Genomic DNA, 57671 nt, shown 5'->3' with positions numbered 1-57671 from the left:
ACACAAACCTTTATATAAACTCACTGCCCAGCATTCTAAATAAGTTTAGATAAAGATTTATGGCAGATTAAATGTGGAGCCGCAGATTGCGGCTCCAACGGCTATTACAAGTGATTAGAACTTGTAAGTAGCTGACAGGTAGTGTGACCAACCTGTTGATTCTAGAGCTAGAGCACCTGCACCATCTTCTAACAGGTAAACGTCTTTAAAGCCTTTCAGGCCATAGCCCAGAGCATAACGATCTGAGTGCCAGTATAGACCGAAGAAGATGTTACCACCGTCAGAGGTTTTTGGTACGAAAGCAGTCTTGTCTTCGTCAGCACCGAATTGGTAATCGATGTAACCTTGGAATGACAGGAAGCTCTTGTTGTCGAAGAAGTAGAAAGGCTTGAACCAGTTAGCAGAGAATTGGTAACCGTTCCACTCTTTCGCGTTCATGTCGTAGAAACCGTACAGGTTCATACCTGTTTTGCCTAACCAAGGCACGTTTACGTCAGCACCAACACCCCAGAATGTAGAGTTAACGCCTTCACCGTTCAGACCGTCCCAGTTGAACAGAGTAGAGAAGTAAACTTCTTGTACTGGGCCAAAAGATAAATCTTTGCCAGTTAATGCATCGATAGATACACGTGGTGCAAACTTCATGAACAGTTTGCTGGTGCCAGAACCTGGGTTCTTGTCACCGTCTTTGGTGTTCTCGTTTGCTAAGTTGAATATGTCAACATAACCATAGAGATCGAAAATGCCAGAACGGCCGCCGAATTCCATTTCTAAGTAGTTGTGTTGGTCGCCAGTAGCTGGGTTATCAGGTTTTTCACCGACAGAGTACATAGCGTTGAACTGCATCCACTTGTAGTCTGAACCGTGCAGGTCAGAACGGTCAGCGGCAAATGCGTTGCCAGAGATTGCAGCTACTGCTGTAGCGGCTAAAGCTAAAGTTTTAACATTTTTCATCATCAACCCCATTTATCTTGTTTGCTACCATCGAGGGTAGCGTTCTTTTTGTGGCGCTCGCATTCTACCTAGATTAAAAAAAATCTCAATAATCTAGCGCAAAATCACGAACACAAAATTCTTAATTGTGAACAAAGTCGCGACTTCTTTATCACGATTAATTAACTTAACCGTGCATTCACGACATATGAACAGAATAACAAATCGAGTTTCCTTGTATTCTGGTCAATGCTATCGGAGAAACTATTCACTACAGGAATCACTACTGGAAAATGGTTGAATTAACTTAGGTCCCGCCCTGCATAGCCAGGACCTAGTTAGTGGGGTTACCCCCTCGAGCGTCTTAACTTAAATAGCTAAGAACAGACCCGCAATTGTGGCGCTCATTAAGTTAGCGAGTGAGCCGGCGATAACCGCACGAATACCCATTCTTGCTAAATCATGGCGACGGTTAGGAGCCATAGCACCTAAACCACCAAGCAGAATCGCAATTGAAGACAAGTTAGCGAAACCACACAGAGCAAACGAAACAATCGCCTTAGTTCTGTCTGTCATGGCTAAACCGGTTTCAGCAACGACCATACCGCCATCGGCAATGTCTTTTAAGTATGGAGCAAAGTTTAGGTAAGCAACGAATTCGTTAACAATGATCTTTTGACCGATGAAAGAACCAGCAACTAAAGCTTCGTTCCAAGGCACACCGATTAGGAAGGCTAAAGGCATGAACACATAACCTAGGATCAGTTCCAGTGTTAAACCTTCAACACCAAACCAACCGCCCACACCACCGATAATACCGTTGATCATCGCAATCAAACCAACGAAGGCTAACAGCATGGCACCTACGTTTAGTGCTAAGTGCATACCAGATGAAGCACCCGCAGCAGCAGCGTCTAACACGTTAGCTGGCTTATCAGGATCTTCTGGCAGCTCATCCATATCGTTTTTAGCGACTTCAGTCTCTGGGTGCATCAGTTTAGCCATTAATAGACCACCTGGTGCCGCCATAAATGACGCAGCAACTAAGTACTCAATAGGCACGCCCATTTGCGCGTAACCAGCCAGTACTGAACCTGCGATTGAAGCTAAACCACCGACCATGATCGCAAATAATTCAGATTGCGTCATAGTTGGAATAAATGGACGAACCACTAACGGCGCTTCAGTCTGACCCACGAAGATGTTAGCTGTCGCTGACATAGATTCAGTACGGCTTGTGCCTAATGCTTTTTGCAGACCACCACCGATAATACGGATGATCCACTGCATGATGCCTAAGTAGTACAGAACGGCGATCAAAGAAGAGAAGAACACGATAACTGGCAATACGTTTACCGCGAAGATAAAGCCAAGTTTGAAGTTAGCTAAATCGCCAAACAGGAAGCCAATACCGTTTTGTGCATAGCCAATTACGCTAGAGACGGCGTCAGATACACTTTTCAGAATATCTTTACCGACAGGAACGTACAAAACAAAACCACCGAAGGCGGCCTGGATAGCTAAAGCGCCACCCACTGTACGCAGATTAATTGCTTTTTTGTTATTCGATAGGAGGAAACCTATCGCAAGTAGGACGACCACCCCTACTAAACTCATCAATATATTCATTAACCATCACCCTATTGTTAACACTTTTTAATTATGTTGTTAATCAACCTATTTCCGAGTCAGATTATACCCGAGGCAAAGTCGAAAATCGTCGTTTTGATCAAATTTTTGGAGTTTAATTTCAATCGCTTAGTGAAGAATGCTAATGCGACCTACACCTGTTTAATTAAAAACAACTAAAGGTCAAACAGTTGCACTGCATTCAACATCAAGTGTTCTGATATTAGAACACTTGATTTTTTTTGCAAAGTTGCAATTTTGTCGATAAAAAGCGCAGCATTGGCGGGTTGGTTACGTTTTTCAGTAACATTTAACGGCGTCATGGCGGGAGAATCAGTCTCAAGTAGGAAGTTTTCGAGCGATAATTCAGCGACTGTTTTGAGCAATTTTTTGGCGTTGGGGTTCATAATCAAACCACCAATCCCGAGCTTAAAACCCAATTTGATATATTCTTGTGCAATCTCAACACTGCCAGAAAAAGCATGTATCACGCCACCTCTAGACAATTGATGCTTTTTCAAACAGGCCAAAACCTCGGCATGGGTTTTCACACTATGGACAATAACCGGCAGATTAACGGATTTCGCTAACGCCAGTTGCGCCTCAAAAAATGCTAACTGCCGCGACCAAGTTGAGGGATAAAGCGCATCTAAGCCACATTCACCAATAGCAACAAAACGAGGACATTCGAGCAACGAAGTCACTTGAGATGTTAATGCCAAGATCCCAGCATCAACATCCTCTGGGCAAAACCAAGGATGGATGCCTAATGCAAAATAGGCTTGATATTGCTGTGCAACGGCGAGTTGTTTTTGCCAGTGGTCGGGGGAAACGCCAGGGATAATCAGATTACTGATCCCAGCTTGATGCATACGCTGAACCACTTGCTCACGGTCTGCATCAAACTCAGGAAAATCTAGATGCGCGTGGGTATCTAACATAGGCCAATACCTCACTCATCATCGGGCTTGCGCTCAGGTTTTAATGCTGGTTTGGATGCGATTGGTAAACTAGACGCTTTAGTCGAGCACTTTGGCGTGAGCGGCGGATCTTCAAGGCGAGGCATGCAACAACGGCGATTTTCAGGAGTAAGCTCCATTTTATCGCACCATCGAATGTAAGCTTGCCATGATTTTGTGATCCAATTAGCCATATCAGCATCCCAAACCGTAAATTAGATACAAAAATGGCGGTAATAGACCGCCATTTAAACACTACTGCAAACCAACCCAAATTAATGCTCGCGGGTTTTCGCAAACTCTATATCAGGGTATCTTTCCATCGAAAGATTAAGGTTAACCATAGTTGGCGCAATATAAGTTAAGTTATCACCACCATCGAGGGCCAAGTTTTGGCTGCACTTACGGCGGAACTCTTCTAGCTTACGCTCATCCTTACAATAAACCCAGCGAGCGGTAGAAACGCTAATACCTTCGTAAATGGCTTCGACGTTGTATTCACTCTTTAAACGGCCAACTACCACTTCAAACTGCAGCACACCCACAGCGCCCACGATCAAATCGTTGGTGTCTAATGGACGGAAGACCTGCACAGCACCTTCTTCAGATAACTGTACTAAACCTTTCAGCAATTGCTTTTGTTTAAGCGGATCGCGCAAACGAATACGGCGGAACATTTCCGGCGCAAAGTTAGGCACACCTGTGAAACGGAACTTTTCACCTTGGGTGAAAGTATCACCAATACGAATAGTGCCATGGTTATGTAAACCAATGATATCGCCAGGATAAGCCACTTCGGCGCGCTCACGGTCGCCCGCCATAAAGGTCAATGCATCGCTGACGTTAACATCCTTACCAATTCGAACATGGTGCATTTTCATGCCTTGCTCGTAACGGCCAGAACAGACACGCATAAAGGCCACACGGTCCCTGTGTTTTGGATCCATGTTAGCTTGAATTTTAAACACGAAACCGGTGAACTTCTCTTCATCGGGCATGATCGTCCGGACATCACTTTCGCGCGGTAATGGTTTAGGCGCCCACTCGACGATACCGTCAAGAATATGATCCACACCGAAGTTACCTAATGCCGTACCGAAGAACACGGGTGTCAACTCGCCTTTCAAGAAAGCCGCGTGGTCGAACTCATTCGATGCGCCGCGCACTAATTCCATTTCATCACGTAAATCAGCGGCATAACTGCCAATCGCTTTCTCAAGATCGGGATTATTAATGCCTTTAATCACACGACGTTCTTGAATAGTGTGTCCCATACCACCTTGATAAAGCACCACTTCATCACGCAGTATGTGGTAAATACCTTTGAATTCTTTACCACTGCCTATAGGCCAAGTAATAGGTGCACAGGCGATATTCAGTACGTTTTCGACTTCATCCATCAGATCGATAGGATCACGGATATCGCGGTCGAGTTTGTTCATAAAGGTCACGATCGGCGTATCACGCAGACGGGTAACTTCCATCAACTTGATGGTGCGATCTTCAACACCCTTCGCGGAGTCGATGACCATCAGGCAGGAGTCAACAGCAGTCAGCGTACGATAGGTATCTTCCGAGAAATCTTCGTGACCAGGCGTGTCGAGTAGGTTAACGAGGGCGCCACCGTAGGGGAATTGCATCACAGACGTAGTAATAGAAATACCACGATCCTTCTCCATTTCCATCCAGTCAGACTTAGCATGCTGGCCCGATTTTTTGCCTTTAACCGTTCCCGCTTTCTGCAAAGCGTTTCCGAATAACAGCACTTTTTCGGTAATGGTGGTTTTACCCGCGTCGGGGTGCGATATAATCGCGAAGGTGCGACGTTTATCGACCTCTACTTTATTGTCTGACATTTAACCTATGCACTCGTATCGCTAAAAAGGCGCAAATTATAGCGCCTCACTGCTCTCTTGGCTAGGCAAAGCCCGAGATGAACTCGGGAGTGTGCAGGTTATTTTGCTTCTTCTAGCAAGCCTTTAACTTTTGCCAGTTCGATGCGTGCATATCTGTGTTCGACAAAATCATAGATATTAGTCGCCAGTGCAAGGCGTAAATAGTTTGCGGCATCCTGATATTGCTTAGTCTCTATCGCCATTTTGGCTAAATAGAAATAGGCCTCACATAAACGCTCGGCATATTCTTTTGGATGAGTCAGCCCCGATTTTGCCGCGGCAAATACGTCATCACGGCTTTTTAAACCAAGATAGTGGTCAACGATAACGGTTGACCAAGCATCGGCTTCGAGGCCCTGGCGGTGTTCCTGTAATTGACGCTTGGCTTCGGTCACATTGTCTTTTGATTGGATCAAATACAACCACAATGCACGGTAACCATCTTTATTATCGCCGGCATAAAAGGCTTGCATATCCTTTACCGCAAGATCATTGCGATCGCCATAATAGAGCGCGATACCACGATTTAAATAGGCATAATCATAATTAGGGGAGAGTTCTAATACGCCATCGAAGGCCTCATAGGCACTGTCGTAATCGCCTTCTTGGGTGTAATAAATTCCAAGGAAATTATAAGCATCGGCCAGATCGGGCTGGAGCTTCAACGCTTGCATAAAATCAATACGCGCCAACAGCCTTAACCCTACACTGTCATAAATCACACCACGGTCATAGTGAAAACGCGCCCTTTGTTCATTGGTTAACTCGACGGCGGATAAAATCTCATTGAGTTTCGCCAACGTCACTTCGACTTTATAATCGGGCATTACTGGGGCAACGACTAACTTACCTTCAACATCATTGTGGTTCTCTAAGGGAGACTGAGTGGTTGCACATCCAGCCAACATCAGGCTGGCAGCCGCCAGCACAGCAACAATAGCGGTTCTAATTTTAAGACTCATCCATTTCTACCTTTTTAGATTCCCAACACACGCAGAAGAATGTTCATGATAGCAATCCCACCACCGGACTGCTATTGACGAATAGCATTAATCGCAACTTAATTAAATTTGAACAAGTAAAGAATCCGCCTTCTTAGAAGGCGGCTTTGACTTGCCCCTGGAAGGGGCTATTCCAAGAACCTACATCATCTGCAACGACAATTGAGCCTCATGTGCCTGATCTTGTTTATCTTGATGGCGCACATATCGTCTAATGATTTCTTCATTAATCCCTACTGTATCTACAAAATAACCTCTGGCCCAAAAGCTATTGCCCCATAGCTTTTTACGTACATGAGGGAATTTATTAAACAGCCTTATCGCACTTCTTCCTTTCAATACTCCCATCAGCGTTGATACTGACAGCTTCGGCGGGATTATGACAACCAAGTGAACGTGGTCTATCTGAACGTTTAATTCTAAAACCTCACAACCCTTCATATTGCAAAGGATATAAATTGACCTGTATAACTCCTTACCAAGGTTTCCTTTTAAAATTTTAAAACGGTACTTCGGAGTCCAAACAATATGATATTTGCAACGCCAATAAACATGTGATGAACTTCTATAATCGCCCATGCTTTTCGTTTCCTCTTACTTGTGGTGAATAAGAAGTCTCTTTTAGCATGGGCGTAATTCAGGCTATAGCCTCAAGGAACAATCACCACCGCCAGAGGCGGTGGTTTTGGGATGACAATAAAAAGGAGATCAATGGATCTCCTTTTTGGGCAGTCACTTAAAAGTGCATGGGAATACTGAGTTTATCTCTCAATTATTCTGCAGCAGCTTCTTTCGTTTGTGCTTCTTTAATTGACAGTCTTACACGGCCTTGACGATCCACTTCCATGACTTTAACTGTCACTTCTTGGTTCAGCTCAAGGTGATCTGACACGTTAGCCACACGCTCATCACTGATCTGTGAAATGTGTACTAAACCGTCTTTGCCCGGCAGAATGTTCACGAAGGCACCGAAATCAACGATACGGATAACCTTACCATTGTAGATACGGCCTACTTCTACTTCTGAAGTAATTTCTTCGATACGACGGATAGCTTCTTTAGTTGCTTCGCCATTTGAAGAGGCAATCTTCACAGTACCATCATCTTCCAGCTCAATCGTAGTGCCGGTTTCTTCGGTCAAAGCACGAATAACTGCGCCGCCTTTACCGATAACGTCACGGATTTTTTCTGGGTTAATTTTGATCGTTGTGATGCGTGGAGCATGATCAGAAATATCATCACGGTGTGAACCAATGGCTTGATCCATCACGTTCAGGATATGCACACGTGCGCCATAGGCTTGTTGCAGTGCGATTTCCATGATTTCTTTAGTGATACCTTCGATCTTGATATCCATCTGCAGTGCAGTAATACCGTTACGGGTACCCGCCACTTTAAAGTCCATATCACCTAAATGGTCTTCATCACCTAAGATGTCAGAAAGAACAACGAAATCATCGCCCTCTTTCACTAGACCCATAGCGATACCCGCTACAGAAGTCTTGATAGGTACACCAGCATCCATCAGCGCAAGTGAAGTACCGCAGACTGACGCCATAGAGCTTGAACCGTTAGATTCAGTGATTTCAGATACCACGCGTACGCTGTATGGGAATTCAGCCGCTGAAGGCATAACAGCGTTAATACCGCGCCATGCAAGCTTACCATGGCCGATTTCGCGGCGCTTAGGTGAACCCACCATACCTGTTTCGCCCACAGAATAGGGAGGGAAATTATAGTGCAGCATGAAACGGTTAGTGCGCTCGCCCATGATGCTGTCGATCTTCTGTGCATCACGTTCAGTACCTAAAGTACAAGTCACTAGGGCCTGAGTTTCACCACGGGTGAACAGTGCGCTACCGTGAGTACGTGGCAATACGCCCGCTAACACGCTTAATGCACGGATCATGTCTGGTTCACGACCATCGATACGAGGCTCGCCACGAATAATGCGACCACGAACCACTTTCTTCTCTAAGCTGCCCAGTAAATTGTCCACTTCACGTAGATCAACGTCTGGATTACTGGCTAACAAAGCTTCTTTTACTGCCGCTTTAACGACAGAAACTTGAGCATAACGATCTTGTTTAACTTGGATTTTATAGGCATCGCCTAAACCCGCTTCAGCCAACTCTTTAATCTGAGCGACTAAGGTTTCATCTTGTACTGGTGCGGTCCAATTCCACATTGGTTTACCGGCTTCTGCTTTAAATTCAGCAATCGCTTTAATAACCACTTGTTGTTGATCGTGACCATAAACAACAGAACCTAACATCACTTCTTCTGGTAATGCTTGGGCTTCTGATTCCACCATTAATACTGCGCTTTCGGTACCTGCAACCACTAAGTTCAGTTGGCTAGTCTCGATTTGAGCAACAGTTGGGTTCAGTACGTATTCGCCATTGATATAACCCACACGAGCCGCACCTAAAGGACCGCTGAATGGAATACCAGAAATAGCCAGTGCCGCTGAAGTACCGATCATTGAAATGATATCTGGCTCGATTTGTGGATCGACAGAAACCACAGTGATGATCACTTGAACTTCGTTTTTGAAACCATTAGGGAAAAGAGGACGAATTGGGCGGTCAATCAGACGAGCGATTAATGTCTCATCTTCTGAAGGACGACCTTCACGCTTAAAGAAACCACCAGGAATTTTACCCGCTGCGTAGGTCTTTTCTTGATAGTTAACAGTCAGAGGGAAAAAGTCACGACCGGCTTCGGCTTCTTTTTTACCTACAACAGTGACTAACACTGTCGTGTCACCCATACTCGCTAACACGGCTGCATCGGCTTGACGCGCTATAACACCCGTTTCTAGGGTGACTGTATGTTGACCATACTCAAAACTCTTTACAATTGGATTCACGTGACCCATTCCTTAATTAATGACCTTGAATTACGCGCGTAAGTATACTGCAATTAAGGACAATAGATAAAGAGCAGATAATGATGACAAAGACCTATCTTTTCACTAAAGTGGGTAAATCAACAAAGAGTTATGCTTTCATTTGATACGGAAAATCATCCCTGTGGCGAAAAACAATAATAAAGGACAAGCTGAATGACAGGTCGCTTTAAATCCCTAACATGGAAACAAACTAACCTCGTCGTATTTACTGCGTTATTTTTCGCTATCGCTATTTTTATTGTTGAAATCGCCCTCGTTGTCATCTCGACAAAACAACAACTTACCACCACACAGCAGGAACTACTCGACTCAGTGGAGCAGCCCGCCGCCAATGCCGTTTGGGCATTGGATGATAATTTAGCGAGGCAAACCTTAGAAGGTGCAATCAAAGTCGAGCATGTAGGCTCAGCGGTGATAGAACTCGATGATGGTTCCATGTTTGTTTCCGTCAGTAATAATAAAAAAAATAGCTCGCAAACATTTATCAGCCTCAGCAATAAACTCTTCGATGATCTGAAAGAAATCTCTCGGCCCTTATATCGCCCCTTCTATTTTGAAGGCACACAAAAACAGCAACTTATCGGCACTCTGACTATTTTTTACGACACCCAAGAGCTGACCAATACCCTGTTTTCACAGCTAAAATTGGGGTTCCTCGCCACCTTGGCTCGCGCCCTATTGCTCACCTTAGTGCTCTCGGTGGTATTCCACCGTTTCTTAACTCAACCAATAGCAAGAATAAGCGAAGCAATTGATAAGATTGAACCCGATTCGCCGGATGAAAATTTACTCCCTATGTCCAGCGCCCATAAGGATGATGAATTAGGCTTAGTAACCTCTAAATTTAATCAAATCCTGATCCAATTTAGCCAGACACAATCTAAACTGCGTAAAATGGCGACCCGCGATCCGCTTACCGGGTTACCTAACAGGACGCTATTGCTCGAAACCATCGCAGTGACGATTCAACGCTCCCGAGTACATAAACGCAGCTTTGCCTTGATGTTTATCGACTTAGATCGCTTTAAAAATATCAATGACTCCCTCGGCCACGCCCTAGGCGATCAGTTTTTAGCCAGAATAGCCCGCATTCTCGAACGAGTTGTGGGCGATAAAGGCACTGTCTCCCGTTTAGGAGGCGATGAATTTGTGATTTTGGCCGACTCAGTCCAGTCACCGGATCAAGCGGCAGACTTTGTCGATAAACTGTTAGTTCAACTCAATGTGCCGATTCAGCTCAATGAGCATGCCATCCATCCGGCCGCGTCCATTGGTATTTCAATTTATCCCGAAGACGGCAATAGCGCAGAAGATCTTATTCGCCATGCGGACATTGCCATGTACAGTGCAAAAGCGGCGGGGTCGAATCAATGGGCCTTCTTTAAACAGCAGATGACCGAACGCGCGGCAGTACGCTTACGTACCGAAGCATCATTACACGATGCACTGAAAAACAATGAGTTTTTACTGTACTTTCAACCTAAACTCGATCTGCAAACCGGCAAGGTTATCGCCTGTGAAGTCTTGATCCGTTGGCAAAAAGACGGCCGTTTAATCAGCCCTATGTCCTTTATTCCCGTAGCCGAAGAAACCGGCATCATTATTCCGATTGGCCGTTGGGTGATAGAGCAAAGCTGTAAGACATTAAGGGAATGGCAGAAAAAATATAACTATGCGATCCCGATTGCCATTAATGTTGCATCGCAACAATTTGCCGATGCGAGCCTAGTATCCGATATCAAACAAATGGCACTACGCTATCAAATCCAACCTGATCTATTAGAAATAGAAATCACTGAAACCTCATTAATGAACGATATTGAGCAGGCCATAGTTAAGCTTGAACAACTGAAATCTGCAGGATTTGGTATCGCGGTGGACGATTTTGGGACTGGGTATTCTTCACTCTCATATCTGCGGCATCTGCCCATCACGACGATGAAGATTGACCGTTGTTTTGTATCGGATTTGCCAGGTGATAGTGCAATTGCATCGACCATCTTAATGCTTGGTAAACAGCTAAATTTAACGATCGTTGCCGAAGGGATTGAAAACGAGCTCCAGCTCGACTGGCTGAAGGAAAATCGGTGCCAGATTGGACAAGGTTTCTATTTTAGTCAACCTTTGCCCCAGGCTGAGTTTGAGGCCCTCTATATTGCAAGCCAAACCGCGAGCATCGCTCATATCGATGGTAAGTGGTAGGTGGGTTGACGGTTGACGGTTGACGGTTGACGGTTGACGGTTGACGGTTGACGGTTGACGGTTGACGGTTGACGGTTGACGGTTGAGCAATCGAGTGAAAAACCAGATTTAGGGCAATAAAAAAGGAGGCTAAGCCTCCTTTTTTACGTTAGTCGACGTGAAATTAACGACGTAGACCTAACTTTTGGATCAGTGCGTTGTAACGCTCTGCATCAGTACGCTTCAGATAAGCAGTTAACTTACGACGCGCGCTAACCATGCGTAACAGACCACGACGTGAGTGGTGATCGTGAATGTGCTCTTTGAAGTGATCTTGCAAATGGTTGATTTGCGCAGTTAACAAAGCAACTTGAACTTCAGTTGAACCAGTGTCGTTTTCGCCACGGCCAAATTCAGCTAGGATTTTTGCTTTCGCTTCAGTACTTAGTGACATGTGTCTCTCCAAATATATAGTATGAATCTCTAGCCGATCACTAACTCAGCCAGAGGGCGCGCTATTCTACCCATAATCCAACCCTAGCGCAATAACAGGCTGGTCTTAATCGAACAATGATTTCGAATAGGGTCAATGTGCTACTGTGCTGGCGCGTCATGGATAACAATGAGTCGCTTAGGCGCTAACAGACCGTCATCATTCATCGCGCCAATACCAACAAACCGATGGGCATCCCCTAAGGTAATACGCACTAATTTATCGGCCTCTAACCCCGCAACACGCACCGCCTGCCCCTGCATCAGATAGGCTGCACTGGCATCGGGTACATTCACCTCGGGAAAATCGGCCACGGCCGTATCCATAGGCAATAAAAGCGGATCGAGTAACAGACTCGGTTCTATCTGCTGTTCCTGGGCCTTGGCAACGAGCGCTTCAAGCTGCTCAAGGGTGACCATTTTAGCATAGGGATACTGCGCGACTTGGGTGCGGCGCAACATGATCACATGGGCACCACAACCAAGCATTTCACCTAAATCATCGATAATAGTGCGAATATAAGTGCCCTTCGAACAATGGATGTCCAAGGTCAACTCATCACCTTCGAGCTTGATAAAGTTAAGTTCAAATACCCTGATAGGCCGTGCTTCACGGGGGACTTCAATGCCTTCACGCGCATATTTATACAGGGGCTGCCCCTGATATTTTAGCGCTGAGTACATTGAAGGCACTTGCATTGTATCGCCACGGAAATGCTCGAGCGCAGCCAATAGCTGAGTCTCGGTAAAATCCATAGGGCGCGTCTGCACCACTTCACCATCGGAATCACTGGTATCGGTGCGCTGGCCCAGCTTTGCCGTCACTAGGTAACGCTTATCGGCATCTAACAAATGCTGTGAAAACTTGGTCGCCTCGCCTAAACATACGGGTAGCATGCCTGTGGCTAGCGGATCAAGCGCCCCCGTGTGTCCGGCTTTATTCGCATTAAAAAAGCGTTTTACCCGTTGCAGCGCAAAGTTGGAACTCATGCCAGTGGCTTTGTCCAACAACACGATACCGTCGATAAAGCGGCCTTTTGGACGACGAGCCATTAATCTTTACCTTCCGTATCTTCGGTATCGTCTGTCGCGTCCATATCTTGGACATCTTCAGCGCTGCCAAATTGCTGCTGTTTCGCTTTATCTTGGTTGATCACTTGGCTCACGAGGTTAGACATACGCATCCCCTCTACCAATGAGCTATCGTAGACAAAACGCAGCTCAGGCATGACTCGCAGCTTCATCCGGCCAGCCACAAGGGTGCGAATATAAGGTGCGGCGCTGATCAGTGCGTTGAGCTTTTCCTGTACAACTTCTTTGTCTTCCTCAAAGAAGGTCACAAAGACCTTGGCGTAACTTAAATCACGGGAGACATCGACGTCATTCACGGTAACAAAACCAATACGGGGGTCTTTCATGTCGCGCTGCAACACCAGAGCAAGCTCTTGCTGCAACTGCTGCGCTATGCGACGTGTACGACTGAATTCTTTTGCCATAATATCTGTACCATAGCTAATGTCATTAAATCGAAAGGGCGGCTAATGCCGCCCTCTTTATCGTTACAGAGTACGTGCCACTTCGACGGTTTCGAACACTTCGATTTGGTCGCCTACGCGAACATCGTTGTAGTTCTTAACGCCGATACCACATTCCATACCGTTGCGAACTTCGTTAACGTCATCTTTAAAGCGACGCAGAGATTCGAGTTCACCTTCGAAGATCACCACGTTATCACGCAGTACGCGAATTGGAGCGCTACGCTTGATGGTACCTTCGGTCACCATACAACCTGCAATCGCACCCAGCTTAGGTGATTTGAACACGTCACGAACTTCAGCCAGACCGATAATTTGTTGTTTGAATTCAGGAGACAGCATACCTGTCATCGCCGCTTTCACTTCATCAATCAAATTATAGATAACGCTGTAGTAACGTAAATCAACGCTTTCACTCTCGATGGTCTTACGCGCCTGCGCATCGGCACGTACGTTAAAGCCAACCATGATAGCGTTAGAAGCCGCAGCTAAGGTCGCATCGGTTTCGGTCAGCGCGCCCACACCGCGAGCGATGATGTTCACTTTCACTTCGTCGGTAGACAGACCCGTTAACGAGTCGGTAATCGCTTCGAGTGAGCCTTGTACGTCTGCTTTAAGAACGATGTTCAGTTCTTTCACTTCGCCATCTGTCATGTTAGCGAACATGTTTTCAAGCTTAGATTTTTGCTGACGTGCTAATTTCACATCACGGAACTTGCCTTGACGATACAGGGCAACTTCACGGGCTTTACGCTCATCACGTACCACTGTTGCTTCATCACCCGCTGACGGAACGCCAGACAGACCTAGAATTTCAACAGGGATTGATGGACCCGCTTCAGTGATTGAACGACCGTTCTCGTCCTTCATCGCACGGATTTTACCGTACTCTAAACCACATAGAACGATGTCACCTTGGCGCAGCGTTCCTTCCTGAACCAGAATCGTTGCCACAGGGCCGCGACCTTTATCCAGTTGAGACTCAATCACCACACCCGCGGCCATACCATCACGTACCGCTTTAAGCTCTAATACTTCAGCTTGTAGCAGAATACCTTCAAGCAGATCATCAACGCCTTCACCTGTCTTAGCTGATACGAAGGCGAACATGTTGTCTCCGCCCCAATCTTCAGACATAACGCCGTGTTGTGACAATTCGCTCTTAACGCGATCGATATCCGCTTCCGGTTTATCCATCTTGTTCACAGCCACGATTAACGGCACGTTACCGGCTTTAGCATGTTGAATTGCTTCGATGGTCTGTGGCATTACACCGTCATCGGCCGCAACCACTAACACCACGATATCCGTTGCCTTGGCACCACGGGCACGCATTGCGGTAAACGCGGCGTGGCCAGGGGTATCGAGGAAAGTGATCATGCCGTTTTCGGTCTCAACATGGTATGCACCAATATGCTGAGTAATACCACCGGCTTCGCCAGCGGCCACTTTCGCGCGGCGAATATAGTCGAGTAAAGACGTTTTACCGTGGTCAACGTGACCCATAATGGTCACAACCGGTGCACGGGATTCCAGCTTAACGCCACCCTCATCGTCACGGTCTAACAATACTTGATGCTCAAGTTCGTTTTCACGAATTAGCACCACTTTGTGGCCCATTTCTTCGGCAACTAATTGGGCAGTCTCTTGATCTAACACTTGGTTGATCGTGACCATTGAGCCCATTTTCATCATCTGCTTGATGATTTCAGTCGCTTTCACTGCCATTAAATGCGCCAGTTCAGAAACGGTAACAGTTTCACCGATACGCACATCACGGCTTACAGCTGCCACAGGCTTGTTAAAGCCGTGGGCCATAGACTCTGGTGCTGTGCTGCGGTTACGCATGTGTTTTTCACGGCCATCACGGGCATCTTTACCGCCACGCTTCTTCGCATTGCTCTTGTTACGAGCACGACGACCGCGTTTTTCTTCGTCCAGATCAGAAGTATCTTCAGCAGCACGGGCTACTTTAGAGGTGGTGATATGGTGATCGCCGTTTCTTTCAGCTTCTAAACGTTGACGCTCTTCTTCGGCCCAACGCTTTGAGTTTTCTTCCGCCAATAGACGGGCTTTTTCAGCCGCTTTTGCCGCTTCTTCATCTTGCTTGCGCTTAGTAGCCGCTTCTTGCGCCGCTTTTAAACGCTCAGCTTCTAAACGTGCCGCTTCTGCTTCTGGTGAAGCATCTTTGGTTACTTTCACTTCTGCCGCCGCTTTGGCTTTTGCCTTGGCTTCAGCTTCTGCTTTAGCCTTAGCTTCTGCCTCGGCTTTCGCCTTGGCCGCTTGAGCCGCTTCCGCTTCGGCCTTTGCTTTTGCTAATGCTTCAGCTTCCGCTTTCGCCTCTTCTTCCGCTTTTAGCACTGCGTCATTCACATCACGCTTAACGAAAGTACGGGTTTTACGCACTTCCACTTTCACATCTTTAGATTGACCGCCATTACCCGCCACGCTCAGGGTTGATACCGTTTTGCGCTGCAGCGTCATTTTAGTCGGAGCACTCTCGCCACCGTGCTGCTTTTTCAGATAATCCAGTAACTGCTGCTTTTCAGCTTCAGAGACGTTATCAGCTTGGCCTTTCTTAATTCCAGCCTGAGAGAATTGCTCAATCAGACGTTCAACACTTTTACCCACTTCCGTGGCCAATTTCTCTACGGTAGTATCTGCCATCAGTTAAATCCCCCTGTTGATCGACTTATGCTTCTTCGCCAAACCAACAGATGTTGCGGGCAGCCATGATGAGCGCACCTGCTTTTTCTTCTGTCAATTCTTCAATTTCGATCAAATCATCAATGCCTTGTTCAGCCAAGTCTTCTAGAGTCACAATACCTTTGCTTGCTAAAACATAGGCTAAGTGTCTTTCAACACCTTCAAGTGCTAACAACTCGTCACTTGGCTCCACACCATCTAGTGCTTCTTCAGTAGCGAGAGCTCTGGTCGAGATCGCCGCTTTTGCACGTTCACGTAAAGCTTCAACGAGATCTTCGTCAAAACCATCAATCGCCAATAGTTCAGACACAGGTACATATGCGATTTCTTCGAGCGACGTAAAGCCCTCATCCGCAAGTACTTGTGCAAAATCTTCATCGACATCCAATGAACTCATAAATAGACTCATCACTTTGGCGCTTTCGGCCTGATGTTTCTTATTCATGTCTTCCACTGTCATAACGTTCAATTCCCAACCTGTGAGTTGAGTCGCTAAACGTACGTTTTGGCCATTACGTCCAATGGCTTGTGCCAAGCTATCAGCCTCAACGGCGATATCCATTGAATGGTTATCTTCGTCAACAATGATAGAGGCCACATCGGCTGGCGCCATTGCGTTGATCACATATTGCGCTGGATTATCATCCCACAATACGATATCAACACGCTCGCCACCCAGTTCATTCGATACCGCTTGTACACGTGCGCCACGCATACCCACGCACGCCCCGATTGGGTCGATACGACGGTCATTGGATTTAACGGCAATCTTTGCACGAGCGCCTGGGTCACGGGCAGCGCCCATCACTTCGATCAGCTCATCGGCAATTTCAGGCACTTCAACACGGAAAAGCTCAATCAGCATTTCTGGCTTAGTGCGGGTTAAAAACAGCTGTGCGCCGCGGGCTTCTGGACGTACTGAGTACAGTAATGCACGTACACGGTCACCAGGGCGGAAAGATTCACGTGAAATTAAATCTTCACGGAACAGTACGCCGTCGGCATTGCTGCCTAAATCGACTACCACACTTTCACGGGTCGCTTTTTTCACCACGCCGGTGATCAGCTCGCCTTCTTTATCTTGGAACTGCTCAACCACTTGCGCACGCTCGGCTTCACGTACTTTTTGTACTATGACTTGCTTAGCGGTTTGGGTGGTAATACGGTCAAATACCACGGACTCGATATCGTCTTCGATATATTCGCCCGGTTGAATGTCCGGATTTTCGTAACGAGCCGCTTCGAGCGTGATCTCGCGGAATGGGTTCTCTAAAGCTTCGCCATGGTCGTCAACCACCATCCAACGACGGAATGTTTCGTAGCCGCCAGTTTTACGATCGATGGAAACACGAACGTCGATATCGCCTTCGTATTTTTTCTTGGTTGCAGTAGCCAGAGCGATCTCTAGCGCTTCAAAAATTTTCTCGCGTGGAACGGCCTTTTCATTTGAAACCGCTTCAGCGACTAGCAGGATCTCTTTATTCATCTCGTCTTGCCTCGTTCACCTTGAAACCATCAAAACTTAGCGATTACGTTGCCTTTACGGATATTATCCAGGGCGACAACTAGCTCTTTACCATTCACATTCAGCGAGAGCATTTGCCCTTCAACCTTGGTAATGGCGCCTTTTAAATTACGACTGCCCGCGACAGGCATAGTCAGTTGAACTTTCGCATCTTCACCCACGTAGGCCGCATACTGCTCGGCAGTAAACAGCGGTCTATCCACACCAGGTGAAGAAACCTCTAGGGTGTATTCAGTCGGAATAGGGTCTTCAACATCGAGTACAGCACTGACCTGACGGCTGGCATTGGCACAATCTTCGATATTGATACCGTTTTCGCCATCAATAAACACGCGAAGTGTTGAATGCTTACCCGCTTGAACATATTCAATGCCCCAGAGTTGGAAGCCTAATGCTTCCACAGGCACTTTGAGCATTTCTGCCAGTCTGGATTCTAATGTTGCCAAAATTGACCCCCGGAAAAAACAAAAAAGGGCTGAATAGCCCTAGTACAACGCCGTATAGAATATACGACAAATTTAAAAGTCCCAGATAACAAAAAACCCCGTAATCACGAGGTCATTAGTGTCAAGAACCTGTAAACCATAACGAATTCAAACACTATTCGTTACTAGGAGCTGGTTGCGGGGGCCGGATTTGAACCGACGACCTTCGGGTTATGAGCCCGACGAGCTACCATGCTGCTCCACCCCGCGTCAACTGTGTGCAAGTATATTGACTATCGTCTTTTCTTGCAATAACTAAGAGAGAAGTTACCTCGTCTATCTTAGTTAATTTGGTGCCGAGAGCGGGACTTGAACCCGCACGTCCGTTAGGACACAGCCACCTCAAGGCTGCGCGTCTACCAATTTCACCACCTCGGCTAAATTCTTACTTACTAATCAGGAATTTTAGTTTCTGACTTTTCGGTTCCTTGCTCAACAGGTTGTGTCACCTGTTCAGTATCTGAACCTAAATTATTCCATGAATCTTCATTTTTTGCGTGGTTCGCACTTAAGTTGCCAATAACCAGACTTAAGGTAAAAAACGCAATGGCCAGAATCGCCGTTGTGCGTGTCAGGAAATTACCTGAACCGCTTGAACCAAATAAGGTACCCGATGCACCGGCGCCAAATGAGGCACCCATATCAGCTCCTTTGCCTTGCTGGATGAGGATCAGGCCAATTAAACCTAATGCTACCAACAAGTAAACAACCACTAAAACTTCATACATATTATGCGCTCATCGCTATGGTACACAGACTTAAAAACTCGCTAGAGTTTAAACTGGCACCGCCAATCAGTCCACCATCAACATCAGGTTGGGCAAATAAATCTGCAGCATTACTCGGTGTTACACTACCACCGTAGAGAATCCTGATATTTTCTCCGATAAACGGAGATACTTCAGAGAGGCGTTTGCGAATAAACGCATGAACTTCCTGTGCCTGCTCTGGTGTAGCGCTTTTACCTGTCCCCACTGCCCATAATGGCTCGTAGGCGATAATAGCGTTATCAAAAGCCATAGTGCCATTTTTCTGGATCACTATGTCCAACTCTTCAGCAATTACCTCAAAGGTACGTCTTGCTTCCCGCGCTGGACCCGACTCACCCACACATAATATTGGGGTCAGACCGTGCTTTTGTGCAGCGGCGAACTTCTCCGCTACGATATTACTCGTCTCTCCGTACATACGGCGACGTTCTGAATGCCCGATAATCACATATCGACATCCTGAATCTTTGAGCATCTGACCTGAAACTTCACCGGTATAAGCGCCAAAGTCATGCTGACTTAGGTTTTGTGCGCCCATCCTAACAAGTGAACCGTCTAACGCTTCCTTGTTTGCTTCTAGCAGTTGCCTAACGCTCTCTAGATAGATAGAAGGCGGGCATAAAACCACTTCAGCTGAATCATTTTGGAGCTTAGAGGCAAATTTCTTGAACAACTCTTGGGCTAATGCCGCACTGCCGTTCATCTTCCAATTGCCAGCTACCATAGGACGTCTGAGTGCCATCACTGTCTCCTCTGAAAGCGGCGTGAATAATAGCGAACCACTTATTAAGTTACAATAGCTAAATTCGAATTTTTTTAGATATCAGGTTGGAATGCTTAATTTTTACACTCCAAAGCTGCTTTCTGTTCATTTGTACAGCTAACACCTTCATTTTCAATCGGTATCAGCCGCACTCATTACAAAATGGGTAAACACTAGCTTGCCGATTTTACCGCATCCGCGATCAAATTTGCGTGAGCCAATACTGCACTATGATCATCACCTTCTACCATGACACGGATCAAAGGTTCAGTACCTGACTTGCGTAGCAATACTCGACCACGCGCCCCGAGTTGTGACTCGACTTGAGCTTGGGCCGCTTTAACCTTATCGGACTTCAGGGGATCATGTTCACCCTCAAAGCGCACATTAACTAGCACTTGGGGTAGCATTTCCATCTCAGAGGTCAATTCTTCTAGCGTGGCATTCTGACGACGCATGGCCGCTAACACTAAGATCCCAGCGACGATACCATCGCCTGTCGTTCCATGATCTAAGTTAAGAATATGTCCTGAATTCTCACCGCCAATCCGCCAATCGAGTTCCTTAAGCAATTCCATCACATAACGGTCGCCCACCTTTGAACGGGCAAAGGGAATATCGAGCGCTTGCAGGGCTAAATCAAGCCCAAGGTTAGACATTAAGGTACCGACAACTCCGCCGCGTAATACGCCACGTTTTTTCGCATCACAGGCCAGAATATAGAGAATTTGATCGCCGTCGATGACTTCGCCTTTGCTGTTAACCATCATAATTCGGTCACCGTCACCATCGAGCGCGATGCCTAAATCGGCGCCTTCAGCTAATACGGTTTCGCAAATTTTACCCATGGACGTCGCGCCGACGTTGTCATTGATATTCACCCCATTAGGCTTATCACCAATGGCTATCACTTCGGCACCTAACTCACGGAATACCGCAGGAGCTATATGATAAGTTGCGCCATGGGCACAATCGACCACAATTTTTAAGCCCGTTAAGGTATGTTCTGCTGGGAAATTACCTTTGCAATACTCAATATAACGGCCACGGGCATCTTCAATCCGCGACACTTTGCCTAACAGATGTGACTCGACACAAACGAGGGGCTTTTCAAGCTCGGCTTCAATTTCTAGCTCTAGATTGTCGTCTAACTTACTGCCATCGGTTGAGAAAAATTTAATGCCATTATCATAGTAAGGGTTGTGGGATGCACTGATCACGACCCCAGCTTCGGCGCGGAAAGTGCGGGTGAGATAAGCCACCGCAGGCGTTGGCATAGGTCCCATTAACATCACATTGAGGCCCGCGGCCGAAAGACCCGCTTCCAATGCAGATTCAAACATATAACCTGAGATGCGGGTATCTTTACCGATAATCACCTTCTTGGTACCACTGCGGGATAACACCCGTCCCGCGGCCCAACCTAATTTCAGCGCTAGCTCAGGCGTCATTTGCCCTGAACCGACCTTTCCCCGAATACCGTCAGTCCCAAAAAATTTACGTTCTTTCATATCGCCCCATACACTAAATGTGTCCCAGTTAACTGGGATCATAATATTAATTAGTTGCTTAACAAGAATAGCGTTTAGAGATATGCCTGTGTCGCTTGTAACACTTTAAGCATATCCATAGTTTCAGGAACATCATGTACGCGAATAATATGAGCCCCTTTCTGTGCCGCTATCATAGCGCCAGCCAAACTCCCCGCCAAACGTTCTGAGGTCGGTCTTCCGAGGAGATTGCCTATCATGCTCTTACGGGATAAACCGATCAATATCGGTAATTCAAACTGGGCAAAAGTCTCTAACTTTGCCAGCAGTTCATAGTTATGTTCTAAGGTTTTACCAAAGCCAAAACCGGGGTCTATCAATAAGTGTTCCCGCGGGATGCCCGCATCAAGGCAAGCCTGGATCCGCTCGGTAAGAAATTCAGAGACATCGGCAACGACATCTTGGTATTCGGGAGCGCTCTGCATACAGCGCGGCTCGCCTTGCATGTGCATTAAACAGATAGGCACATTCAACTGCGCAGCGGTCTCAAGCGCCCCAGGCTCCATTAAAGCGCGTACATCATTAATCAGATGTGCACCCGCAGCAACGGATTGGCGCATCACTTCGGGTTTGCTGGTATCGACCGAAATCCACACATCATGGTGTTTAGCGACATATTCCACCAAAGGGATCACTCGGGCTAATTCATCTGCAACACTCACATCAGCAGCACCAGGCCTTGTCGACTCGCCGCCAATATCGATGATTTTGGCGCCTTGGGCGACCATTTCGTCGGCATGTTTACAGGCAAGCTCGAAGGAGGAAAATTTGCCACCATCGGAAAAAGAATCGGGAGTCACATTAAGAATACCCATCACAACGGGGGAAGCTAAAGACAGGCGTTTAGTACCAGCAATTAATTCAAACACGTATTTACTCCATTTGGGCCGCTTGCTAGCACATTACCGATTTTCCCCCACAGTCAGGGGATCTTTAGAATGAAGAAACAGTAACAAATGACAGCGCAGTCAATTTTCTAGCAAGGTAAAACAAGAAAACCCCTTTACGGGGTTCTCTTTCTATTACGACAACTTACTTAATGGGGGATTCATCCACATCTTTAAGTTCAGTTTCAACGGGAGCCGCCTTAGCGGTTTCCTCCGTTTTGACCGCAGGTTCACCCTGGCCATTGCCTTTATCGTTTGAACCATTGTCATCGACTTGCCAATCGGCAGGTTGACGCACTTCTCGGCGATTCATTAAATCGTCAATTTGAAGTGAATCAATGGTTTCATACTTCATTAAAGCTTCTTTCATCGAATGCAGAATATCGAGGTTATCCGTCAAAATCTGCTTAGCACGGCCATAGTTTTTGTCGATAAAGACTTTCACTTCGGCATCGATAATGGTCGCAGTTTCATCGGACATCGCTTTAGCTTTACCCATGCTGCGCCCTAAGAAGACTTCACCGTCTTCTTCGGCATAGAGCAATGGGCCTAACTTGTCCGAGAAGCCCCACTGGGTCACCATGTTACGCGCAATAGATGTCGCATATTTGATGTCCTGTGATGCACCCGTCGACACTTTGTCGCTGCCGTAGATAAGCTCTTCCGCTAAACGACCACCGTAGGCAACCGAAATTTGGCTCTCTAACTTACGACGACTCTGACTGACAGAATCTGCTTCGGGTAGGAAGAAAGTCACACCCAAAGCTCGGCCGCGGGGGATGATAGTGACCTTGTGCACAGGATCGTGCTCAGGGACTAAACAACCCACAATCGCATGGCCCGCTTCGTGGTATGCGGTCATTTCTTTTTCGGCTTCAGACATCACCATAGAGCGGCGCTCAGCACCCATCATGATTTTATCTTTAGCACGTTCAAATTCTTCCATGCCTACAACTCGGCGATTTCCGCGAGCCGCAAACAGGGCTGCTTCGTTCACTAAGTTAGCTAAGTCAGCACCGGAGAAACCTGGCGTACCACGGGCAATGACGCTTGCTTTGACATCTTCAGAAAGCGGTACTTTGCGCATATGCACTTTTAAAATCTGCTCACGACCGCGAACATCAGGTAAACCAACAACCACTTGACGGTCAAAACGACCTGGACGCAATAACGCAGAATCGAGCACGTCTGGGCGGTTAGTTGCCGCGATAACGATAACGCCTTCATTACCTTCGAAGCCGTCCATCTCAACCAGCATTTGGTTTAGTGTTTGCTCACGTTCATCATGACCGCCACCTAAACCCGCGCCACGTTGACGACCGACCGCATCGATTTCATCGATAAAGATGATACAAGGTGCAGACTTTTTCGCTTGTTCGAACATGTCACGCACACGGGATGCACCAACACCAACGAACATTTCAACGAAATCCGAACCCGAGATAGTGAAAAAAGGCACTTTAGATTCACCCGCAATGGCTTTCGCCAGCAAGGTTTTACCTGTACCTGGAGGACCCACCATCAGCACGCCCGTTGGAATACGGCCGCCCAATTTTTGGAATTTAGTTGGGTCACGCAGATAATCAACTAGCTCTTTCACTTCTTCTTTTGCTTCGTCACAACCTGCGACATCGGCAAAAGTAGTTTTAATCTGATCTTCGCTCATCAGCTTGGCTTTGCTCTTACCAAAGGACATAGCGCCTTTGCCACCGCCGCCTTGCATCTGGCGCATGAAGAAAATCCATACTCCGATAAGCAATAACATAGGGAACCAAGAGATGAAGATTTGAGTTAGAAACCCAGATTCTTCGGCTTCTTGCCCTTTCATAGTGATGCCTTTACGGTCAAGATCATTAATCAAATCTTGATCATATAACGGCATGATAGTTGTGAATTTTTCACCCGTTCGCTTAGACCCTTCAATAGTACGCTGATCGCTTTTTACTTCGACCGTAGCGACCTGTCCATCACGAACATTGTCTAGGAAGGTAGAATAATCCATCTTCTGCGATGACGAAGAAGAGGGGGAGTAACCCTGAAACACTGACATCAGCACAACGGCGATGACAACCCAGAGTATTAGATTTTTTGCCATGTCACTCAAATTACTAGACCTCATAAAGTCTTGCGATGATTAACGCTAGGGTACTACAACTTGTACCCTGTCGCCACAAGATAGACTTCACGGGAACGTGCCCGCGAAGAGTCCGGTTTACGTGTTTTTACTACTTTGAACGCCTCTTTAACCGCTTTCATATAGTCGTCAAAGCCCTCCCCCTGAAAGACTTTGACCGCAAAACTGCCATTAGGTGCCAACACTTGATGACACATATCTAACGCCAGCTCCACTAAATACATGGCACGCGGTTGATCGACACCGTCTGAACCACTCATGTTGGGCGCCATGTCAGACAACACAACGTCAACCTTATCTGCACCGACGCGGGTAAGCAATGCTTCGAGGACTTTATCTTCACGAAAATCCCCTTGCAAAAAGTCTACCCCGACGATGGGATCCATAGGCAAAATGTCACAGGCGATGACCTTACCTTTATCTCCGACCAACTTCACCGCCACCTGCGACCAGCCGCCAGGCGCTGCACCTAGGTCGACCACAGTCATACCTGGGCGAATAAGTTGATCCTTTTGCTGAAGTTCTTCAAGCTTAAACGCAGCGCGAGAACGCAATCCCCGTTTCTGTGCTAGTTTGACATAATGATCATCAAAGTGTTCCAGCATCCAGCGATTGGAACTGGCCGTACGTTTTTTACCTGACATTTAAAATCCGCAACAATTGAGAGTTACACAAGGGCTATATAAGGGTAGAATAGCCGTTTTTCAACAGTAACTCAGCAAAAGTTGGTAGAAATGAACTTAACAACCAAACAAAAACAGCATTTAAAAGGTCTGGCGCACAATTTAAAGCCAGTGGTGCTGCTTGGTGCCAATGGATTGACTGAAGGTGTACTCGCTGAAATTGAAAGCGCACTCGCTTATCATGAATTGATTAAAGTGAAAGTAGCCTCTGCCGACAGAGAGCTAAAAAATGCCATCGTTGATGCCATAGTACGTGAAACTCAATCCGCAAAAGTGCAACTTATTGGTCATATTCTGGTGATTTATCGTCAATCGCCGGAAATGAAGATTGCTCTGCCAAAGGCAAAGTAATTTTTCTTGATTTTTATTGTGTTAACAAAGGGGCCACTCAACTGAGTGGCCCCTTTGTTTTTGCTTTACGCTCATAGATTAAGGCGTATCTGAAATCACTTGTTTCTTGTAATGCTCAGGCGTTAAGCCTAAAAACTCAGGCAGTGAAGTACCGACAGATATCGATGAGAAAGTGCCGGTTAAAATGCCGATAAACATCGCAATCGAAAATCCCTCCAGCGGTCCACCGCCCATGATCCACAGTGCACCGACCGTCATTAAAGTGGTCCCAGAGGTCACCATAGTGCGGGAAAAGGTCGCCACAATTGCTTGGTTATTAATCTCTTGAATTGCAAGCTTAGGTTTTGCAATCAATAACTCACGAATCCGGTCAGCAATGATAATCGAATCATTTAAGGAATAGCCCAAAATCGCTAGCACAGCTGCGAGCACAGTTAAATTAAACTCCATTTGCGTCAGCGCGAAAAACGCCAGCACAAAGACTACGTCGTGCACTAGTGCAAACAAAGCGCCGGAGGCGAGTCGCCATTCGAAGCGGTAACTCAAATAGCCTAAGATAGCTAACATAGCGACTAGCAGTGCTAAACCGCCCTGCTCTGCCAATTCTTTACCCACCTGCGGACCAACAATACTGGTATTTAATACTTGTACTTCGCCCAGTGGCGCTAAGGTTTGCGCAATATCCACATTACTTTGTGTTGTGTCAGCATAACGTAACACCCACCGCCCCGGCTCACTGGCCGAGACCACAGAGACTTCCTGCTGATAGGCAGCGTTAAGCAAAGGTTGTAACTCACTGCTGGTGATTTTTCTATCGAGCTGCACTTCGGTCACCACACCACCGGTAAAATCTAAGCCCCAGTTAAAGCCCTTCACGCCGATAATGGTTAACGATGCCAACATTAAAAAGATCGAGATTGCGCTCGAAATATAACGCCACTGAGTTAAATTGCCCATTAAATTCATATTTTTCATAATCATACCCTCACATGACGGCTAGCATCACGGCCGTAAACTAAGTTAATCATGGCCCTTGAAGCAAAGATACCGGTAAACATGCTGGTCAATAGACCTAGCCCTAAGGTCAAGGCAAACCCTTGGATTGGACCATTACCTATGGAGTACAGCACGACAGCGGTGATCATAGTGGTGAAGTTAGCGTCGAAAATGGTCGAAAACGCGCTATCAAATCCGGTATCAATCGCCAGCGCAAAACTGCGACCTTCCTTTAACTTGTCTTTTATTCGCTCGAAAATCAGCACGTTGGTATCAACCGCCATACCCACAGTTAACACCAGGCCAGCTATGCCGGGTAAGGTCAACACAGCGCCCGGGATAAGCGCCAGTAACCCAAACAGGATCACCATATTGGAAATCAGTGCAATGTTTGCCACCCAACCGAGACGGCGATACCAAAGTGCCATAAACAGCAAGGTAATACCCATGCCTAAACCAAGGGCTGCAAAACCGTTTTCAATGTTTTCAGCACCGAGTGTCGGGCCAATAGTGCGCTCCTCAACAATAGTCACTGGCGCCGTCATAGAACCAGCACGCAGTAATAGGGCTAACTGCTGCGCCTCTTGATAGGTGCCAGCACCCGTAATGCGAAAGCGATCCCCAAGTTGGGATTGAATGGTCGCGACGCTGATAATTTCTTGAGTTTGCTTGGCCTTACCTTGCTCATCACGGCTGTATTCGCTGTAAGATGTCGCCATAGGTTTACCAATATTAGTTCGGGAAAACTCAGACATTTTCTGCCCGCCCACATGGTCAAGATTAATATTCACCTCAGCCATGCCCATCTCGCCTAAACTCGCCCTCGCATCGACAATATGATCGCCACCTAGCACAGGCGTACGGCTCACATAAATAGGCTTACCAGACTTGTCATTCAACACCATTGCATTGACAGAACCGGACTCTTTCACTTCGAAGAACGCTAAACTCGCCGTAGCACCAATTACATTTTTTGCGGCGGCGGGATCCTGTACTCCAGGTAATTCAATCCGAATTCGATGCTCGCCTTGGCGCTGCACTAAGGCTTCAGTGATACCGAGTTCTTCAATACGGCTACGCATAACCTGCAGGTTTTGCTGCACGGTTAAGTTACGCAGTTTCGTTTGTTCCTCTTGGCTTAACTTAATCTGTAAACCCGCACCATCGGCATTCGATAACTGCCAATTCGGATAGGACTGTTTCATCATCTGACGCACGGCCGCGCGGGCATCATTATCGGGCAAGGTTAAGTTCAACTGGCTGCTTTGATCCAAATGCACACTAGCCCCGCGGATCTTCTGCTCGCGGATAAACTGCCGTAACGAATCGACTAACGCCTCAGCCTGAGTTTGATACACAGGTTCAACATCCACATCGAGTAAAAACTGCACACCACCACGTAAATCGAGTCCCAGTTTAATTGGCTGGAAACCTAAGTTTTGCAACCAACTTGGCGCCGCACTGGCAAGGGATAAGGTCAACTCCTTGGGCTCTTTGACCATAGAAGAAACCAAGGTTTTAACTAAGGTTTGTTGGCTATCATCATCAAGGACAATTAAGGTTTCGCCATTCTTTTGGTCGATACGTTTTACCGTCACGCCTTCAGCTTGCAGCTTATCCCTAAGGGCAATAGGTGTGAGCGTTAACCCTGCCTTCGCGCCCACCTGCACCGCCGCATCCTCACCGTAAAATGTCGGCAAGGCACTGAATAACATCACTATAATTGTGACGATAAGAACTATATATTTCCAAGCTGAATAATGATTTAACAGCCGTTTATTGGATTTTATTTCCATGGAATTAACTCGCTTTTTATCACCTAGCACTTAACTCACATTGCTAAGCGAACATATTGATATCAACCCGAAACATGTATCGAGCGCCAGTGAAGCGAGGCGCAAGTACCACAGCGAATGCCGCCGCGATAAAAAGTTTCGGTTAGAACAAAAATGCAATGGTATGCAGCTCAACGGGAGAGGACTCCGGTCGATGGCACACCTAAAGAGGCGGTTTAAGCGGCTTGCTGACTAAATCGATATTGAAGATTGGAGACTTTCCAACCGGAAATTCGAGCGGGGGAAGATACAGCTGAAAGCGTCCAATCGGATGCAATATCAAGCTTGGGCGATTCAACAATATTAGGCGGGGATTCGACCGTAAAATCCAGTGCGAGCAAATATTCTGGCTTCACCTCTCGCACATCGTGCTGGGCAAGACTGAGAAAGCGCGGTGAATTTATCGGGGCAAAATTTAACTCGTCCGAATGACTCACATAATCGGAACTAGGGCAAGGTGTAGGCTGAGACTCTGAGTCAGCAATGGCAGCATTGGCAGCATTGGCAGCATCGGTATTTAATGAACCGCAGCTTTCAACGGTTTGAGCATTAGATTGGGCGATAGCGTCGGCATTGGGCCAACTTTGGGGTGCAGCGTTTGACGTTGTTGTAGAAGACGAGTTATCGAGATCCCCAGTGTCCATTTGAAGTCTATCTTTCTGGATGGAATGCAGCTGAACATGCTGGAGAATGAATTCGCTGCGCTGTGCTGAAGTTTTTGGCGTATAGCTAGCCGAGTGCGCGATCAACATGATCGCCACGCAAACTAACATCAATCCTGTACGCCAATGTTTTACCAAAGCGTGCCCTCTAATAAAACGAATGATAAACCCATTTATGGTTAGCTTTGCAGCTTAAGTAAAAGTGTATCAAGAGACAAATTAATCTTTATCCATCTTGCCCAGAGTTCAACTCTAAAGCGCTGTCTCCATCTTGACTAAAGTAAGCAGACAAACTTAAGTAGCGGATAACAAAAAACCGCCCGAGGGCGGTTTGGGATAACTAAAGAGTCATTCTCTTGGCACGATAAGCCGATTATAAATACTGTACCGAGATGATTTCGTAGTCGGTTAAGCCGCCAGGCGTGGTGATAGAGACTTCATCACCTTCATTTTTACCCACTAAGCCGCGGGCAATCGGTGAGTTTACCGAGATCAGGTTTTCTTTGATGTTGGCTTCATCGTCACCGACGATACGGTAAGTGACTTCGGCATCGGTATCGAGGTTTAAAATGGTGACTGTGGCGCCAAAAATAATCCGGCCATTATTCACCATCTTAGTCACGTCGATAATCTGTGCGTTAGATAATTTACCCTCGATATCGCGGATACGTGCTTCACAAATACCTTGTTCCTCGCGGGCTGCATGGTATTCCGCGTTTTCTTTTAGGTCGCCTAACTCCCTTGCTGAGGCAATCGCTTCAGTAATTTTAGGGCGACGTTCAAACTTGAGAATGTCTAATTCTTTACGCAGCTGCTCTGCACCGACAACGGTCATAGGAACCTTAGTCATAACTTCTTTCGTCTCCTTTAAAACAAAAGCAACCCGTGCCAACGCTAAGGTCAACACAGTTAAATGAAGGTGGAATCGCGCTATTCTAATCGTTATGCGCCTTTGATGCATCAAGAACGATGCGTTCACGCAGCTTACCCAACCTGAAGCAGAGTTACCAGCATTGAAATTCAAATCTGTATATCTAGGGAAGTTTCGCACAAATTTTAGTATGGAATGGCAATAAAAATGCCCACTCGCCGCTGAGGCTGTGGGCATTTAACGCTTAACGCTAACTCACTTAAACGAAGTGATAAATCCCTATTCAAGCCCTGCTTCGAAGGTCAGGAAAATCTCACTAACGGTTTTATCGGCAAGGGATGTGTCTGTGTTTGGACGTTCGATAGAGGCATGTAAAAGATAACGTCCCGCCGCAGGTAAAGTCATCATCACTTTACCGTCTTTATCCGAGGTGAATTCAATTTCCTCTGGTTTGTTACGGTATAGGCTGCCATCTTTCATAACCGCAACACTCACACCAGCGACAGGCTTGCCATCATAAACAAACTGTAATGTTGCGGGCTCGTTTTCAACGATATCCGCAGGATGGGTCACAGGGACTAATTCTAAGTACTCTCCCTTAGGAGCCAGAACCTCATCCGTTGGCTTATTTCGGGTGACGTAAGTTTCAACCCGCGACACATTTAAAGAACTTTCAAGTTCATAGGCGCCCTTTGGCATTGCGGCAGTCGTCGCTTTTTTATCCATGCGACTGCGTACAACCCCTTCTTTTCCTTTAACTTTATACTGAGAAAAATAACGAGGTGAAACTTCTTTTTCAAACTTATATGTACCGTCTTGCGTCAATTGCACATCAAACACCGACTTACGGCCACCAGTATAGCTTGAGCTTGGAGAGGTTGATTTTCCATTTGGCTGTAATACGCGCACGTCACTGGCGCTGAAAGGTTTATCCACCATAAACACTTGGTTGCTGGCTGATACATCAGAGGTGATCCACACTATTTCTTGGCTTTCGGCCGAAACGTTAAAGTGGCTAGGTAGTATCCATCTATCGTGGCTACTCGCCAACGGGCTAATACAAAGTGTGCCAAGTAATGCAATCAGACGTAATTTCATGCCTTTTCCTTAAATTTAATAATGTACGGGCAACCTATTCAATAGATGGACTCAGCGAGCCATACCGCTTAAACGTATGTCGATAACGCCAGTTTCAGTGGTAGCAGGTAACTGCACGGAGAAATCCCCCGCGGTTAAATCGATGTTTTGTCGCACCAGATCGCGACCGCCGTGCTCTCGCACCACTTCAATAAACACAGTGTAACTCCCAGGTTCGAGCGCTTTACCCGCCTCATCTTTTAAATCCCAATCGATTTTGTAATGACCCGCGGGACGTGTTGCCGACGCTATGCCATCGACAAAGCTCATATCGTCGCGACCCGCTTTACGCCACCAACGGCGGATATCTTTAAGCCATTTATAGCCTTCATCCCAAACCCAAAGACTTAAGGTTTTCACCGGTTGTCCTTGGGCATTTTCAACCCACACGGCGACATAGGGTCTGTGATATTGACCTTCGGTAATTTCCGGCAAGGTTAAATCGACTGTCATTTTGGGCGCAGCAAACGCTGCGGAACTCACAAACAAAGCACTCAAGGCAATGGTACGAATAAGTTGACGCATGCTCGGCCTACACTCCTTATGGAACGAAATATACATACACAAGTCCGCAACTACCGCTGACAAGTACCATGTATAACAATGACTTTTTAAGACGCTTGGTTTGAGGCAACAATAAGTAAGCCCCTGTAAGCGAAAATAAAATAATAAGCACAGCGCTAAGATCGAGTATCCAAGCCCATGCAATCCCTGTGTTACGGCCCTTATGTAAATCATTTACTACGGCAACCACACCGTAATCTAAGGTTTCGACATAGGCTTGGCCGTCGAGTAAGTCCAAGGTAAGGCTTCGATAAGTGCCGGGCCCTTTGCTGACTAAGCTAATTTCGTCTTCTTCTATATCGGCAGTAGCTATATCCATTGCCCATTCACTTTTCAGCCAATGCCCCGCAGCCAACCGCCATTGTGGATCTTGGACATCAACGGGTAATAAATAGGTCGGGATTGGTACTTGCTCCCGCTTAGGCTCCTGATCAGCCTGAGAAAACCAAGTAGGATGATTTAATGTTATCCCTGTCACCGCAAAAAACAGCATCAGCAGCAACAACGCCATAGACACGTAAACATGGATAATTCGAGCAAAGGACAAAGACGACTTGCTAACTCTTAATTTCAACGGTGCACTCTCAAAAGCAACTCGAAGAGAAATGCCTCCTGAGCCGGCTTTCCCTATGCAGACTAAAGCTGACATGAGCTGCATGAAACTAATTTAATGCGCCGAGATTAAATGAGATCGATTATCAAATAGAACAAAGTTTACAAACTTTACATATTCAATACTGAAAACAAGGTGAGAAAATACATTCGAAAAATAAAGCGCTTACAGATAATCCCCCATTAAACACTCAATGCATTCACTTTGATTAATTTAGCAGCAAGTCATTCATAGCATCATCTGTAGATATTAATGAGATCCACAAAGGTAAAACCCAACATTCACGTTAACTTTTTGGCTTAAAATTTACTTTACTCCCCTCTCGTTTACCTTATGCCAATCGGCTACAATCCGCCGCCGGCGACTTGCTGGTAATTCCGAAGGAAATATCATCTTGAGTACATCTCTGCTCAAAAAAATACGCGGCTTACATATAGTGTGGTTAGCACTAATGCTAAACGCCTGTGTAGCGCCACTATTATTAATGTCACCCCAAGGCCAATTGATGTGGGCGCTGTTAAAACCCCTAGTCGGCTTAAATCCAAATGATGTTGGATTATTTGAGCAACCCCTAATCAAAGATCGCATGCAAGCCTTATTAGGGGATAACTACGACACGACCATGTCATTGCTTAAAACTGCCGACAAAATTCAACAGGAAGGCCCCTTATTTTATATGGTGTCGACTTACACTCCAGTGCCTGAAATGGCTGAAAAAGCTGGATTTGTGTGGAACTCGGACACCAACCAAATGGCAGTGATGTTGCTAACGGGTGGCTCGCCAAAAATTATCTCAGAGCAGTTTACGGATCAGGCCGAGAAACTCGTACCTAGTTGGCCAAAAGAACTCGTCGACTATACCGATCCGCAAAAGCTGCAACAAAAGACCATTGAAGCGGGGACAAATCAGCTGCAACAGCAAGTTGGAGCCGCTGCTGCGCCCCTCAAAGCTATCGCGTCGGGTGAGGTGAATACAGTGCAGGATACTGTGCAGGATGCCGTACTTGAAAAGGCGAATACTGAAATCGCACCACTAAAAGAAGCGACACCAATCAAAGAAATCAAGCCTGTACAATAATGACGGGCCAATTCTCGGGCGGCCTATTATTGTGCGAGAGTATTTCCGCCAAGTTGCGATAATGCTTTAAAACATAATGCTGACTCAAGCCACAGTAGTTATTTAAGCACTGTGGCTTTTTTATCGCGATCGTCTAATCCTCAAAATAAGTTGATACTTATCTCAGCCAATACAGCGAAGCTGCGCCCTGCTGTTTTTATCATATCCCTAACCCGTTCGGCTTTATCTGGATAACGCATAAAAGACTATCTGGATGATGCATAAAAAACTGCTGAAAAATCATGAGGCAATAAAGAAATAACGGGAGAAGAACATGACAAAAGGCAGAAAGCAAAAAGCCCGTCATTGACGGGCTTTTTAACTATGGCTGGGGTACTAGGATTCGAACCTAGGTATGCCGAGATCAAAACCCGGTGCCTTACCGCTTGGCGATACCCCAATTAACTTGTCATCAACCTTAGAGGTTGCATTTTGATGGTACGGGAAGAGAGACTTGAACTCTCACACCTCGCGGCACCAGAACCTAAATCTGGCGTGTCTACCAATTTCACCATTCCCGCATCAAAATGTACCAGACTTACTCATACGAGTAGTTCTGGATTTTTCCAGATAAATCAGATGATTTAGCGTGGATTTAAATATGGTAGCAATGGCGGGACTTGAACCTGCGACCCCAGCATTATGAGTGCTGTGCTCTAACCAGCTGAGCTACATTGCCAATGGCTGGGGTACTAGGATTCGAACCTAGGGATGCCGAGATCAAAACCCGGTGCCTTACCGCTTGGCGATACCCCAAACAACTTGGAAACTGAAAAATGGCTGGGGTACTAGGATTCGAACCTAGGGATGCCGAGATCAAAACCCGGTGCCTTACCGCTTGGCGATACCCCAACTAAACTCTGTTTCAAACATCCGCTATCGCCGATGTTTCTAAATTCGTATTGCAAAAATGACATTAAAACTGACATTTTTTAATAATGGTACGGGAAGAGAGACTTGAACTCTCACACCTTTCGGCACCAGAACCTAAATCTGGCGTGTCTACCAATTTCACCATTCCCGCACTGTATCAATTTTACATCTTGAAAAGATGGTAGCAATGGCGGGACTTGAACCTGCGACCCCAGCATTATGAGTGCTGTGCTCTAACCAGCTGAGCTACATTGCCACTTCGGTACTGCGCGCCCCTCTCAGCGAGGAACGGGGCGTATTATGCTTATTCGATGTACCTAGGTCAACAGCTTTTTTTCGCTATTTCCCTAAGCTTAAGCTGTTCGGCTATTACTTCACCAAACTGAGCAACAGATGCGCTAAATTAGCGTCTGTTGCCCATCTCAAGCGAAAAATGCTTTAGCTTACGCCTTGAATAACAGCGCTTATACGTTAAATAGGAAATGCATTACATCGCCATCTTTAACGATGTAAGTCTTACCTTCAACGCGTAATTTACCCGCTTCTTTAGCGCCCGCTTCCCCCTTATAGGTGATGAAGTCTTCAAAGGCCATCACTTGGGCACGAATAAAGCCGCGCTCAAAGTCGGTGTGAATAACGCCTGCAGCTTGTGGAGCGCTGGCTCCCACTGGCACAGTCCAAGCACGCACTTCTTTTACACCTGCGGTAAAGTAAGTTTGCAGACTCAGCAACTGATAACCTGCACGGATCACGCGATCTAGACCAGGTTCTTCGATACCCAAATCGGCCATAAACTCGTCGCGATCAGCGATTTCCATTTCAGCCAGTTCAGATTCAATCGCCGCGCACACAGCAACAACGATAGCGTTTTCCGTAGCAGCAATCGCACGAACTGCGTCTAAATGCGGGTTATTCTCAAAACCATCTTCCGCGACGTTAGCAATGTACATAGTCGGTTTTAAGGTTAGGAAGTTCAGGTAAGCTACCGCCTCCAATTCTTCCTTAGAGAGATCCATTGAACGCAACATTTTGGCTTCATCGAGCACTGGACGCATTTTTTCCAGCACTTCTACTTCAAATTTAGCGTCTTTATCGCCACCCTTAGCGCGTTTTTGCTGGCGGATCACCGCACGCTCTAAACTGTCTAAGTCAGCTAAGGCTAATTCAGTGTTGATGACTTCGATATCACGGGCAGGATCAACCTTGTTGGCCACATGGACGATGTTATCATCGTCAAAACAACGTACTACGTGCCCAATAGCATCGGTTTCACGGATATTAGCGAGGAACTTGTTCCCTAAACCTTCACCCTTAGAGGCGCCCGCGACTAGGCCTGCAATATCCACAAACTCCATCGTTGTGGGTAATACGCGTTGTGGGTTCACAATCGCAGCGAGGGCATCTAAACGTGGATCCGGCACAGGAACCACACCCGTGTTAGGTTCTATGGTACAAAACGGGAAGTTAGCCGCTTCGATGCCAGCCTTAGTTAACGCATTAAAAAGCGTTGATTTACCTACGTTAGGAAGACCAACAATGCCGCATTTAAAACCCATATGCTTACCTTTCTCTCGATTATTGGCTGACAAGTCACACTCATCAGCGAGGTTTAGTCGTCCTGCCCTATGGCAGCACATTACTGAATACTTAAATCACTTAATATCGATGTTTCGCCAAAGGCAAAACCTACTGTGCTTTAAAGGAGTGTAATCTGTTCATGGCTTTTACCATGTCTTCTTTAAACAGGATCTCAGTGGAACGCACCGCTTCGTCGATTGCGGCTTCTATCAGCTCCTGCTCTTTAGCTGGAGCTTTACCTAAAACATAACCACTGACTTGGTTTTTATCCCCTGGATGGCCAATGCCTATGCGTAGACGATAAAAATTTTTATCATTCGCGAGTTTGGCAATGATATCTTTCAAACCATTGTGGCCACCATGGCCGCCACCGAGTTTAAATTTAGCCACCCCGGGCGGCATATCAAGCTCATCGTGGGCCACTAAAATTTCTTCTGGCGTAATACGGAAAAAATTCGCCAAGGCTCCCACGGCTTTACCACTTAAATTCATATAAGTCGTCGGGATCAGCAAACGCACATCTTTACCGTGCAATACCGCCCTTGCCGTCACACCAAAATACTTGCTATCGGGCACTAAGGTCACACCACAAATCCTAGCTAACTCATGCACATACCAAGCGCCAGCATTATGGCGCGTCTGTGCATATTCGGCCCCGGGATTGGCAAGACCAACGATTAATTTAATTTCGCTCATGGCACTCAATATCGTGATGTCGTCCTATTTTTGCCGTAGGGGAATACGACTGAAATGGACCATACTCGCTAAAAACGCGGCATTTTAGCACTCAAAGCCAAAGTCAACAAATGCCGCATCAATTTACCGCTTCAGAATCCCGGAAAGTTCAAGCTTCAGTTTAAACCCATAGCGTATTTGAGAACGGTTTGCTTGATAGGTGAATTGATATTGGCCAATTTGAGGGCGCCATTTCGCAGCAGTTTCAGCGGCAAAATGTCATTACTAAAGCCCGCATAAAAGACATCCATAGTCGTCATCATCAATTGATTATCCCGATATCGCCTATCTTGATACCGAGCCAGTACCTCTTTAGACCACCATGCTTCATGCCGTGTTAAAGCCTCCTCGATGACCGCAAGCAGTGCTTCAACATCCTTAAATCCAAGGTTGACGCCCTGGCCGGCAAGCGGGTTTATCGTATGGGCGGCATCGCCTAGGATCACCACGTTCTGGCTATAGTAGCGCTGCGCATGGCGGCGGGTAAGACCGAAACTGCCTTTACTCTCAACGGTAAAGTCGGCGTCTAAACGCGCAGGGAAATGCACTCTTATCTGCTCTGCAAGCTGCTTATTGTTTAGCTGCATCAATTGCTTAATGCGGTTAGCATCATCATACCAAACGAGTGAAGCGTTATTTCCCGGCAGAGGTAATAGGGAGCGCGGCCCCTTAGGCGTAAACTGCTGCCAAGTGACATCCTGTTGGCCCTGTGCCGTTTTTATATTGATCAACATCGCCGATTGGGCGTAATCCCACCCAGTAATCCCTATCCCCGCCCACTGGCGCACTTGGGAGTTTGCGCCATCGGCACCCACTAATAACTTAGCGGTCAGTTTAATGTTGGACTGTAAATGCAAACTGACGCTATCGCTATCACGGGCAAATGCCGCGACCTTATCTGGGCAATATAAGGTGATGCCATTCAATTGCGCCATCCGTTGCCACAGCGCAAGTTGAATTAAACGGTTTTCAACAATATGCCCTAAATGGCTGGCGCCAATTTGACTGCAGTGAAATTGAGTAATGCAACCTTCGAGTTCCCAGGTTTCTAAGCCAAGATAAGGTACATTGCGCATTTGCAGCAGCGCATCCATCGCCCCTAAGCGATCGAGTAATGTTTCAGAGGCAACACTAATGGCAGATACTCGAACATCTAACGGCTGCTCAGGCCCATAGGCCTTAGGCACAAAAGACTCAACCACTGCCACTTTAAGACCTTGCTCAGCAAGCCCGATAGCGGTCGCCGCGCCAACCATACCGCCGCCCACTAAAATCACATCAAATGTCAGTTCATCGGGCGCGGCCTGTGTTACAGCTTCATTCTGGCTTATCTCAATCACGACTTGTATTCCCTTCTTAATTGCGGCCCAACCCCATGGGAATTCGCTCGCATTGTATCAAAAGCATGTCAATTTAGGCGCAAAGGTGAGCAAATGTTGCTATAGGGGCTTTTGCTCACAGTTGCTTACAAAGACAACATTCGCCTTTTTCTATCCTCACTACACTCTAAGCGACACCATCGAGATAAAGTTTCATTCGAGCGGAGTAAAACAAATTTAACATCTCACTTAACTAGCCCTAGCCGTATCTAACGAGTTAACAAGTGAATCCACCTTACACCTTAGCGAGGATGTCATGAAAACACTCACCCATTTACAGATAGCAGGTAGTTTACTGGTTTGCAGCCTGATCCCATGGGGTAATGCCATGGCGGCAAAAACCGATATGGAAATCATCACAGTGACTTACCGTTCACCTATCGATTATGCCTTATATCAACATACCACGGAAATATTGAACGAATTTCGACTCGAAATCCGTGAGGATATTAGCATTCAAGCACGCAACGGTTTACTGGAAATGGCTAGAGCACATGGCGTTAATCGCATTGCAGCGGCACAGGTCACTGCCAAGGATAAAAACCTAGCTTCTATGTGGTTATCACAAACGGCGAAAGCCAACAAGTAAAAGTGTGGACAAAGCTGGTCAGCGGCCCTAACTGCAGGTAAAATGTCGCGCTATTTTTACTGGGCATCTTAGGGCGACACAACTGATGAGTAAAAAACTCCATATTAAAACTTGGGGCTGTCAAATGAATGAGTATGACTCATCCAAGATGGCTGATCTGTTAGGCGAATACCAAGGTTATACCTTGACTGAAGAAGCGTCGGAGGCTGACATTCTCCTGCTCAACACTTGCTCCATCCGCGAAAAAGCGCAGGAAAAAGTGTTCCATCAGCTAGGACGCTGGAAGACGCTGAAAGATAAAAACCCCAACCTCATCATAGGTGTGGGTGGTTGTGTTGCGTCTCAAGAAGGCAAAGCCATTAAAGACAGAGCACAATGCGTCGACATTATTTTTGGACCACAAACCTTGCACCGTCTGCCGGACATGATCGAGCAAGTGCGCCGTGGTGACAAAGCGGTTATCGATATCAGTTTCCCTGAAATCGAAAAATTTGACCGCCTTCCAGAGCCACGCGCCGAAGGCCCAACGGCGTTTGTGTCTATCATGGAAGGTTGCAGCAAATACTGCTCATTCTGCGTGGTCCCTTATACCCGTGGTGAAGAAGTCAGCCGTCCACTGGATGACATCATCCTTGAAATCGCCCAGTTGGCAGAGCAAGGTGTACGCGAAGTGAACCTGCTCGGTCAAAACGTTAACGCCTACCGCGGTGCAACCCACGATGGCGCCATTTGTAGCTTTGCCGAATTACTGCGCTTTGTCGCCGCCATCGACGGCATAGATCGCATTCGCTTCACGACAAGCCACCCAATTGAGTTCACTCAAGATATTATTGACGTTTACCAAGATACGCCTGAATTAGTCAGCTTCCTGCACTTACCCGTACAATCGGGTTCTGACCGAATTCTTACGGCGATGAAACGCGGCCATATGGCGATTGAATATAAGTCGATCATCCGCCGCCTGCGTAAAGCCCGTCCAGATATTCAAATCAGTTCTGACTTTATCATTGGTTTCCCTGGCGAAACCAAGGAAGACTTTGCCGACACCATGAAACTGATTGAAGAAATCGGTTTCGACCACAGCTTCAGCTTTATCTATAGCGCACGTCCAGGCACGCCAGCGGCGGATTTACCCGATGACGTCGATATGGAAGAGAAAAAGCAACGTCTGGCTATTCTACAAGACCGCATCACCCAGCAAGCCATGCGCTACAGCCGCCATATGATGGGCACAGTACAGCGCATTCTCGTGGAAGGTCCTTCGGTGAAAAATCCGATGGAACTGCGCGGTCGCACCGAGAACAACCGAGTAGTGAACTTTGAAGGTCAGCCTAAGCACATCGGCAGCTTTGTTGATGTAGAGATCGTTGACGTCTATACCAACTCACTGCGCGGCAAGTTTATCCGTGGTGAAGATGAAATGGATCTGCGCCGCAGCCTACGCCCAGCGGATATCCTGGCTAAACATAAGCAAGATGATGATTTAGGCGTGACCCAATTTAAACCTTAAGGGTTTAAATCCGGCCAAGCTGTCCCTATATAAAAAGGGCGACAGGGTTTTAATAATCCCTATGTCGCCCTTTTATTTTATTACCAGCCCATCGCGTACTTATTTGCAAATTTCCGTTAGCAATTATTGATTGCGGCTCGTAAACTGACATTATCCTGCGGTAAAAACACATCGCACATGGCTTTTTCCCTTGGCAGTAGGAGCACTATTTGTCCAGTAAATTAACCACTATGAATCTGTATCTCGAACCCGCCGAAACCCGCCGTTTGGCGTCATTGTGCGGTCCATTCGATGACAATATCAAACAGATTGAGCGTCGCGTAGGCGTTGAAATTGTTCGTAAAAACAACCACTTTCAAATCACCGGTCTGCCACGTAACTGTTTAAGTGCCAATAATTTACTTAAACAGCTTTATATCGAAACCCAAACGGTGAAAGGCAGCACGCCGGATCTCGAGCCTGAACAAGTGCATATAGCCATTCAAGAGGCCATCGCCCTTGAGCAGGACGATAGCGGCGACGATAAAGCCCTGCATATTAAAACCCGCCGTGGCGTCATTAAACCGCGCAATCCGAATCAAAGTACCTATGTCGCCAATATTGTGCGCCATGATATCACCTTCGGTATTGGCCCTGCGGGAACAGGTAAAACCTACCTTGCGGTTGCAGCCGCGGTGGATGCCTTAGAACGTCAAGAAGTGCGCCGTATTCTGTTAACACGCCCAGCGGTGGAAGCCGGTGAAAAACTAGGCTTTTTACCGGGCGACTTGAGCCAAAAGGTCGATCCCTATCTGCGCCCGCTCTACGATGCTCTGTTTGAGATGCTCGGATTTGAGAAGGTCGAGCGCCTGATCGAAAAAAACGTCATCGAAGTGGCACCACTGGCCTATATGCGCGGTCGCACCTTAAACGATGCCTTTATTATTCTCGACGAAAGCCAAAATACGACTATTGAGCAAATGAAGATGTTCTTAACCCGTATTGGTTTTAACTCTCGAGCGGTGATCACCGGTGATATCACCCAAACTGACTTACCTAAACATATTAAGTCGGGGCTGCGCCATGCAATTGAAGTATTAAGCCAAGTAGAAGAGATCAGCTTTAATTTCTTCGTCTCCCAAGACGTTGTTCGTCATCCTGTGGTTGCACGCATCGTTGAAGCCTACGACGCCTTCGATCAAAAAGAGCAGGCCCTAAAGGCGAAAAAAGAAAGTCACTATCAACAACTTCAACAACAGCAGGAAACCCTAAAGCATGAGTCTTGATTTAGCCTTAGACGTTCAGTACGCCACCACAAGCGACTACCTGCCAACACAAGCACAATTGACCCTATGGGCGAAAACAGCCATTGGCAACAGCATGGATCAGGCAGAATTGACGATCCGCATCGTCGATAGCCGTGAAAGCCAAATGCTTAACAGTACCTATCGCGGTAAAGATAAACCGACCAATGTGCTGTCTTTTCCCTTTGAAGCACCACCAGAAATTGAACTTCCATTGCTTGGGGATCTTGTTATTTGCGCCGCAGTCGTTGAAAATGAAGCCCGTGAGCAGCAAAAATCCCTAGAAGCGCACTGGGCGCACATGGTTGTACATGGTTGTCTGCATCTGCTAGGGTATGATCACATCGAAGATGAAGAAGCCGAAGAGATGGAGTCATTGGAGACTCAACTCATTGTAAGCTTAGGTTTTACTGACCCATATAAGGAAGAATAATTAACTAAGATAAGGTTTATCTAAGTTAATGAGAAAACTATGAGTGACGATATCCCCCCGAGTACGAACGCCCATAAAAAAAGCTGGTTTGATAGAGTAAGTCAGCTATTTCAGGGCGAACCTCAAAATCGCGAAGATTTAGTCGATGTGATTGATGGTGCAGAGCAGCGCGATCTGATCACTGAAGATACCCGCGAAATGATCAAGGGTGTATTAGAAGTTTCTGATATGCGTGTTCGGGACATTATGATCCCAAGAGCTCAAATTGTCGCGATTCAAATCGACAATACCGTTGAAGAGCTCCTTGCCACTGTGATTGGCTCTGGCCATTCCCGTTTCCCCGTCGTGAATGAAGACAAAGATCATATCGAAGGCATATTGCTGGCTAAAGATTTGATCCCCTATGGTTTTTCCAACAGTGATGAGCCCTTTTCCCTCAGTCGGGTGATCCGTCCCGCTGTGGTTGTGCCTGAAAGTAAGCGCGTCGATGTGTTGCTTAAAGAATTCCGTTCGCAACGCTACCATATGGCGATTGTTGTCGATGAGTACGGCGGCGTATCTGGCCTTGTGACCATCGAAGATATTCTGGAAGAAATCGTCGGTGAGATTGAAGATGAGTTCGACCATGATAGCGCCGAAGAAACCGAGATCCGTAAAGTCGGCAACACGGTTTATATGGTGAAGGCGTTAACGCCAATTGAAGATTTTAACGAAGAGTTCAATACTGATTTCAGCGATGAAGAGTTTGATACCGTCGGTGGCTTAGTCTCCCACGCCTTCGGCCATCTGCCTGAACGCAATGAAAGCATTATGATTGAAGGCATAGAGTTCAAAGTGATTAGCGCCGATACCAGGCGTTTGATCCAACTCAGGGTTAAACTCCCCGATCCTAATACTAGCGAAGACATAGAATAATCACTCGTGCTAAATAACATTCGGGCTTTTGCCCAACAAAAGTCCCGAACCCACGCTTTGAGGCTCGTACTGGCATTTTTCCTTGGTGCCAGTACGGCACTTTCATTTGCCCCCTATTCCATCTGGATTATCTATCCTATCGCCATGGCGTTAGCCCTTTGGCAGAGTCAGCCCCTCTCGACTAAGGCTAACTTTTACTATTGGTTAAGCTTTGGTTTTGGCTGTTTTGCCGTAGGGATCAGTTGGGTGCATGTCAGTATGGACACCTTTGGTGGTCTACCACTCCCCGCATCAATTGGCTTAATGGCTTTATTGGCCCTGTATTTAGCCTTATATCCCGCGCTGACTGGTTTAGCACTGGCGTGGTTAACCAACGCGCGAAGCCGTGCTGGCGAAGCTAAGTTCAGTCTTTGGCGTAATCTCGCCCTATTCCCCGCACTGTGGACCTTAACCGAATGGGCTCGTGGTTGGGTGATGACAGGTTTTCCCTGGTTATGGGCGGGTTATTCACAAACCCAAGGGCCGCTAAAGCCCCTTGCTAGCATCATAGGTGCGCTGGGATTAAGCTTTGTGCTAGCGATGCTCGCGGGTGCATTAGCCCTTTGTTTGACTAAGCGTTATAAAAGCTTACTGATTTTACTGCCACTCACTGTACTGAGTGCTTGGGTTGTACCTAAATTTTCCGATATTCATCCAACGGGCGAATCGGTAAAAGTGGCGTTGGTGCAGGGTAATATTCCCCAAAGTATGAAATGGGAACCCGAAGCTCTATGGCCAACACTCTTGAAATACATGGATTTATCCCGTGAACACTTAGATGCCGATATCATTATTTGGCCAGAGGCCGCCGTCCCGGCGCCCGAGTCTATGGTGCAGGAGTTTTTAGATAATGCTAATAAAGTGGCTAATCTAAATCACACCTCCATTATCACTGGCATTATTAGTCATCAGGACAATCAATTCTATAATTCATTGATTGTGCTAGGTAATCATAATCAGAAACAACAAGCAGGCCCCGATTATGAGGCCGATGGCAGCAACCAATTTAAAAAACATCACCTGCTGCCAATTGGTGAGTTTGTGCCCTTTGAAGCCTTACTGCGCCCAATCGCGCCTTTCTTCAATCTGCCCATGTCATCCTTTGCTAGAGGCGAATATCGACAACCGAATCTAAGCGCGCTTGGTCATAAAATCGCGCCGGCCATTTGCTATGAAATCGCTTTCCCTGAGCAGCTTAGGGACAGTGTCGACCTAGATACCGATATTCTGCTCACAGTGTCAAACGATGCCTGGTTTGGCACCTCAAATGGACCACTGCAACATATGGAAATGGCCCAAATGCGTTCAATTGAACTGGGCCGCCCTTTAGTTCGTGCTACCAACAATGGCGTTACCGCCGTGGTCGATGAAAAAGGCAATATCACCGCATCACTACCGCAGTTTGAAACGGGCGTCCTGAGCGCAACCATTCCACTGGTAACAGGGCAAACATGGTTTGCCAAAATCGGCCAAACACCGCTGTTACTGCTCTGTGGTGCGCTGCTATTAGTTGGTTTTATTCGTCGTAAAAAACAACAACAGAGTTAGAAATTGATTAATCAGAAACGCACTCAAGGTTTTACCTTAATCGAACTCGTGGTCGTTATCATAGTGCTCGGAATTTTAGCGGTTATTGCGGCGCCTAAATTTATCGGCCTGAGCAAAGAGGCGCGGGAGAAAAGTCTGCTGCAACTCCAAGCCAGTGTTAAAACCGCCAATACCTTAGCCTATTCCAAGATCCAAATGCCCAGTTTGCAGAGCCAAGCCGTTGTGGGGCGTGACGATATTATCGACATCGATCTCGATGGTGATGGCACGGTCGACACCCGCCTCAAGTGGGGATATCTGGACAATACCGATATCGAAAAATGGATAACAAGAGACGATAAACTCATCATCCAATATCAAGGCATTGATATTACTTACATTGGTTACGACTTAAATGACAATTCTATCGTCGACGACGACCAGTGTAATTTCCGCTACACCCAAGCTGCCGATGCGAGCACTCCGCCGCTTTACGATATCAGTGTTCAAGGCTGTTGATGACTCACAAAAAACGACGCTAAGCGTCGTTTTTTGTGAGTGCAGAAGAAATGCTATTAAGGCGTTAACGCCTCGCGGGTAAACTCTTCGTTATCGCATTCAGGGCAATCGGGAATAACCCCAGGAAACTCAATATTCATTTCATGGCCACAATTGGTGCAGACCATAATGCCTTGGCTGACAATATCGCCACTCTGGTAATAGCCGTGGTGCTTAAAGTCTTGAGTCAACTCATGCCACTCCACTTGGCTGCGATCGGTTATTTCACTTAACCAATGCCAAAGGGTGTTTTCTAGGGTGATCACCGTTGGACTATGGCTTAAGCTGTCGGCATTTTGCTCACGCAGAAAACTCGCTATATCACGCTTTAAAAATTGTTCCACTAACGCGAGTTCATCTTCTTTGGCCTGTTCTTTAAGACGCAAATACTCCTTACCTTGAGTGACTGATTTAAATAAATTCTTTGCAGTCATAGTGTTATCTTCTGCAAATTGGGATTTCACCTCGGTAATTAAGGCTTGATACAGTCCTAGTAGCGCGTTACTTCTATCATTCATAACCAATACTCCTTCATAGGAACCTTTTTAATGCATCGCTTCTAGTTTATTCTATGCAGATCTTATTCGCGCCGATATGGCGTTAGATCAAATAATAGGCGGCACTGCCGGAAATAGCGTGATGCAAGAGCAATATAATCCCTCAGAAATTGAAGCCTTAGTGCAAAAGCACTGGCATGACAACAAAACCTTTGAAGTCACTGAAGATGCAAACAAAGAAAAGTTTTATTGCCTTTCGATGTTTCCCTATCCTTCTGGCCGACTCCACATGGGACACGTTCGCAACTATACCATAGGTGATGTGGTTGCACGCTTCCAGCGTCTTCAGGGCAAAAACGTGCTGCAACCCATAGGTTGGGACTCATTTGGTCTGCCCGCAGAAAATGCCGCGATTAACAACAAAACAGCGCCTGCACCATGGACCTATGAGAACATAGAGTACATGAAGAACCAGCTGAAACTACTGGGTTTTGGTTACGATTGGAGCCGTGAAATCGCCACTTGTACCCCAGAATATTATCGCTGGGAGCAATGGTTCTTCACTAAGTTGTACGAAAAAGGCCTTGTCTATAAGAAGACGGCCTCGGTCAACTGGTGTCCAAACGATGAAACCGTACTGGCGAATGAGCAAGTTCAAGACGGTTGCTGCTGGCGCTGTGACACCCCTGTAGAACAAAAAGAAATCCCACAGTGGTTTATTAAAATCACCGCCTATGCCGAAGAATTATTAAATGATATCGACACCTTAGATGGTTGGCCTGAACAGGTTAAGACCATGCAGCGCAACTGGATTGGTCGCAGCGAAGGCGTCGAAATGACCTTCGGCGTCGCGGGTAGCGATAAAAGCTTCGATATCTATACGACTCGCCCAGATACCTTAATGGGCGTGACCTATGTGGCGATTGCCGCGGGTCATCCATTGGCTGAAATCGCCGCGCAAACCAATCCTGAGCTGGCTCAGTTTATCGATGAGTGCAAAAACAGCACCACCTCAGAAGCCGAACTCGCGACTATGGAAAAACGCGGTGTCGCCACAGGGCTTTTCGCTATTCATCCGATCACCGGCAAGCAAGTGCCGATTTGGGCCGCTAACTTTGTACTGATGAACTATGGCACAGGTGCCGTAATGTCGGTTCCTGGCCACGATCAACGTGACTTCGAATTTGCCAAGAAATACGGTCTAGCGATTGAAGCTGTGATCAAGCCAGTTGATGGCGAAGTCGACATCAGTGAAGCGGCATATACCGAAAAAGGCATTCTGTTTAACTCTGGCGAGTTCGACGGTTTAGACTTTGACGCCGCCTTCAATGCCATCGCTAACAAGTTAGTCGCCGAAGGTAAAGGCAAACGCCAAGTCAACTATCGCCTGCGCGATTGGGGTGTTTCACGTCAGCGTTATTGGGGCGCGCCAATTCCTATGGTGACCTTAGCCGACGGCACTGTGATCCCAACGCCTGAAGATCAACTGCCCGTATTACTGCCAGAAGATGTAGTGATGGACGGTATTCAAAGCCCCATCAAGGCCGATAAAGAATGGGCGAAAACCCAAGTGAACGGTCAAGAAGCACTGCGCGAAACCGATACCTTCGATACCTTTATGGAATCCTCTTGGTATTACGCCCGTTACTGCAGCCCTCAGGCCGATGAAATGTTAGATCCCGCTAAAGCCAACTACTGGTTGCCTGTGGATCAATATATTGGCGGTATCGAACACGCCTGTATGCATTTGTTATATTTCCGCTTCTTCCATAAACTGCTGCGGGATGCGGGTCTAGTAAACTCTAACGAGCCAGCCAAACAACTGCTGACTCAGGGTATGGTGTTGGCCGATGCTTTCTACTACACCAACGACAAAGGTGCCCGCGTATGGGTATCGCCGTTAGATGTAGCGACCACAGAAAAAGACGACAAGGGCCGTATCACTAAGGCCATCGACAAAGACGGCAACGAACTGGTTTATACTGGTATGTGCAAGATGTCGAAGTCGAAAAACAACGGTATCGACCCTCAAGTCATGGTTGAGAAATACGGCGCCGACACTGTGCGTCTGTTTATGATGTTCGCTTCACCACCAGAATTAACCCTAGAATGGCAGGAGTCTGGCGTTGAAGGCGCACACCGTTTTATCAAACGTCTGTGGAAGCTTGCAAGCGACTATGTGGCCCAAGACAACAGCGAAGCCTTAGATGTCAGTAAGTTAAACGCTGATCAAAAAGCGCTGCGCCGTGAAGTTCACAAGACCATTGCTAAGGTGACCGATGATATCGGCCGTCGTCAGATGTTCAACACTGCAGTTGCCGCCGTGATGGAACTAATGAACCACCTGCAAAAAGCGCCACAAACTACAGGCCAAGACAGAGCCATTATCGGCGAAGCCTTATCTGCAGTGGTGCGTTTACTGTACCCAATTATTCCACATGTGAGTTTTAGCCTGTGGAATGAGCTAGGTAATGCGAGCAGCATCGAAGATAGCCAATGGCCCGTTGTCGATGACTCAGCCCTAGTGGAGGACAGCAAACTGATTGTGGTACAAGTGAACGGTAAAGTTCGCGCCAAAATCACTGTGGCCGCCGATGCCGACCAAGCCTCTGTTGAAGCATTGGGTATGGCGGACGAGCAAGTGATCAAGTACTTAGATGGCGTGACTGTGCGTAAAGTGATTTATGTGCCAGGCAAACTGCTCAGCATAGTTGCCAACTAATGCTGGTCATTAGATAAATAGGAAACCGCGAAAACTTATGCTAATTAAACGCTTAGCTTTCGCAATCATGGCACTGGTCATTATGACCAGTGCCGGTTGCGGTTTTAAGCTCCAACGTAGCTATCAAATCCCCGCCGAGCTTAATCAGTTAAGCTTGAGCAGTTCGGATGAATATAGCGAACTCACTCGCCTAGTGCGTGAACGGTTACGTTTGAACAACGTCAAAATTGTCGATCCCGCCAATGATGTCCCAGTGTTAAGGCTAATCACCGACTCACTAGAGCGTTCGACCTTGTCTTTGTACCCCACAGGTAACGTCGCCGAGTATGAACTGATTTATTTAGTTGAATTCGCCGTGGCATTGCCGGGCAAAGAGGCGCAACCTTTCAAGGTTGAAATCCGCCGCGACTATTTAGACGATCCCCGTACCGCGTTGGCAAAGAGCCGTGAAATGGAATTGCTCACTAAGGAAATGCGTATCCAGGCTGCGGATCGTATTCTGCAGGCGATGGCCAGCACTGAGGTGAATTAATGCGGGGCTACGATTAATGCCGGACATCATTCAATGAGAGTCTATCCCGATCAACTCGCCCGCCACCTTAACCAGCTATTTCCCTGTTATCTGATTTTTGGTGATGATCCTTGGTTAATCGAAACGACTAAGGATCAGATCCGCCAATTTGCTAAACGGCAAGGCTTCGATGAACGCGTCCAGCTTATCCAAGAAACGGGCTTTAATTGGAGCGACTTAACCCAGGAATGGCAGGCAATGAGCCTGTTTTCCAGCAAGCGTATTATAGAGCTAAACCTACCTAACGCTAAACCCGGTGCCGACGGTTCGGCTACGCTGCAAGCGCTATTGGATACACCCAATCCCGATATGCTGTTGATTATTGAGGGCCCAAAGCTTGCTACCGAGCAAACCAACAGCAAATGGTTTAAGACCTTAGATGCCAATGGCATGTATCTGCCCTGCGCCACGCCCGAGGGCGATCAGTTTATGCGCTGGCTCGACTCACGTATCAAGCATTTTAAGCTCAATCTGCAAAGTGATGCCCGTGCTATGCTGTATTCCCTCTATGAAGGGAATTTATTGGCCGCCGATCAAGCCATGCAGCTGCTGCAACTCCTGAGCCCAACAAAACCCGTCAGTGCCGATGAGTTAAGCCACTATTTTGAAGATCAGTCCCGCTTTACTGTGTATCAACTCACCGATGCCCTGCTGACCAATCATCAACAAAGTGCCCAACATATGCTGGGGCAACTTAATGGCGAAGGCACTGCGCTGCCCATCCTGCTTTGGGCGCTCTTTAAGGAACTGCAGCTCCTGCTCATGTTAAAGAGTGAACAGGCACAAGGTGCGGCGTTAAATGCACTTTGGAGTAAGCACCGAATTTGGGATAAACGTAAGCCCCTCTACCAAGCGGCACTGCAACGACTGACACTCGAACAGATTGAGCATATGTTAGCCTTTGCCTCCAAGCTTGAGCTGAATTTAAAACAACACGGCAGGGAAGATTGGACCGGCCTGAGCCATCTATGCCTTTTATTCGATCCCAAAGCCCATCGGCAGTTGGCCCATATAACCATAGAGTAATCGAAGAGTAGCTATGCGTATTGGTATTTTAGGCGGTACCTTCGACCCCATACATTACGGTCATATTCGCCCTGCCATGGAGGTAAAGCAGGCGCTAGGCTTAGATAAAATACTGCTGATGCCTAACCATATTCCTCCCCATAAGCAGCAGCCACACTCCACCACGGCCCAGCGCCTAGAGATGGTGGCGGATGTCTGTACTAAACTCGATGGCTTTGAGCTTTGCGATATCGAAGCGAAGCGAAATACCCCCTCCTATACCGTCGTGACGCTAGAACAACTGCATGAACAATACCCCCATGATGAGCTGTTTTTTATCATGGGAATGGACTCTTTTATTCATCTGCAAAGCTGGCATAAATGGCAGCAACTATTTGAATACTCAAACCTTGTTGTTTGCCAGCGTCCCGGTTGGCAGTTAACCAGCGGCCATCCGATGCAGCAGGTGCTTAGCAAACGCTACGCAGTCATCGATGCCCTTAAAAAGACAACGCAGCCGCAATCTCCCCTCCTTGGGCGTATTTTTACCGTCGATATCACTGCGCAGGATATTTCTTCCACCCAAATACGCTCACAGTTGTCTCAGGGGGAAATACCGCAGGATGCCCTTATGCCAACAACCTTAAATTATATTAAAAAACAACGCCTTTACTTAGCTTGATTCAATATTAGCCCAGATATCGTAAACTCGATCGTCGATCCAATGTATTCCATGGCCCAACACTGATATACTACCGCGCTATTTAAAATTATTGAGGTACATCAGCGTGCAGAGCGCCGAATTAAAGCAGTTCGTAGTCGACAAGATCGACGACTTAAAAGCCAGAGATGTGGTAGTTATCGATGTTAGTAAACAATCTAACATTACCGACTATATGGTAATTTGTTCAGGCACATCAAAGACTCATGTTAAAGCTATCGCCGAAAACCTAGTCGTTGAAGCTAAAGCCGCGGGCATCCCACCTATTGGTGTAGAAGGCCGCGATAGCAGCGAGTGGGTGCTGGTAGATATGGGCAACGTGATCCTGCACGTTATGCAAGATCAAACCCGCGATTTCTACCAGCTTGAAAAGCTCTGGTCAGAAAAGCAAGCCTGATGAAGTTGCAACTCATCGCAGTAGGAACACGGATGCCCGATTGGGTTACCCGTGGTTTCGAAGAATACCAGCGCCGCTTTCCCCGTGATATGGCGCTGGAGCTTATCGAAATACCCGCCGGAAAGCGGGGGAAAAATGCCGACATAGTCCGGATCCTGCAAAAGGAAGGCGAACTAATGTTGGCAGCCATTCCCAAAGGTAATCATATTGTTAGCTTAGATCTCCCCGGTAAAAACTGGACGACCCCAGATCTAGCAACTGCGCTGAACAAGTGGCAACTCGATGGCCGAGATGTGAGCCTACTGGTTGGTGGCCCAGAAGGGTTAGCGCCCGCCTGTAAAGAAGCCGCTCACCAGAGTTGGTGTCTATCGGCATTAACCTTGCCCCACCCACTGGTGCGGATTGTGGTTGCCGAAAGCTTATACCGCGCGTGGAGCGTGAATACTAATCACCCTTACCATAGAGAATAGCGGGATCTTGATGTTAACGAGTGTCAACCACCCGTCATGGGATCAGCCGGAGAGAGCATAAGTGTCGCCAAAAAAGCGGATAACCATGCATGATCACGCCGCCGAGGCGTCACTTTTTAAGCGCCGTGCGCTATTCACTTTTTTATGTGTTGTCGTCCTATTGAGTGTGTTGGTGACCAATCTTTATCACCTACAGGTTGAATCCTATAAAGATTATGCAACTCGCTCTAATGACAACCGCATCCGAGTCGTTCCTATCGCTCCCAGTCGTGGCCTCATTTATGACCGGAATGGTGTACTTTTAGCCGAAAACCAACCTTTTTACTCCCTCGAACTGATCCCCGAAAAAATAACCAATATGTCCGAAACCTTGGACGAACTCGGTCAGTTAATTGAGATAAGTGTCGATGAACGTGAGACCTTCACCGAAGCGCTCAAATTCCATCGCCGCTTTAAGCCGCTCACTCTGAAAAACCAGTTGACCGAAGAACAAGTCGCCATTTTCAGCGTGAATCAACATCGCTTTCCGGGGATTACCGTCGAGGCAGGGTTAAAACGTAATTATCCCTACGAGAGCCAGCTTACCCATGTCCTTGGCTATGTTGGAAAAATTAATACTCGAGATCGCGCCCAACTAGAGCGCAGCGATCAATGGAAAAACTATGCCGCAACTAAAGATATTGGTAAGCAAGGCATTGAAAAATATTATGAATCCCTATTACACGGTTCACCGGGTCACCTCGAAGAAGAAGTGAACAACCGCGGCCGTACTATCCGCACCCTACGCATTGTCCCGCCCGAACCTGGGCAGGATATTTACCTAACACTCGATCTTCAATTACAACAAAAGGCCGTGGAGTTACTCCAGGGGCACAAGGGATCTATCGTTGCCATAGACCCAAGGGATGGTGGCATTTTAGCGCTAGTGTCTAGCCCAAGTTATGATCCAAACCAATTCGTTCAAGGGATTAATAGCAAAGATTACAGCGATTTACTTAATGATAAATCGCGCCCCTTAATTAACCGAGCCACCCAAGGCCAATACGCCCCCGCGTCGACGATTAAACCTATCATTGCCCTACTCGGCCTCGATGAAAAAGCCGTGACCGAACATACCCGCATCTGGGATCCCGGCTTCTGGCAGATCCCAGGGGTGGAGCGAAAGTACCGCGACTGGAAGCGTTGGGGACATGGCTGGGTCAACGTCTACAGCGCGATTGTTGAATCCTGTGATACTTACTTCTATGAATTAGCTTATAAAATCGGTGTTGACCCTATCGCCCGTTTTATGGAGCAGTTTGGTTTTGGGCAAAACACCGGCATAGATATCTTTGAGGAATCGGCGGGTAATATGCCCTCTAAAGACTGGAAACGCTTAAAGTACAATCAGGCCTGGTATATTGGCGACACGATTTCTGTGGGTATCGGTCAGGGTTACTGGACGGCGACGCCACTGCAATTGGCGAATGCCACCGCAATTTTAGCAAATAAGGGACGCCGCTTTCCGCCGCATTTGCTTAAATCAATCAAGGACAATACGGCTAAAATTGACTCACCAATTAATGAGTTACCACCTGTTGAGCTTAAAAATCAGCGCAATTGGAATATTATCAACGAAGCCATGCGCCAGACTGCGCACAAATCCCGCTTCACCGACGCCACTTACACCGCGGCGATGAAAACCGGTACGGCGCAGGTCATTGGCGTGGCAGAAAATACTAAGTACGATGCCAATAAAATTGCTGAACATTTCCGTGACAATGCTCTAGTGGTGGCCTACGCCCCCTTCGAAGAACCCAAAATTGTCCTCGCCGTCGTGATGGAAAACGCTGGCTGGGGTGGCGCTAATGCAGGCCCTGTCGCCCGCGCTATGCTCGATGAATATATGCTTAGAGACACTTGGAAACCAACGCCATGAGTGCCCATCAACGTCAAAATATCTGGCAGCGCCTACACATAGATCTACCGCTCTTACTCGGCCTCTTGGCCGTGATGGGCTTTGGCCTATTTGTGATCTATTCCGCCAGCGGTGAAGATTTAGAAATGATGGAGCGGCAGCTGTTTCGTATGATGTTGTCCCTTGGCATCATGTTTACTATGGCGCAAATCAATCCAGAGGCGCTTAAACGTTGGGCATTACCCATTTATCTTGCAGGGATTGTCTTGCTGCTTGGGGTACACTTTTTCGGTGAAATCAATAAAGGCGCACAGCGTTGGTTGAACTTAGGCTTTATGGAGTTTCAGCCTTCGGAGCTCATTAAACTCGCCTTCCCTATCACTATGGCCTGGTATATCAGTAAGTTCCCTCTACCGCCGAAGAAACGCTATCTGGCGGGCGCCGGCGTGATTCTGCTGATACCCACGCTGTTAATTGCCAAACAACCCGATCTGGGTACTTCGATTCTGGTCGCGGCATCGGGGATATTCGTGCTGTTTTTATCGGGGATGAGCTGGGCCATTGTCGGCGGATTTATTGCGGCGGTTTTGGCGTTTTTGCCTATCCTTTGGTACTTTTTAATGCACGATTACCAAAGAACGCGGGTGTTAACCCTACTCGATCCTGAGCAAGATCCCCTTGGTGCGGGTTACCATATTATTCAGTCAAAAATCGCCATCGGCTCAGGTGGACTTTGGGGTAAAGGCTGGCTCGATGGCACTCAGTCACAGCTTGAGTTTATCCCCGAGCGTCATACGGATTTTATCTTTGCAGTGATCGGTGAAGAATTTGGCTTAATCGGCAGTATTTTGCTGCTCATCATGTATCTCTACATTATTGGTCGCGGCTTAGTCATTGCTTCGCGGGCACAAACCAGCTTTGCTCGGTTATTGGCCGGTAGTATCACATTGACTTTCTTCGTGTATGTTTTTGTGAATATCGGCATGGTTTCAGGTATTCTGCCCGTAGTGGGCGTACCTTTGCCCCTAGTGAGCTATGGCGGCACTTCAATGCTGACATTGATGACAGGGTTTGGCATTCTAATGAGCATTCATACCCATAGACGTTTTGTAGATAGATAATTTTTAGGGACTTCTTAATGCCTATTCTTCGAGCTTATTTGGCTCCATTGGCAATGCTTTGCCTCAGTTCATATCTAGTTGCCTGCTCTACGGCAAACGAGCCCGTAACGGCTACACCTAATGCCAGCGCGGCAGTGGTTGCACAGACTCCAGCACCCGTATTACCCGAAGCCTTGAAGGCTGAGTTTATTAAAACTCAGTTAGCACAAGGCTTTACCAGAACTGAAATCGATACCTTTCTCGCAAAAGCGAAATACAATCAAGCGGTAATAGACGCTATCACCCGTCCTTGGGAAGCCAAGCCTTGGCATGTGTATTACCCCATTTTCTTAACTGAGAAACGCCTCGCAGCCGGGCTCGCCTTCTGGAAAAAACACGAAGCCACCATCGCCAAAGCGGCGGCCAAATACCAAGTAGAACCCCAGATTATCGTCGCCATTATTGGGATTGAAACCTTCTACGGCCAGTACACAGGCAATTATCCTGTGATTGATGCGCTCTATACCTTAGGGTTTTATTACGAACCGAGAGCCAGCTTTTTCCGCAAGGAATTTGGCGAGTTGATGAAGTTAGTCAAAGAAGAACATTTAGATATCAATAGCCTCAAAGGCTCCTACGCCGGCGCTATGGGTTATGGGCAGTTTATTCCCTCAAGCTATCGCCACTACGCCGTCGATTTCGATGGCAGCGGTAACCGTGATTTATTAAAAAGTCCAGAAGATGCCATTGGCAGTGTTGCCAATTACTTCCATCAGCATGGCTGGCAGGCTAATGCGCCAGTCGCCTTGCCGTTAGTGAATAATAGTGCCAATGCGCCTAAGGCAAAAGTGTGGGCGGGCGAGAAGTTACACTACAAGGTCTCTGATATTCTCTCCCCTAGCTTATCGCTGGCGACAGCCCGCAATTTAGATACCTCGCAAAAGGCCATGCTTATCGAGCTAGAACAAGCGGGAAGTAAAGATTACTGGTTAGGGCTGAACAATTTTTATGTAATCACCCGTTATAATCGTAGCCCTTTGTATTCCATGGCCGTTTATCAATTTAGCCAACAACTGAAGCAACAACATGATGCTAAAAAATAATTTTTTACAGCTCTTGATGCTCGGCTGCTGTTTTGCGCTCGCGGCCTGCTCGAGTTCTAATTCTGGCTCGGCCAGTAACAAGAATAAGAACATGGATCCCAACAAGGGCCGCTATTCGCTTAAAAACGACAAGATGCCACTCAATCCGCCTAATGTGGAACATGTGCCAAACGCGACCCCTAAATATGAGCCCTACAGTCGCCGCGGTAATAAACCCTATACGGTTTATGGTGAGTCTTACACTGTGATGAATACTGGCCAAGGTTTTAGTGAAATGGGCCGCGCCTCATGGTATGGCGAAAAGTTTCACGGTTATGAGACCTCCAACGGTGAGCCCTATGATATGTATTCCATGTCCGGGGCACATAAAACCTTGCCTTTACCTAGCTATGCCAAAATCACCAACTTAGATAACAATAAGCAAGTGATCATTCGTATCAACGATCGCGGCCCCTTCCACTCGGATCGCATTCTCGATGTCTCCTACGCCGCCGCCTATAAACTAGGCATGTTAGGCAAAGGGACTGCACGCATTAAGCTTGATGTGATCTATGTCGGCAGCCTTGCCGCCACCAATAGCGCCGTGGCCAGTGCCCAAGATTCCGGCAATCATTACATTCAGTTAGTGGCATCAAAAGATCAGCAAAAGCTGAAGAAAATAGCGAAGGAACTTGAGAACAAATATCAAGTTCAGAGCCGTGTACAAGCGGCAAACAATATGTTTAGACTACAACTCGGTCCCATAGGCCAGCCTGAACTTGCCGATAGATTACTTAACAAAGTCAAACAAGACGGCTATCCTGAGGGCTATATGGTGTTAGAGTAGTGAACACTCACCACCCGAATATATCGATTTAGCTTAAAAATGCCGCGGATGAAGGAACCTTCACTGAAATCCCCTGTCGAAGGGTGGTATACTTTCGAAGCTATTTAGCCCTTTCCATTCAATACAACCAAAAAGACGTGCCAAGTTAATGATGAATTTTGTCAAAAGTCCCATTAAAACATTGCTGCTAATTTCTAGTGCCTCTCTCCCTGTTTATGCTGCGCAGCCGATTGTTACCCCTGATGCACCGACAGTTGCCGCCAAGGCTTACGTCTTGATGGATTATAATTCAGGCCAAATTATTGCCGAAAGCAATGCCTATGAAAGCTTAAATCCCGCCAGCTTGACTAAAATGATGACCAGTTATGTGATCGGTCAAGAAATTAAAGCTGGCAATGTTTCCCCCGATGATGATGTCACCATCAGTAAAAACGCTTGGTCTAAGAACTTCTCCGACTCTTCTAAGATGTTTATCGAAGTGGGCAAAACCGTTAAAGTGTCCGACCTAAACCGCGGCATTATCATTCAATCGGGCAACGATGCCTGTGTGGCCATGGCCGAACATATTGCCGGAACTGAAGATGCCTTCGTTGACATGATGAACTCATGGTCTAAGCAATTGGGCATGCGCGACAGCTACTTCGAAAACTCCCACGGTCTAGACTCTGAAAACCACAAAACAACCGCCTACGATATGGCGTTATTAGGCGCCGCATTAATTCGTGACGTCCCCGAAGAATACCGAGTCTACAGCGAAAAATTCTATACATTCAATGGCATCAAACAATATAACCGCAACGGTTTATTGTGGGATAACAGCATGAATGTCGACGGTATTAAAACTGGCCATACTTCTGGCGCGGGTTACAACTTAGTCGCATCGGCCACCAAAGATGGCATGCGTTTGATCTCTGTAGTGCTAGGTACGCAAAGCGAATCTGCCCGTAAGGCCGAAAGTAAAAAACTGCTGACCTATGGTTTCCGTTTCTTTGAAACAGTGACCCCTTACAAGGCGGGCGATAGCTTCGTCACCCAACAAATTTGGTACGGTGACAAGAGCACAGTCGATTTAGGTGTTGCAACCGATACACCTATTACCATCAGCCGCGGCCGAGCTAAAGACCTAAAAGCTAACTTTGAACTGACTAAGCCACTCGATGCACCATTGAAAAAAGGTGAAACTGTGGGGCGTTTGTTCTTCCAACTCGACGGTAAAGATATTGCCCAGTACCCCCTAGTGACCCTACAAGAGGTTAACGAAGGAAGTTGGTTCAGCAAATTAGTGGATTACTTTAAACAATTGTTTTCCGGTTGGTTTAGCTAATCCGACTCACAAAAACTAAGCCACCTTCGGGTGGCTTAGTTGTTTTTGGGGGAGTATCGCCCTTGAATCGGGTATAATATGCCACCATATAGATCCCATTAAGATGGTTACGAGCACTGATTATGTTGAACACTAAATTTGATGAACTGATGGATTTCCCCTGTGCATTCCCCTTTAAAGTCGTCGGGGATGCCCATGAAGCCCTAACCGATAGAGTGGTTGCCGTCGTTCAAAAACACGCACCGGGTGACTATTCCCCCACCACAAAGGCCTCTAGCAAAGGCAGCTACTACTCGATCACGATTCGTGTCACTGTAACCAGTAAAGACCATATCGAAATCCTGTACACAGAACTTGCCGCCATCGAAGGTGTGCGCCGCGTACTATAAGAATTCCTCGGGATCATGAAATGTGATCTGTCTTACATTTAT

Annotated in this window: 53 protein-coding genes and 9 tRNA genes; 22 read left to right on the top strand and 40 right to left on the bottom strand. The window is 46.9% G+C overall.

Annotated elements, in window-relative coordinates:
* Positions 1-114: 114 nt before the first annotated feature.
* From MJO46_RS17300 to pnp, 8 genes are all read right to left on the bottom strand, one after another.
* On the bottom strand, positions 115-954 hold the full coding sequence (locus tag MJO46_RS17300; RefSeq protein WP_253990387.1) for an outer membrane protein OmpK: 840 nt from the start codon (positions 952-954) through the stop codon (positions 115-117).
* 348 nt (positions 955-1302) lie between these two features.
* Positions 1303-2562, bottom strand: coding sequence for a NupC/NupG family nucleoside CNT transporter (locus MJO46_RS17295; RefSeq protein ID WP_253990386.1), 1260 nt, complete (start codon positions 2560-2562; stop codon positions 1303-1305).
* A gap of 176 nt (positions 2563-2738) precedes the next feature.
* Positions 2739-3503 carry a TatD family hydrolase gene (locus MJO46_RS17290; protein WP_253990385.1) on the bottom strand — a complete coding sequence of 255 codons (765 nt, stop codon included), beginning with the start codon at positions 3501-3503 and terminating at the stop codon, positions 2739-2741.
* Between the two features lie 11 nt (positions 3504-3514).
* Positions 3515-3715, bottom strand: a complete 201-nt coding sequence (locus tag MJO46_RS20015) for a hypothetical protein (protein WP_367880939.1) — start codon at positions 3713-3715, stop codon at positions 3515-3517.
* Between the two features lie 81 nt (positions 3716-3796).
* A complete protein-coding gene (gene prfC / locus MJO46_RS17285) occupies positions 3797-5377 on the bottom strand; it encodes a peptide chain release factor 3 (protein WP_253990384.1) in 1581 nt (526 codons plus the stop codon).
* Between the two features lie 98 nt (positions 5378-5475).
* On the bottom strand, positions 5476-6378 hold the full coding sequence (nlpI, locus tag MJO46_RS17280) for a lipoprotein NlpI (RefSeq protein ID WP_253990383.1): 903 nt from the start codon (positions 6376-6378) through the stop codon (positions 5476-5478).
* Positions 6379-6558: 180 nt separating this feature from the next.
* Positions 6559-6996: an IS200/IS605 family transposase gene (gene tnpA, locus MJO46_RS17275; protein WP_253990382.1), complete on the bottom strand. Its 438-nt coding sequence runs from the start codon at positions 6994-6996 to the stop codon at positions 6559-6561.
* A 193-nt stretch (positions 6997-7189) separates the two neighbouring features.
* The gene (pnp, locus tag MJO46_RS17270) at positions 7190-9289 is read right to left on the bottom strand and encodes a polyribonucleotide nucleotidyltransferase (RefSeq protein WP_253990381.1); all 2100 of its coding nucleotides are present in this window, start codon (positions 9287-9289) and stop codon (positions 7190-7192) included.
* 195 nt (positions 9290-9484) lie between these two features.
* Here pnp and MJO46_RS17265 point away from each other — a divergent pair, with 195 nt between their 5' ends.
* Positions 9485-11533, top strand: coding sequence for a bifunctional diguanylate cyclase/phosphodiesterase (locus MJO46_RS17265; RefSeq protein WP_253990380.1), 2049 nt, complete (start codon positions 9485-9487; stop codon positions 11531-11533).
* A 163-nt stretch (positions 11534-11696) separates the two neighbouring features.
* Here the strand turns inward: MJO46_RS17265 and rpsO are convergent, their stop codons facing one another.
* The 14 genes from rpsO to rlmE all read right to left on the bottom strand — a co-directional run bounded on the left by rpsO (position 11697) and on the right by rlmE (position 25003).
* Positions 11697-11966 (bottom strand): 30S ribosomal protein S15, encoded by a 270-nt coding sequence (gene rpsO, locus MJO46_RS17260; RefSeq protein WP_007646044.1) that lies wholly within the window; start codon positions 11964-11966, stop codon positions 11697-11699.
* Positions 11967-12106: 140 nt separating this feature from the next.
* Positions 12107-13057 (bottom strand): tRNA pseudouridine(55) synthase TruB, encoded by a 951-nt coding sequence (gene truB / locus MJO46_RS17255; RefSeq protein ID WP_253990379.1) that lies wholly within the window; start codon positions 13055-13057, stop codon positions 12107-12109.
* Positions 13057-13500: a 30S ribosome-binding factor RbfA gene (rbfA, locus tag MJO46_RS17250; RefSeq protein ID WP_253990378.1), complete on the bottom strand. Its 444-nt coding sequence runs from the start codon at positions 13498-13500 to the stop codon at positions 13057-13059. Before rbfA ends, truB begins: the two co-directional genes overlap by 1 nt.
* 63 nt (positions 13501-13563) lie before the next feature.
* Positions 13564-16206 carry a translation initiation factor IF-2 gene (gene infB, locus MJO46_RS17245; protein WP_253990377.1) on the bottom strand — a complete coding sequence of 881 codons (2643 nt, stop codon included), beginning with the start codon at positions 16204-16206 and terminating at the stop codon, positions 13564-13566.
* Between the two features lie 25 nt (positions 16207-16231).
* Positions 16232-17731 (bottom strand): transcription termination factor NusA, encoded by a 1500-nt coding sequence (gene nusA, locus MJO46_RS17240; RefSeq protein ID WP_253990376.1) that lies wholly within the window; start codon positions 17729-17731, stop codon positions 16232-16234.
* A gap of 29 nt (positions 17732-17760) precedes the next feature.
* Positions 17761-18216 carry a ribosome maturation factor RimP gene (gene rimP / locus MJO46_RS17235; RefSeq protein ID WP_198780765.1) on the bottom strand — a complete coding sequence of 152 codons (456 nt, stop codon included), beginning with the start codon at positions 18214-18216 and terminating at the stop codon, positions 17761-17763.
* Between the two features lie 172 nt (positions 18217-18388).
* A tRNA-Met gene (locus MJO46_RS17230) sits at positions 18389-18465 on the bottom strand.
* Between the two features lie 81 nt (positions 18466-18546).
* Positions 18547-18633, bottom strand: a tRNA-Leu gene (locus MJO46_RS17225).
* A 14-nt stretch (positions 18634-18647) separates the two neighbouring features.
* Entirely contained in the window at positions 18648-18983 is a 336-nt protein-coding gene (secG, locus tag MJO46_RS17220) for a preprotein translocase subunit SecG (protein ID WP_198780766.1), read from the bottom strand.
* Between the two features lies 1 nt (position 18984).
* Positions 18985-19767: a triose-phosphate isomerase gene (tpiA, locus tag MJO46_RS17215; RefSeq protein WP_006082720.1), complete on the bottom strand. Its 783-nt coding sequence runs from the start codon at positions 19765-19767 to the stop codon at positions 18985-18987.
* Between the two features lie 194 nt (positions 19768-19961).
* The gene (gene glmM / locus MJO46_RS17210; protein WP_253990375.1) at positions 19962-21299 is read right to left on the bottom strand and encodes a phosphoglucosamine mutase; all 1338 of its coding nucleotides are present in this window, start codon (positions 21297-21299) and stop codon (positions 19962-19964) included.
* A 74-nt stretch (positions 21300-21373) separates the two neighbouring features.
* Positions 21374-22207 carry a dihydropteroate synthase gene (gene folP / locus MJO46_RS17205; protein WP_253990374.1) on the bottom strand — a complete coding sequence of 278 codons (834 nt, stop codon included), beginning with the start codon at positions 22205-22207 and terminating at the stop codon, positions 21374-21376.
* A 163-nt stretch (positions 22208-22370) separates the two neighbouring features.
* On the bottom strand, positions 22371-24344 hold the full coding sequence (gene ftsH / locus MJO46_RS17200; RefSeq protein ID WP_198780769.1) for an ATP-dependent zinc metalloprotease FtsH: 1974 nt from the start codon (positions 24342-24344) through the stop codon (positions 22371-22373).
* Positions 24345-24373: 29 nt separating this feature from the next.
* Positions 24374-25003, bottom strand: a complete 630-nt coding sequence (gene rlmE, locus MJO46_RS17195; RefSeq protein WP_198780770.1) for a 23S rRNA (uridine(2552)-2'-O)-methyltransferase RlmE — start codon at positions 25001-25003, stop codon at positions 24374-24376.
* 90 nt (positions 25004-25093) lie between these two features.
* Between rlmE and yhbY the strand changes: the two genes are divergently transcribed.
* Complete coding sequence (gene yhbY / locus MJO46_RS17190) at positions 25094-25393, top strand: ribosome assembly RNA-binding protein YhbY (RefSeq protein ID WP_007646018.1); 300 nt, start codon at positions 25094-25096, stop codon at positions 25391-25393.
* A gap of 78 nt (positions 25394-25471) precedes the next feature.
* Here the strand turns inward: yhbY and secF are convergent, their stop codons facing one another.
* From secF to MJO46_RS17155, 7 genes are all read right to left on the bottom strand, one after another.
* A complete protein-coding gene (secF, locus tag MJO46_RS17185) occupies positions 25472-26368 on the bottom strand; it encodes a protein translocase subunit SecF (protein ID WP_253990373.1) in 897 nt (298 codons plus the stop codon).
* Between the two features lie 2 nt (positions 26369-26370).
* A complete protein-coding gene (secD, locus tag MJO46_RS17180) occupies positions 26371-28185 on the bottom strand; it encodes a protein translocase subunit SecD (protein ID WP_253990372.1) in 1815 nt (604 codons plus the stop codon).
* 215 nt (positions 28186-28400) lie between these two features.
* Positions 28401-28997 carry a hypothetical protein gene (locus tag MJO46_RS17175; RefSeq protein WP_253990482.1) on the bottom strand — a complete coding sequence of 199 codons (597 nt, stop codon included), beginning with the start codon at positions 28995-28997 and terminating at the stop codon, positions 28401-28403.
* Between the two features lie 262 nt (positions 28998-29259).
* The gene (gene greA, locus MJO46_RS17170) at positions 29260-29736 is read right to left on the bottom strand and encodes a transcription elongation factor GreA (RefSeq protein ID WP_198780774.1); all 477 of its coding nucleotides are present in this window, start codon (positions 29734-29736) and stop codon (positions 29260-29262) included.
* A 300-nt stretch (positions 29737-30036) separates the two neighbouring features.
* Positions 30037-30855: a DUF4198 domain-containing protein gene (locus tag MJO46_RS17165; RefSeq protein ID WP_253990371.1), complete on the bottom strand. Its 819-nt coding sequence runs from the start codon at positions 30853-30855 to the stop codon at positions 30037-30039.
* 51 nt (positions 30856-30906) lie between these two features.
* Complete coding sequence (locus MJO46_RS17160; protein ID WP_253990370.1) at positions 30907-31419, bottom strand: DUF2271 domain-containing protein; 513 nt, start codon at positions 31417-31419, stop codon at positions 30907-30909.
* A gap of 16 nt (positions 31420-31435) precedes the next feature.
* The gene (locus tag MJO46_RS17155) at positions 31436-32032 is read right to left on the bottom strand and encodes a PepSY-associated TM helix domain-containing protein (RefSeq protein ID WP_253990369.1); all 597 of its coding nucleotides are present in this window, start codon (positions 32030-32032) and stop codon (positions 31436-31438) included.
* Positions 32033-32465: 433 nt separating this feature from the next.
* Between MJO46_RS17155 and MJO46_RS17150 the strand changes: the two genes are divergently transcribed.
* Positions 32466-33149, top strand: coding sequence for a hypothetical protein (locus tag MJO46_RS17150; protein WP_253990368.1), 684 nt, complete (start codon positions 32466-32468; stop codon positions 33147-33149).
* A gap of 364 nt (positions 33150-33513) precedes the next feature.
* Here the strand turns inward: MJO46_RS17150 and MJO46_RS17145 are convergent.
* The 10 genes from MJO46_RS17145 to MJO46_RS17100 form a co-directional block, all read right to left on the bottom strand.
* Positions 33514-33588, bottom strand: a tRNA-Gln gene (locus tag MJO46_RS17145).
* 36 nt (positions 33589-33624) lie between these two features.
* A tRNA-Leu gene (locus MJO46_RS17140) sits at positions 33625-33709 on the bottom strand.
* An 81-nt stretch (positions 33710-33790) separates the two neighbouring features.
* Positions 33791-33867, bottom strand: a tRNA-Met gene (locus tag MJO46_RS17135).
* A 2-nt stretch (positions 33868-33869) separates the two neighbouring features.
* A tRNA-Gln gene (locus MJO46_RS17130) sits at positions 33870-33944 on the bottom strand.
* Between the two features lie 21 nt (positions 33945-33965).
* A tRNA-Gln gene (locus tag MJO46_RS17125) sits at positions 33966-34040 on the bottom strand.
* An 87-nt stretch (positions 34041-34127) separates the two neighbouring features.
* Positions 34128-34212 (bottom strand) — tRNA-Leu (locus MJO46_RS17120).
* Between the two features lie 28 nt (positions 34213-34240).
* Positions 34241-34317: transfer RNA gene (locus tag MJO46_RS17115), tRNA-Met, on the bottom strand.
* 208 nt (positions 34318-34525) lie between these two features.
* On the bottom strand, positions 34526-35617 hold the full coding sequence (gene ychF, locus MJO46_RS17110; RefSeq protein ID WP_253990367.1) for a redox-regulated ATPase YchF: 1092 nt from the start codon (positions 35615-35617) through the stop codon (positions 34526-34528).
* A 130-nt stretch (positions 35618-35747) separates the two neighbouring features.
* Positions 35748-36335: an aminoacyl-tRNA hydrolase gene (gene pth, locus MJO46_RS17105; RefSeq protein WP_198780776.1), complete on the bottom strand. Its 588-nt coding sequence runs from the start codon at positions 36333-36335 to the stop codon at positions 35748-35750.
* A gap of 155 nt (positions 36336-36490) precedes the next feature.
* Positions 36491-37714 (bottom strand): FAD-dependent monooxygenase, encoded by a 1224-nt coding sequence (locus tag MJO46_RS17100; protein ID WP_367880938.1) that lies wholly within the window; start codon positions 37712-37714, stop codon positions 36491-36493.
* 295 nt (positions 37715-38009) lie between these two features.
* Between MJO46_RS17100 and MJO46_RS17095 the strand changes: the two genes are divergently transcribed.
* From MJO46_RS17095 to MJO46_RS17065, 7 genes are all read left to right on the top strand, one after another.
* Positions 38010-38342, top strand: a complete 333-nt coding sequence (locus tag MJO46_RS17095; RefSeq protein ID WP_253990366.1) for a hypothetical protein — start codon at positions 38010-38012, stop codon at positions 38340-38342.
* Between the two features lie 85 nt (positions 38343-38427).
* A complete protein-coding gene (miaB, locus tag MJO46_RS17090; protein ID WP_198780779.1) occupies positions 38428-39852 on the top strand; it encodes a tRNA (N6-isopentenyl adenosine(37)-C2)-methylthiotransferase MiaB in 1425 nt (474 codons plus the stop codon).
* Between the two features lie 209 nt (positions 39853-40061).
* Positions 40062-41117, top strand: a complete 1056-nt coding sequence (locus tag MJO46_RS17085; RefSeq protein WP_198780780.1) for a PhoH family protein — start codon at positions 40062-40064, stop codon at positions 41115-41117.
* Complete coding sequence (gene ybeY / locus MJO46_RS17080) at positions 41107-41568, top strand: rRNA maturation RNase YbeY (protein WP_198780781.1); 462 nt, start codon at positions 41107-41109, stop codon at positions 41566-41568. The genes MJO46_RS17085 and ybeY overlap by 11 nt, the downstream gene beginning before the upstream one ends.
* Positions 41569-41607: 39 nt before the next feature.
* Positions 41608-42483, top strand: a complete 876-nt coding sequence (gene corC, locus MJO46_RS17075; protein ID WP_198780782.1) for a CNNM family magnesium/cobalt transport protein CorC — start codon at positions 41608-41610, stop codon at positions 42481-42483.
* 6 nt (positions 42484-42489) lie between these two features.
* A complete protein-coding gene (gene lnt / locus MJO46_RS17070; RefSeq protein ID WP_253990365.1) occupies positions 42490-44070 on the top strand; it encodes an apolipoprotein N-acyltransferase in 1581 nt (526 codons plus the stop codon).
* Between the two features lie 3 nt (positions 44071-44073).
* Positions 44074-44568 (top strand): type II secretion system protein, encoded by a 495-nt coding sequence (locus MJO46_RS17065; protein WP_253990364.1) that lies wholly within the window; start codon positions 44074-44076, stop codon positions 44566-44568.
* A gap of 56 nt (positions 44569-44624) precedes the next feature.
* On the opposite strand, the gene MJO46_RS17060 is transcribed toward MJO46_RS17065, so the two are convergent.
* Positions 44625-45125 carry a zinc ribbon-containing protein gene (locus MJO46_RS17060; RefSeq protein WP_253990363.1) on the bottom strand — a complete coding sequence of 167 codons (501 nt, stop codon included), beginning with the start codon at positions 45123-45125 and terminating at the stop codon, positions 44625-44627.
* A gap of 121 nt (positions 45126-45246) precedes the next feature.
* Between MJO46_RS17060 and leuS the strand changes: the two genes are divergently transcribed.
* The 12 genes from leuS (at position 45247) to ybeD (ending at position 57629) form a co-directional block, all read left to right on the top strand.
* Positions 45247-47826, top strand: coding sequence for a leucine--tRNA ligase (leuS, locus tag MJO46_RS17055; RefSeq protein WP_253990480.1), 2580 nt, complete (start codon positions 45247-45249; stop codon positions 47824-47826).
* A 37-nt stretch (positions 47827-47863) separates the two neighbouring features.
* Positions 47864-48358, top strand: a complete 495-nt coding sequence (gene lptE, locus MJO46_RS17050) for an LPS assembly lipoprotein LptE (protein WP_198780786.1) — start codon at positions 47864-47866, stop codon at positions 48356-48358.
* 33 nt (positions 48359-48391) lie between these two features.
* Positions 48392-49423 carry a DNA polymerase III subunit delta gene (holA, locus tag MJO46_RS17045; protein ID WP_253990362.1) on the top strand — a complete coding sequence of 344 codons (1032 nt, stop codon included), beginning with the start codon at positions 48392-48394 and terminating at the stop codon, positions 49421-49423.
* 13 nt (positions 49424-49436) lie between these two features.
* Positions 49437-50084, top strand: a complete 648-nt coding sequence (nadD, locus tag MJO46_RS17040; protein WP_253990361.1) for a nicotinate-nucleotide adenylyltransferase — start codon at positions 49437-49439, stop codon at positions 50082-50084.
* A 106-nt stretch (positions 50085-50190) separates the two neighbouring features.
* A complete protein-coding gene (rsfS, locus tag MJO46_RS17035) occupies positions 50191-50520 on the top strand; it encodes a ribosome silencing factor (protein ID WP_007645966.1) in 330 nt (109 codons plus the stop codon).
* Positions 50520-50990 carry a 23S rRNA (pseudouridine(1915)-N(3))-methyltransferase RlmH gene (gene rlmH / locus MJO46_RS17030; protein ID WP_253990360.1) on the top strand — a complete coding sequence of 157 codons (471 nt, stop codon included), beginning with the start codon at positions 50520-50522 and terminating at the stop codon, positions 50988-50990. Before rsfS ends, rlmH begins: the two co-directional genes overlap by 1 nt.
* Positions 50991-51051: 61 nt before the next feature.
* Complete coding sequence (mrdA, locus tag MJO46_RS17025; RefSeq protein ID WP_253990359.1) at positions 51052-52908, top strand: penicillin-binding protein 2; 1857 nt, start codon at positions 51052-51054, stop codon at positions 52906-52908.
* The gene (gene rodA, locus MJO46_RS17020; protein ID WP_253990358.1) at positions 52905-54008 is read left to right on the top strand and encodes a rod shape-determining protein RodA; all 1104 of its coding nucleotides are present in this window, start codon (positions 52905-52907) and stop codon (positions 54006-54008) included. The genes mrdA and rodA overlap by 4 nt, the downstream gene beginning before the upstream one ends.
* 17 nt (positions 54009-54025) lie before the next feature.
* Entirely contained in the window at positions 54026-55090 is a 1065-nt protein-coding gene (mltB, locus tag MJO46_RS17015) for a lytic murein transglycosylase B (RefSeq protein ID WP_253990357.1), read from the top strand.
* On the top strand, positions 55074-55916 hold the full coding sequence (locus MJO46_RS17010) for a septal ring lytic transglycosylase RlpA family protein (protein WP_253990356.1): 843 nt from the start codon (positions 55074-55076) through the stop codon (positions 55914-55916). The genes mltB and MJO46_RS17010 overlap by 17 nt, the downstream gene beginning before the upstream one ends.
* Positions 55917-56064: 148 nt before the next feature.
* Positions 56065-57240 carry a serine hydrolase gene (locus MJO46_RS17005; RefSeq protein WP_253990355.1) on the top strand — a complete coding sequence of 392 codons (1176 nt, stop codon included), beginning with the start codon at positions 56065-56067 and terminating at the stop codon, positions 57238-57240.
* A 122-nt stretch (positions 57241-57362) separates the two neighbouring features.
* A complete protein-coding gene (gene ybeD / locus MJO46_RS17000) occupies positions 57363-57629 on the top strand; it encodes a DUF493 family protein YbeD (RefSeq protein WP_198780795.1) in 267 nt (88 codons plus the stop codon).
* The last annotated feature ends 42 nt before the right edge of the window (positions 57630-57671 follow it).

The organism is Shewanella sp. KJ2020 (assembly GCF_024197625.1).
Classification (GTDB): domain Bacteria; phylum Pseudomonadota; class Gammaproteobacteria; order Enterobacterales; family Shewanellaceae; genus Shewanella.
This window is presented reverse-complemented; position numbering and strand designations above follow the sequence as displayed.

What these genes read in the sequence shown, in the direction of transcription:
- MJO46_RS17300 (WP_253990387.1), bottom strand. Translation starts at nt 954, where the DNA reads ATGAAAAATGTTAAAACTTTAGCTTTAGCCGCTACAGCAGTAGCTGCA.
- MJO46_RS17295 (WP_253990386.1), bottom strand. Translation starts at nt 2,562, where the DNA reads ATGAATATATTGATGAGTTTAGTAGGGGTGGTCGTCCTACTTGCGATA.
- MJO46_RS17290 (WP_253990385.1), bottom strand. Translation starts at nt 3,503, where the DNA reads ATGTTAGATACCCACGCGCATCTAGATTTTCCTGAGTTTGATGCAGAC.
- MJO46_RS20015 (WP_367880939.1), bottom strand. Translation starts at nt 3,715, where the DNA reads ATGGCTAATTGGATCACAAAATCATGGCAAGCTTACATTCGATGGTGC.
- prfC (WP_253990384.1), bottom strand. Translation starts at nt 5,377, where the DNA reads ATGTCAGACAATAAAGTAGAGGTCGATAAACGTCGCACCTTCGCGATT.
- nlpI (WP_253990383.1), bottom strand. Translation starts at nt 6,378, where the DNA reads ATGAGTCTTAAAATTAGAACCGCTATTGTTGCTGTGCTGGCGGCTGCC.
- tnpA (WP_253990382.1), bottom strand. Translation starts at nt 6,996, where the DNA reads ATGGGCGATTATAGAAGTTCATCACATGTTTATTGGCGTTGCAAATAT.
- MJO46_RS17265 (WP_253990380.1), top strand. Translation starts at nt 9,485, where the DNA reads ATGACAGGTCGCTTTAAATCCCTAACATGGAAACAAACTAACCTCGTC.
- rpsO (WP_007646044.1), bottom strand. Translation starts at nt 11,966, where the DNA reads ATGTCACTAAGTACTGAAGCGAAAGCAAAAATCCTAGCTGAATTTGGC.
- truB (WP_253990379.1), bottom strand. Translation starts at nt 13,057, where the DNA reads ATGGCTCGTCGTCCAAAAGGCCGCTTTATCGACGGTATCGTGTTGTTG.
- rbfA (WP_253990378.1), bottom strand. Translation starts at nt 13,500, where the DNA reads ATGGCAAAAGAATTCAGTCGTACACGTCGCATAGCGCAGCAGTTGCAG.
- infB (WP_253990377.1), bottom strand. Translation starts at nt 16,206, where the DNA reads ATGGCAGATACTACCGTAGAGAAATTGGCCACGGAAGTGGGTAAAAGT.
- nusA (WP_253990376.1), bottom strand. Translation starts at nt 17,731, where the DNA reads ATGAATAAAGAGATCCTGCTAGTCGCTGAAGCGGTTTCAAATGAAAAG.
- secG (WP_198780766.1), bottom strand. Translation starts at nt 18,983, where the DNA reads ATGTATGAAGTTTTAGTGGTTGTTTACTTGTTGGTAGCATTAGGTTTA.
- tpiA (WP_006082720.1), bottom strand. Translation starts at nt 19,767, where the DNA reads ATGGCACTCAGACGTCCTATGGTAGCTGGCAATTGGAAGATGAACGGC.
- glmM (WP_253990375.1), bottom strand. Translation starts at nt 21,299, where the DNA reads ATGAAAGAACGTAAATTTTTTGGGACTGACGGTATTCGGGGAAAGGTC.
- ftsH (WP_198780769.1), bottom strand. Translation starts at nt 24,344, where the DNA reads ATGAGGTCTAGTAATTTGAGTGACATGGCAAAAAATCTAATACTCTGG.
- rlmE (WP_198780770.1), bottom strand. Translation starts at nt 25,003, where the DNA reads ATGTCAGGTAAAAAACGTACGGCCAGTTCCAATCGCTGGATGCTGGAA.
- yhbY (WP_007646018.1), top strand. Translation starts at nt 25,094, where the DNA reads ATGAACTTAACAACCAAACAAAAACAGCATTTAAAAGGTCTGGCGCAC.
- secF (WP_253990373.1), bottom strand. Translation starts at nt 26,368, where the DNA reads ATGAAAAATATGAATTTAATGGGCAATTTAACTCAGTGGCGTTATATT.
- secD (WP_253990372.1), bottom strand. Translation starts at nt 28,185, where the DNA reads ATGGAAATAAAATCCAATAAACGGCTGTTAAATCATTATTCAGCTTGG.
- MJO46_RS17175 (WP_253990482.1), bottom strand. Translation starts at nt 28,997, where the DNA reads ATGTTAGTTTGCGTGGCGATCATGTTGATCGCGCACTCGGCTAGCTAT.
- greA (WP_198780774.1), bottom strand. Translation starts at nt 29,736, where the DNA reads ATGACTAAGGTTCCTATGACCGTTGTCGGTGCAGAGCAGCTGCGTAAA.
- MJO46_RS17165 (WP_253990371.1), bottom strand. Translation starts at nt 30,855, where the DNA reads ATGAAATTACGTCTGATTGCATTACTTGGCACACTTTGTATTAGCCCG.
- MJO46_RS17160 (WP_253990370.1), bottom strand. Translation starts at nt 31,419, where the DNA reads ATGCGTCAACTTATTCGTACCATTGCCTTGAGTGCTTTGTTTGTGAGT.
- ychF (WP_253990367.1), bottom strand. Translation starts at nt 35,617, where the DNA reads ATGGGTTTTAAATGCGGCATTGTTGGTCTTCCTAACGTAGGTAAATCA.
- pth (WP_198780776.1), bottom strand. Translation starts at nt 36,335, where the DNA reads ATGAGCGAAATTAAATTAATCGTTGGTCTTGCCAATCCCGGGGCCGAA.
- MJO46_RS17095 (WP_253990366.1), top strand. Translation starts at nt 38,010, where the DNA reads ATGAAAACACTCACCCATTTACAGATAGCAGGTAGTTTACTGGTTTGC.
- miaB (WP_198780779.1), top strand. Translation starts at nt 38,428, where the DNA reads ATGAGTAAAAAACTCCATATTAAAACTTGGGGCTGTCAAATGAATGAG.
- ybeY (WP_198780781.1), top strand. Translation starts at nt 41,107, where the DNA reads ATGAGTCTTGATTTAGCCTTAGACGTTCAGTACGCCACCACAAGCGAC.
- corC (WP_198780782.1), top strand. Translation starts at nt 41,608, where the DNA reads ATGAGTGACGATATCCCCCCGAGTACGAACGCCCATAAAAAAAGCTGG.
- MJO46_RS17060 (WP_253990363.1), bottom strand. Translation starts at nt 45,125, where the DNA reads ATGAATGATAGAAGTAACGCGCTACTAGGACTGTATCAAGCCTTAATT.
- leuS (WP_253990480.1), top strand. Translation starts at nt 45,247, where the DNA reads ATGCAAGAGCAATATAATCCCTCAGAAATTGAAGCCTTAGTGCAAAAG.
- lptE (WP_198780786.1), top strand. Translation starts at nt 47,864, where the DNA reads ATGCTAATTAAACGCTTAGCTTTCGCAATCATGGCACTGGTCATTATG.
- holA (WP_253990362.1), top strand. Translation starts at nt 48,392, where the DNA reads ATGAGAGTCTATCCCGATCAACTCGCCCGCCACCTTAACCAGCTATTT.
- nadD (WP_253990361.1), top strand. Translation starts at nt 49,437, where the DNA reads ATGCGTATTGGTATTTTAGGCGGTACCTTCGACCCCATACATTACGGT.
- rlmH (WP_253990360.1), top strand. Translation starts at nt 50,520, where the DNA reads ATGAAGTTGCAACTCATCGCAGTAGGAACACGGATGCCCGATTGGGTT.
- rodA (WP_253990358.1), top strand. Translation starts at nt 52,905, where the DNA reads ATGAGTGCCCATCAACGTCAAAATATCTGGCAGCGCCTACACATAGAT.
- mltB (WP_253990357.1), top strand. Translation starts at nt 54,026, where the DNA reads ATGCCTATTCTTCGAGCTTATTTGGCTCCATTGGCAATGCTTTGCCTC.
- MJO46_RS17010 (WP_253990356.1), top strand. Translation starts at nt 55,074, where the DNA reads ATGATGCTAAAAAATAATTTTTTACAGCTCTTGATGCTCGGCTGCTGT.
- MJO46_RS17005 (WP_253990355.1), top strand. Translation starts at nt 56,065, where the DNA reads ATGATGAATTTTGTCAAAAGTCCCATTAAAACATTGCTGCTAATTTCT.
- ybeD (WP_198780795.1), top strand. Translation starts at nt 57,363, where the DNA reads ATGTTGAACACTAAATTTGATGAACTGATGGATTTCCCCTGTGCATTC.